The following is a 57513-nucleotide window of genomic DNA, read 5'->3' as shown; positions in this document are numbered from 1 at the left end:
GCTGACGCTCGAGACCGTGTGGCTGCTGCCGATCGCCGTCGGGGCGCTCGTGGTGCTCGGGGTCACGGGCCTCGGCGGCGGGGTGACCTTCACGAGCGAGGGGTGGCCGCACGCGCTCGTCACGGTGCTGACCGGCCCGGCGACCGCGGTGCCCCTGCTGCTCTTCGCGTCCTCCGCACGGCGGGTGTCGCTGTCGACGCTCGGGCTGACGCAGTACCTCGCGCCCGTGATGCAGCTGCTGGTCGGGGTCGTCGTGCAGCACGAGGCCATGCCGCCCGCGCGGTGGATCGGCTTCGGCATCGTGTGGGTCGCGCTCGTGGTCCTGACGGTCGACAGCTTCGTGGCGGCCCGGGCAGCGCGGCGCCGGACGCTCGCACCCGCGGCGGCCGGCCCGGCCTGACGGGCGCGAGCCGCGCCTCCCGTCCGGCTGCCGCGGGGACGGGGCCGACCCGAGTCTCGCGTTGCGCGACACGTCTCGCGCTCCCGACCCCGAGGAACGACGCTGGGCCCGAGTCTCGGCTCCGCGGAGGCGAGACTCGGGCCCAGTCGGCCGTGCTGCGTGTTACTTCGAGACCGAGCCCTGGATGGCGCTCTGGTACACGGGCTTGTTGTCGCCGTCGAACTTGTAGATGCCGATGTAGGCGCTCGACGGGTCGTTCTTGCTGTCGAACGGACCGATGCCGGACGGGCCGGTGTACTGGATGTCCTCACCCTTGTCGAGCAGGTCCTTGCAGGCCTTGAACGTCTCGCACTTGGTGCCGCCGTCTGCGCCGGACACCGCGGCCATGTTGGCCTGGATGGTGCCCGAGTCGGTGCCCTTGCCCTTCACCGCGGCCAGCGCGGCGAGGGTCGTGGCGTCGTACGACTCAGCGGCGTACGAGTAGTCGGCGAGCTCCTTGCCCGAGGACTGCTTGTAGAAGTCGGACAGGCGCTGCTTGAGCTCGTCCTTCGGGCTGGCACCCGGGATGGTGCCCTGCGCACCCTCGAGGGTGCCCGGGTCGAAGTCCTTCGAGTAGTCCGCGGTGTTGCCGTCGGACATGTAGATCTTCGCCATGTCGGCGTTCTGCGACTTGAGCTCCGGGATGATCGACTTCGTCTCGTCGAAGGCGAGCACCACGATGGCGTCCGGCTTCGCCGCGAGGGCGGCCGTCACCTCGGACGAGAACGTCGTCTGTCCGGGCGGGAACTCCTGACCCTTGCCCTTGCCGCCGTAGACGACCTGGCCGCCCGAGTCCTCGATCGCCTTCTGCACGGTGTCGCGGAGACCCGTACCGTAGGTGTCGTTGAAGACCAGGAAGGCGACCTTGGCGTTGCCGTCACCCGTGATGAGCTGGCCGAGGGCCGAGCCCTGCACCGAGTCCGGCGGAGCCGTGCGGTAGTAGTGCGACGAGTAGCCGGACAGGTCGGTCGCCGTGTTCGCCGGCGAGATCTGCACGATGCAGTTGCTCGTCAGCTGGTCGATGACGTTCAGCGTGACGCTGGACGACTCGGCGCCGATGACGACCGGCACCTTCGCGTTGACGAGCTTCGTCGCGGCCGAGCTCGACACGGTCATGTCGTTGCTGTCGCCCGAGTCGGTGGCGGGGTCGATGCTGACGTCCTTGTCGAGCACGCCACCGGCCGAGTTGATGTCCTCGACCGCGAGGCCGACGCCGGACTCGGCGGGCGGGTTGAGGTACGACAGGGTGCCCGTCAGCGGGAGGATCGTGCCGATCTTCAGCGCATCGGTACCCGGGGTGTCGGGGGCCTTGCAGCTCGCCGCCGGGTCCTTCTTCGCGCCGCCGGCAGAGGCGGAGGAGGTGGATTCGGCGCTGCCGCTGGTGGAACACGCGGCGAGGAGGAGCGCTGCCGCTCCCGCCACTGCCAGTGCCGTGGTGGCACGGGTGGTTCTGGTCATCCGTGGAGCCCTTTCTCTGCGCGGAGGCCCAACCGCATCGGGTCGAGCGCGGTCTCCTCCACGTGGGTTGCCGAGAAAACTAGGGCCGAAGTGTTTCGCGTGTGTGTCCGAGATCATCACCTGGACGTTTCGTTACACACCCGTGACGAAACTGAGCAGGCGCACGGGAACCCCTGATGAGGAGTCCGTCCGGACGGTGCCCTGTGCAGGAGGCGCGGTTCCGGGAGGTCGCAGCGGCGGTCGCGCGTACGGTCCGGCCCATGAGCGATGCAGCTTCCACGACCACCTTCCGTCCCGTGCGTGCGATCGTCACCGGTGCCGAGTCCGGCATCGGGAAGGCCACCGCGGTGGCGCTCGCCGCAGCCGGCATGGACGTCGGCATCACGTACCTGTCCGAGCCCGAGCGTGCCGAGGAGACCGCCGCCGAGATCCGGCAGGCCGGGCGACAGGCCTTCGTCGAGCAGATCGACGTGACGCAGCTCGACCGTGCGGGTGCCGTGATCGATCGGCTCGTGGCACAGCTCGGTGGCGTCGACGTCGTCGTGGCGGATGCCGGGACCGGTGACAACGCGCCGTTCCTCGACATCACGCTCGAGCAGTGGCGGCACACGGTCGCGACCGACCTCGACGGGGCGTTCGTCACGATCCAGGCAGCTGCACGGCACATGGTGCGACAGGGCACCGGCGGGCGGATCATCGGCATCACGAGCGTCCACGAGCACCAGCCCCGCTACGGGTCGAGCGCGTACGACGCGGCGAAGCACGGCCTCGGCGGGCTCCTCAAGACCATCGCGATCGAGCTCGCCGAGCACGGCATCACCGCGAACGCCGTCGCACCGGGGGAGATCGCGACCCGGATGACGGGTGCCGAGGACGAGGACCCGCACACCATCGATCGTCCCGGTGTCCCCCTCGGACGGCCGGGGAACGCGTGGGAGATCGCTGCCGCAGTGGCGTTCCTGGCGTCACCGGCGTCGTCGTACATCACCGGGGTGTCCCTGCCCGTCGACGGCGGCATGCTGCAGATGGGCCCGCACGGCGGCAGCCACATCACGTCCGACGACTGGCGCAGCGCCTAGGGCGGCGGGGCTGCCGTTCCCGTCGCGGGTCCGCACGCCGTCGTCGGGCCGAGACACCGGCGTCGGGTCGAGACGCCGTCTTCGGGCCGAGACGCCCGCGCATCCGACGGTGTCTCGGCAGTTCGGCGGCGTCTCGGGCGGACACCGGCGGCTCGAGGAGCTCTGGTGCCCTCCAGACGCCGGCGTCTCGGCGATGTGATGGGCAAGGAGTTCGATCACCGCGACCGCTCGGCCCAGCCGCGCCCGAGTGGGAGACCCGCGGCGAGCAGCACGGGCGCCAGGAGTGCCGGCTCGAGCGCCTCGCGCATGCCCCACCGCGCGAAGCCCCTGACCTCGGGCAGCCGTCGCAGCGCATCCTCGCGGCGCTTCTCGGCCCAGAGCGCCGCTCGGTCGTCGTACTTGACCCGGCCGTCGAACTCGCCGACGATGCCCGCAGCTGGCCACCAGAAGTCGACCCGGAAGCATCCGGCGTCGGTGATGAACTCCTGCTGCAGCACCGGTGGGACGACCCCGAGCTCCCGCATCGTCACGCGGCTGAGCGATTCGCCTGCGGACTCCGCGGCGCCGTCCGCGACCTCGAGCGCCGTCCGGGCCACACGCGAGCCGCGTGCGCCCGCGCGGGCGGCGAGTGCGCGCTCGAGGTCCGGGAACGCCGCGATGTCCTCGTGCAGGACGTGATCGAGCACGAGGACCGCGTGTGCCACGGGTACGACGTGCACGATGTCGACCACCGTCCGCAGGAGGGACGTCACCGCGACCCCGAGAGCGTCGGTGAGTTCGCCGTCCGACAGGTCGCCCGTGTGCCGCACGATGCCTCGGCCGACGTGCGTCTTCGGCAGCGCGGGGTCGATCACGTGCAGTCGCCAGTCCCAGCGCCCGAGTTCGGGGAGTCCCCACAGTGCTCCGGCGGACCGGTGCGAGACCACCGCTGGGCGGTGCAGCGCCGCGACGCGGGCACGCACCACGAGCCGCCGCCGCCCACGTTCGTCGAGAGCGTCCCACGCCGAACGTTCGACCCCCACCCCGTGGAACAAGCGGACCGGATCGAGGAGGCCCGCCGGACGGCCGGCGAGGACGGGAGACGGCGTGACTGACATGCGCGGCAGTCTCGCGTGACCACGTGGCGGAGGAGAGGCGACGGCCGCCAGTTGTGGAGAGCCTCCCGGCCGACGTCGTCCGTGCAGGAGCTCGCGAAACGCCCCCGTCGACGTGAAACGCCCCCGAACCACCGAGACGCCGTCGGATTCGGCGGCGTCTCGACGCAACGGGGGCGTCTCGCGCAGAAGCGCGGGGGAGGAGACCGGGGTCAGCCTCGGTAGTTCGGGGCCTCGACGACCATCTTGATGTCGTGCGGGTGCGACTCCTTGAGCCCGGCCGCGGTGATGCGGACGAACTTGCCGCGGGCCTTGAGCTCCGGCACCGTGCGGCCACCGACGTAGAACATCGACTGCCGCAGGCCGCCGACGAGCTGGTAGACGGCGTTCGCGACCGAGCCGCGGTAGGGGACCTGGCCCTCGATGCCCTCGGGGATGAGCTTCTCGTCCGAGGGGACGTCCGCCTGGAAGTAGCGGTCCTTCGAGTACGAGGTCTTCTCGCCGCGCGTCTGCAGTGCGCCGAGGGAGCCCATCCCGCGGTACGCCTTGTACTGCTTGCCGCCGACGAAGACGAGCTCGCCCGGGCTCTCGTCGGTGCCCGCCAGGAGCGAGCCGAGCATCACGGTGTCCGCGCCGGCGACCAGGGCCTTCGCGATGTCGCCCGAGTACTGCAGCCCGCCGTCGGCGATGACCGGCACGCCGGCCTCACGCGCGGCGAGCGACGCCTCGTACACGGCGGTGACCTGCGGGACGCCGACCCCGGCGACCACGCGGGTGGTGCATATCGAGCCCGGGCCGACGCCGACCTTGACGGCGTCCACACCGGCGTCGATGAGCGCCTGCGCGCCCTGTCGGGTCGCGACGTTCCCGCCGATGACGTCGATGCCGGCGAAGGACGGGTCGGCCTTGAGGCGGCGGACCATGTCGAGGACGCCCTCGCTCTCGCCGTTGGCGGTGTCGACGACGAGCACGTCGACGCCCGCGTCGCGCAGGGCCTCGGCGCGCTGCCAGGCGTCGCCGAAGAAGCCGATCGCAGCGCCGACGCGCAGGCGGCCCTCGGCGTCCTTCGTGGCGTCCGGGTACTTCTCGCTCTTGTCGAAGTCCTTGACGGTGATGAGGCCGCGGAGCCTGCCGTCGGCGTCGACCAGCGGGAGCTTCTCGATCTTGTGCTGCGCGAAGATCGCGACGGCGTCCTCGGGGTCGATGCCCTCGGCCGCGGTGATGAGCGGCGCCTTCGTCATGACGTCGCGGACGAGGGTCGTCGCCATCTCGAACGGGGCGACGAAGCGCATGTCCCGGTTCGTGATGATGCCGACGAGCGTGCCGTCCGACTCGACGACGGGCAGGCCGGAGACGCGGAACTGCCCGCACACGGCGTCGACCTCGGCCACGGTGGCGTCCGGGCTCGTGGTCACGGGGTTCGTGATCATGCCCGACTCGGACCGCTTGACCTTGTCGACGTACGCGGCCTGGTCCTCGATCGACATGTTGCGGTGCAGGATGCCGATGCCGCCCTGGCGCGCCATCGCGATCGCCATGCGGGCCTCGGTCACGGTGTCCATCGCCGCCGACAGCAGCGGGACGTGCACGTCGATGCGCTTGGTGAGCCGGGACGTCGTGGACGCCTCGCTCGGGATGACGTCGGTGTGCCCGGGGAGGAGCATGACGTCGTCGTACGTGAGTCCGATGAATCCGAACGGATCCGGCTGGTCCATGGGTCCCCTTCGTGGGCGAGGTGAAGTGGTGGCACCGGGGCGCGTCGTCGGGTTCCCGATGGGCCATGGTAACGCGCGCGGTACTCGCGCCATTCCGCTGTCCCCCGGTCGCCCGAGCGCGGCAGACACCGCGCGCGGGCCGAGACCGGTCCGCGGACTCGTTCCTGAGAGTCCTGTACCGGCCGGACGGGCGGATTCATGCGGATCCACGGGGTGTCGGTCACGAATGCAGCACGATTTGTGCAGGAGACGTGCTGGAAACACGGGGGACACAAAAAATCCCTATGGTCCTCGACTATCCGAACGAGAGGCTCATCCGTGGGTTCCATCACTCCGCCGGGGTCAGCGCTCATGCGCCGGCTCCGCCGTGGGGCACCAGACCGCCGCAAGCGTCTGGTCCTCGCCGCAGTACTCTTCCTCGCTTTCCTCGCCACCTTCGCGGTCGACTGGGCAGTGTCGCCCGCGGCCGACGCGGCGACGAGCAGTCCCGCCGCCAGCAGCAGCCCGAGCACCGGCAGCAGCGCGTCGACGTCCGACGGCCCCTGCACCGTCAGTCCGACGAACGGCTGCATCCGGGGCACCATCCTCGACTCCGAGCGGAAGCCCGCGACCGGGGTCGACGTCGACGTCGCGGGACCCGGCGGGTTCGCCCAGACCGCGACCACCGACGACTCCGGCCGCTGGTCCGTCTCGGTCACGACGGCGGGGCAGTACACCGTCAGCGTCGACCAGGGCTCGCTGCCGAAGGGGCAGTACCTGACCAACGCCGCCGACGCCGAGCGCAAGGTGAACGCGACGCTGAACGCCAACGTCGGGCAGATCTTCCAGCTGTCCGACCAGCAGGGCGCCACCACCAGCGACGACACGAGCAGCGTCAGCGCCGCGCGTGCCTGGCAGCAGCTCGCATCGGGCATCCGACTCGGGCTCCTCATCGCCCTGGCGTCGGTCGGCCTCTCGCTCATCTACGGCACGACGGGCCTGTCGAGCTTCTCGCACGGTGAGCAGGTGACGCTCGGCGGTCTCCTCGCCTACGTCTTCGCGAACCAGCTCGGGTGGAACATCTGGGTCACCGGCATCGTCGTCACGCTGTTGTGCGCGGCCACCGGGTACCTGCAGGACGCCGCGATCTGGAGGCCGCTGCGCCGCCGCCGGATCAGCCTCACCCAGCTCATGATCGTGACGATCGGTCTGTCGATCGCCGCCCAGTACGCGTTCCAGTACTTCTTCGGCGCCTCGACCGTCCGCATCCAGCAGGGCAACCCCAAGACCGTGACCTTCGCCGGCCTCACGCTGACGGTGCAGTCCTACGTCGCGATGGGCATCGCGCTCGTCGTGCTCGTCGGGACCGGCCTGTTCCTCGCCAAGACCCGCTTCGGCCGGGCCACCCGCGCGGTGTCGGACAACCCGGCGCTCGCCGCGGCGTCCGGCATCGACGTCGACCGGGTCATCCGCTTCGTGTGGACGCTCGCCGCCGGCCTCGCGGGCCTGTCCGGCGTGATGCTCGGCCTGGTCCTCAACGGCGTGAACTGGCAGACCGGCCTCCAGCTGCTGCTGCTCATGTTCGCGTCCGTCACGCTCGGCGGTCTCGGCACCGCGTACGGCGCCCTCGTCGGCTCGATGATCATCGGCATCGTCGTCGAGCTCACGAACCTCGTGCTGCCGGGCGACTTCAAGTACGCCACGGCCCTCGTGATCCTCATCCTCATCCTGCTGTTCCGGCCGCAGGGCATCTTCGGTCGCGCCGAGCGCATCGGCTAAGGGAGCACCGACATGGACTACATCCTGAACCTGCTGTCCTCGTTGACGCAGGAGGCGCTCGCCCCCACCACGGCGGCGTTCGCCCTGGCCGCGATCGGCCTCAACGTGCACTTCGGCCTCACCGGCCTGATCAACATGGGCCAGGCGGCGTTCCTGCTGCTCGGTGCCTACGGCTTCGCGATCTCGATCACGAACGGCCTGCCCTTCGTCATGGCGGTGCTCGTCGCCCTGGCGGTCGCGATCGTCTTCGCGGTCATCCTCGGCATCCCGACGCTGCGGTTGCGCGGGGACTACCTGGCGATCGTGACGATCTCCGGTGCCGAGATCATCCGCATGGTCGGACGCTCCAGCCTGCTGACGAACACCACGGGAGGCTCGAACGGCATCGCCGGGTCGGCCTACCGCGACCCGTTCAACGCGCTCAGCCCGCTGCCCGACGGCACCACGAGCATCCTGTGGTTCACCTACTCGAACAACGGGGTCAACGGCTGGTGGATCCGCATCGCGGCCTGGGGCCTCGTGGCGCTCTTCACCCTCGTGCTCTTCCTGCTCATGCGCAGCCCGTGGGGTCGCGTCGTGAAGGCGATCCGCGAGGACGAGGACGCCGTCCGCTCCCTCGGCAAGAACGTCTACTCGTACAAGATGCAGGCGCTCGTCTTCGGTGGCGCGCTCGGTGCGCTCGCCGGGGTCATCTACGTGCTGCCGAGCTCCGTGCAGCCCGACGCCATGGGTCGCTCGATGACGTTCTTCATCTGGACCGCGCTGATCCTCGGCGGCGCCGCGACGGTGTTCGGCCCGGTGCTCGGGGCGATCCTGTTCTTCGTCGTGCGGCTCTTCGTCCGCACCCTCGCCGGGGACTTCATCCCCGACTCGATCATGAACGCGCAGCAGGCGGAGCAGTTCTCCTACGTGCTCGTCGGCATCGCGCTCATGCTCCTCATCGTGTTCCGGCCACAGGGACTCCTGGGCAACAAGAAGGAGCTGTCGTTCAGTGTCTGAGACCTACACCCACACGAAGTCCGACCCGATCCTGACGGTCGACGGCGTCACCCGGCACTTCGGCGGCATGACCGCGGTCGACGTCGACCACCTCGAGGTGCAGCGCGGCACCATCACCGCGCTCATCGGTCCGAACGGCGCCGGCAAGACGACGTTCTTCAACCTGCTCACCGGCTTCGACAAGCCGAGCCCCGGTGCGACGACCCGCTTCAACGGCGACACGCTGCAGAAGACGAGTGCGACGCACATCGCGAACAAGGGCATGGTCCGCACGTTCCAGCTCACGAAGGCCCTGAGCCGGCTCACCGTCATGCAGAACATGCTGCTCGGTGCCCGCGACCAGCCGGGCGAGAACTTCTTCGTCGGCCTGGTCCCGGCGCTCTGGCGGAAGCGGGAGCGCGAGATCACCGCGAAGGCCGAGGACCTGCTCGCCCGCTTCAAGCTCCTCGAGAAGCAGGACGACTACGCCGGGTCGCTGTCCGGCGGCCAGCGCAAGCTCCTCGAGATGGCCCGTGCGCTCATGTCCGACCCGACGATGATCATGCTCGACGAGCCGATGGCCGGCGTGAACCCGGCGCTCACCCAGTCGCTGCTCGGGCACATCCAGTCCCTCCGGGACGACGGCATGACCGTGCTCTTCGTCGAGCACGACATGCACATGGTCCGGCACATCTCGGACTGGGTCGTCGTGATGGCCGAGGGCAAGGTCGTCGCCGAGGGGCCGGCCGACACCGTGATGGACGACCGCGCCGTCATCGACGCGTACCTCGGTGCGCACCACGACACCGACCTGGGCGACGACTCGCTCCTCACCGAGGAGACCTACGAGGAGCTGGCCGAAGAGGTGGCCGAAGAGGAAGCAGCGGACGACCGCCCGAAGGCGGACGACCGCAAGCAGGACGAGCAGGAGGCGACCCGATGACCGACGCACCGAACGCAGCGGACGCGACCCGCGCCTCCCGTCCGGCGACGGGCGCGACGGGCGCGACGAGCGCAACCGCGACGATCGACCGCGGCGAGCCCGTCCTCACCGCGAAGAACCTGGTCGCCGGCTACCTGCCGGGCGTCAACATCCTCAACGGCTGCGACCTCGACTGCTACCCGGGCGAGCTGATCGGCATCATCGGCCCGAACGGCGCGGGCAAGTCGACGCTCCTCAAGGCGCTGTTCGGCCTGGTCTCCATCCGCGAGGGCTCGGTGTCCCTGCAGGGCGAGGACATCACGAACCTCAAGGCGAACAAGCTCGTGCAGGCCGGCGTCGGCTTCGTGCCGCAGACGAACAACGTGTTCCCCTCGCTCTCGATCGAGGAGAACCTGCAGATGGGCCTGTACCTGCGCCCGAAGAAGTTCGCCGAGCGGCTCGAGGTCATCTACGACCTCTTCCCGGTCCTCGGCCAGCGGCGCACCCAGCGGGCGGGCTCCCTGTCCGGTGGTGAGCGGCAGTCGGTCGCGATGGCCCGGGCGCTGATGATGGACCCGAAGGTGCTGCTGCTCGACGAGCCCTCCGCGGGCCTGTCGCCGGTGCGCCAGGACGAGACCTTCATCCGCACGCGCCGGATCAACAAGGCCGGGGTGTCGATCATCATGGTCGAGCAGAACGCACGACGCTGTCTGCAGATCTGCGATCGTGGGTACGTGCTCGACCAGGGGAGGAACGCGTACTCGGGCACCGGGCGTGAGCTCGCCGACGACCCGAAGGTCATCGAGCTCTACCTGGGGACGCTCGCCAAGGACGTCGACTCCGCTCGCTGAGCGGGGTCGACCCGCGGGTACTGCTGTGGGGGTGGTACCCGCACCCCGACGGGGCCGCGCTGGCTGCTGATGCGCCGCGCGGCCCCGTCCTCGTGCCGACGCCGAGGCCGAGGTCGACGCCGACGTCTCGCGTCTCTCGTCGCAGGCGCACCCGCACCCGGCCGGGAGGCGCGCCCCGCCCCCGCCCCGCCACACCCGACCCGACACCCCGGCTCCCCGCCCGTCGGCTACCGTGACGCAGGTGCGCACCTCCGGCCCCCTCGTGCTCGACGCCCTCGTCTGGGTCGTCTTCGCCGTGCTCTTCGTCGGCGCCGCACTGCTGGTGAAGGTCGCAGCAGCCCTGCTCGCGGTCCTCGTCGTGCTCGCGCTCCTGCTCGGTCTGGTCCTGCGGGCGCTGCGGAAGCGACGGGCACGACCCCGACGCTGACCGAGGCCGCTGCACCGTGCACCGGCTGCACCGTGCACCGGCTGCACCGGCTGCACCGTCCACCCGTCCCACTCCGGGACCCCGCCCGCTAGGCTTGCCCGGTGACTGAAGTCGAGATCGGTGCAGGCAAGCGCGGCCGTCGGGCCTACGCGTTCGACGACATCGCGGTGGTCCCCTCGCGGCGCACCCGCGACCCGCACGACGTGAGCGTGCAGTGGTCGATCGACGCGTTCACCTTCGCGTCGCCGATCCTCTCGGCGCCGATGGACTCGGTGTCCTCGCCGGCGACGGTCATCCAGATGGGCGAGCTCGGGATCCTGGGCGTGCTCGACCTCGAGGGCCTGTGGACCCGGTACGAGGACCCGACGCCGTACTACGAGGAGATCAAGACCCTCACGGACGGCAACGTCACGAAGCGCATGCAGGAGATCTACTCCGAGCCGGTCAAGGCCGAGCTGATCACCGCACGCCTGGCCGAGATCCGTGCCGCCGGGGTGCCGGTCGCCGGGTCGCTCAGCCCGCAGCGCACGCAGGAGTTCTCGCAGACGGTCGTCGACGCCGGTGTCGACCTGTTCGTCATCCGCGGCACGACGGTCTCGGCGGAGCACGTCTCCCAGAACCAGGAGCCGCTCAACCTCAAGAAGTTCATCTACGAGCTCGACGTCCCGGTCATCGTGGGTGGCGCCTCGACGTACACGTCGGCGCTGCACCTCATGCGCACCGGTGCGGCGGGCGTGCTCGTCGGCTTCGGTGGCGGCGCAGCGTCGACGACGCGCGCCGCCCTGGGCATCCACGCGCCGATGGCGACCGCGGTGGCCGACGTCGCCGGCGCCCGACGTGACTACATGGACGAGTCCGGCGGCCGCTACGTGCACGTCATCGCGGACGGCGGCCTCGACACCGCCGGCGACATCGTCAAGGCGATCGCCGTCGGCGCCGACGCGGTCATGCTCGGCACCGCGCTGGCCCGCGCGACCGAGGCCCCGGGCGGTGGCTTCCACTGGGGTGCCGAGGCGCACCACTCCGAGCTGCCCCGCGGTCGTCGTGTCGAGGTCGGTCAGATCGCCCCGCTCGAGAACGTGCTGAACGGCCCGACCCCGTCGTGGGACGGCCGCGCCAACCTGGTCGGTGCGCTCCGTCGGTCGATGGCCACCACCGGATACTCCGACGTCAAGGAGTTCCAGCGAGTAGAAGTGGTCGTGGCGCCGTACCACCAGCAGTGACGGTGGCACCCGTGCTCCCGCACGGGTGACGCCTCGGCGCTCCCGTGCGCGGAGGCCGGCTCCGTGCGCGCAACCCGCACGGAGGCGACGATGGCCAAGCCAGCCAGCAGCACCACGCAGACCAGCACGGACGCGACGACCGCAGGTGCCGAGAGCACCGTCGAGGGCGCCCAGCGTGCCGCCGTACCGAGCGCGAGCGTCGGCTTCGACCCGTCCGCGAAGCTCGGACCGGAGGAACGTGCCGCGACGATCGAGGCGCTGAAGACCAAGGAGCTCGACGTCCTGGTCGTCGGCGGCGGCATCGTCGGCGGCGGCAGTGCGCTCGACGCGGTCACCCGCGGTCTGAGCGTCGGCATCGTCGAGGCCCGCGACTGGGGGTCGGGCACGTCGAGCCGCTCGTCGAAGCTCGTGCACGGTGGCATCCGCTACCTCGAGCAGCTGAACTTCGCGCTCGTCCGCGAGGCCCTGATCGAACGCGGCCTGCTGCTGCAGCGGATCGCCCCGCACCTGGTGAAGCCCGTGCGCTTCCTCTACCCGCTCAACCACCGCGTGTGGGAACGCTTCTACATCGGCATCGGCATGGCGATGTACGACGTCTTCAGCTGGTCCGGCGGTCGTCCGCCCGGGGTCCCGCACCACCGGCACCTCAGCCGCAAGCAGGTCCTGAAGAACATGCCGGGCCTGAAGAAGGACGCCTTCGTCGGCGGCATGACGTACTACGACGCCCAGGTCGACGACGCGCGCTACGTCGCGTCGCTCGTCCGCACCGCCGCGTCGTACGGCGCGCACGCGGCGAGCCGGGTCCGCATCGAGGGGTTCATCAAGGTCGGCGAGCGGGTCGTCGGGGCGCACGCGCACGACATCCAGACGGGCGAGAAGTTCGACATCCGGGCGAAGCAGGTCGTGAACGCGACCGGCGTCTGGACCGACGACACCCAGGCGATGGTCGGTACCCGTGGGCAGTTCAAGGTGCGGGCGTCGAAGGGCGTGCACCTCGTCATCCCGCGCGACCGCTTCCAGTCGAACACCGGCATGATCCTCCGCACCGAGAAGAGCGTGCTCTTCGTCATCCCGTGGGGCCGGCACTGGCTCGTCGGCACGACGGACACCGACTGGAACCTCGACAAGGCGCACCCGGCGGCGACCGCGGCGGACATCGACTACATCCTCGAGCACGTCAACAAGGTGCTCGCCGTGCCGCTCACCCGTGAGGACGTCGAGGGCGTCTACGCCGGCCTCCGACCACTGCTCGCGGGGGAGTCCGACCAGACGTCGCAGCTCAGCCGTGAGCACGTCGTCGCGCACACCGCCCCGGGACTCGTCGTGGTCGCGGGCGGCAAGTGGACGACCTACCGCGTGATGGGCAAGGACGCCATCGACGAGGCCGTCGCCGCGATGGACGGCAAGATCCCGGCGTCGACGACCGAGGACATCCCGCTGGTCGGCGCCGAGGGCTACCCGGCTGCGTGGAACCGTCGGGCCCGCACCGCGCGGCAGTTCGGCGTGCACAAGGTGCGGATCGAGCACCTGCTGAACCGGTACGGCACGCAGGCCACCGAGGTGCTGCAGCTCGTCGAGCAGGACCCGTCGCTCGCCGAGCCGCTGCCGCAGGCCGACGACTACATCGGCGCCGAGGTCGTCTACGCGGCCTCGCACGAGGGTGCCCTGCACCTGGAGGACGTCCTCGCGCGCCGCACCCGCATCTCGATCGAGGCGTGGGACCGCGGTGAGGAGGCGGCTCCGGTCGCCGCGAAGCTCATGGCGGGTGTGCTCGGGTGGGACCAGGAGACGACCGAGCACGAGGTGTCGAACTACCTGAAGCGCGTCGCCGCCGAGCGCGAGTCGCAGCTGCAGCCCGACGACGAGTCGGCCGACCGGGTGCGTCTCGAGGCGCCGGACATCGCGTTCGGCTTCGACGAGGACGACGTCGTCGTCGGTGGTGGCCGCTCGAGCGGTGCCGAGGGCGCGAAGGCGACCGACGAGCAGGTCGAGGGCGAGAAGACGAGCGAACCGCGGTAGGCCACCGGACGGGAGGCGCGTGGCGGCCCCGCCCCGCGCCTCCCGTCCGCCGTCTGCCCCGTCCCGCCCCTTCGCGAAACGCAACCTCGGCGGTTCCTCGCAGCGCTACCCCGCTGCGAGCTGTCGCTGACGTTGCGTGTTGCGGGTCCGGACGGCCGTGACGGCGAGGACGACCGGGATCGCGACGAACGCCGCGAGGCTCGTCAGGTACAGCACGCCCGCCCAGATCGTGTGCGCGCCCCCGCCCGTCGGGAACGTGTCGGCGACGTCCATGCCGAGCCAGAAGCCCGACTGGAAGGTCGCGAGCGCACCCGCCGCGAGGACGCCGAGGTGCATCACCGCGACCACCGTCGCGGGCAGCCGCGCCGCGAGTCCGACGACCGCCGCGGCGATCGCCAGGGCCACCCCGATCGACGCCACGACCACGACGCCACGGACGTCGCCGGCGACGGACATCCCCGCAGCCTCGATGCGCTCGTGGATCTGCGGCAGCGTGGCCCCGGGCACCGCTGCGAGCGGATCGAGCACGAGCGCGTTGACGGCCAGCAGCGCCGCGTAGGCCGCGACGACCACCACCCCGACGACGGTGACGACGATGCGGACGGCCTCCCGTGTGTTCCCCATCGCACGACCGTAGCGTGCGGAATGGCCCGAGCGCCCCGGTGGTTATCATCGGGGTACTCACCAAGGGAGCCATCATGGTCGACGTCCATCGCGTCAAACTCCCCGGAGTCGGCGTGCTGCACAGCTTCTACACCGACGACGGTGGCAAGTGCGGTGTCATCACGCACCGGTCGGGGCACTCCGACCTCATCTCGTTCGCGGACGTCTCGGACGGCGCGGACAAGTCCGAGAAGGTCTCGCTGCGCCTGAGCGAGGACGAGGCGCACACGCTCGCCGAACTGCTCGGCGGCACCCGGATCACCGAGGGCCTCGACAAGCTCGACGAGATCCCCGGCCTGTCGATCGACTGGTTCAGCGTCGACTACGAGGACGCCATCGCCGGCAAGCCCCTCGGCGACCTGCACGACTCGGGCTTCATCGGCCTGACCGTCGTCGCGGTCGTCCGTGGCGACAGCGCGAACCCCGCGCCCTCGCCGGACTTCGTCGTGTTCCCCGGTGACACCATCGTCGTCGCCGGTGCACCCGAGAAGGTGTCGAAGGCGTTCTCCTTCTACCGCAGCGGTCAGCTCGCGGCCGCGGCCGCCGAGGCGCCGCCCGGGAGCTAGCGGATGCACCTGGGTGGTGAGCTGCTGACCATCGGCGGCCTGTTCATCATCGCCTACGTCCTCGGACGCCTGGGCAAGACCATCGGCCTGCCCGCCATCCCGATCTACATGGTGGTCGGGCTCATCGCGAGCCCGCACACCCCGTGGATCGGCCTGAACGTCGAGTCGCACACGATCGAGCTCATCGCGACGTTCGGACTCATCCTGCTGCTCTTCAACCTCGGGTTGGAGTTCGACCAGGAGGAGTTCTACGGCAACGCCGGGAAGCTCCTGGTCTCCGGCGGCACGTACGTGGCGATCAACATGGGGGTCGGCTTCGCCTTCGGGTTCTCGCTCGGCTGGGGCACCCGTGAAGCCCTGATCATCGCGGGCATGACGGCGACGTCGTCGAGTGCGATCGTGACGAAGCTGCTCATCGAGCTGCGACGTCTGGCGAACGACGAGACCCCGATGATCCTCGGTGTCACCGTCATCGAGGACGTCTTCATCGCCATCTACCTGGCGATCGTCTCGGTCGTGCTCTCCGGCGACACGAACCTGTGGGCCGTGGTCGGCAAGCTCGGGCTCGCGTTCGGGTTCCTCGTCGTGATGTTCACGCTCGCCCGGTTCGCCGGCAAGTGGGTGTCGAAGATCTTCGCGACCCGCGACGACGAGCTGTTCACGGTCCTGTTCTTCGGCCTCGCCGTGATGTTCGGCGGCATCGGCGACCTGCTCGGCGTGACCGACGCGATCGGTGCGTTCGTGATCGGCCTGCTCTGCGGTGCGACACGCTACCGGGACCGCATCGAGCAGCTCGCCCTCCCGATGCGTGACGTGTTCGCCGCGTTCTTCTTCGTGAACTTCGGCCTCGGGCTCGACCTGTCGACCTTCGGCGAGGTGCTCTGGCCCGTCCTCGGCGCGATCGGCATGACGGTCGTGCTGAACGCCGTCGCGGGGCAGCTCGTGGCCCGGATGAACGGGTTCAACGTCCAGCAGGGCATCAACACCGCGGTCATCCTGGTGAACCGGGGCGAGTTCGCGCTCATCCTCGCGACGCTGTCGGCTGCCGCCGGCCTGGAGGCGCGGATCACCGCCTTCGCGGGCCTCTACGTCCTCGTGATGGCCGTCCTGGGTCCGCTGCTCGCCGTGAACTCGGACCGGATCGGCCGCCTCGTGGTGCGTCCGGCCCGGGTGGCGCGGCTGCGCCAGCGCCTGCGCGCGCGGCTCGGTCGTCGCCCGGGCCGTCCGGGTGCGGCCGGCGCTGCCGGTGTCGGGATCCCGGCCGGACCGGCCCTCGACGAAGCGATCGACACCGCCGCCGAGGCCGCCGTCGCCGACCAGGACGCCGCGGCCGCCGCTCGACGTGCCGAGCGCGACCGGCAGTTCGCCGAGGAGTTCGCCCTCGTGGAGGCTGCGGGCAGGGAAGAGCGCGAGAATGGGTCACCGGAGCCGACGACGAGCGAACCCGTGACGTCGCCGGTCGACGTCCCTGCCGAGCGCCCGAAGCGCCCGGTCCGCCAGCGCGATCCGGAGTACTGATACAGATGTGGGCCGTAGCCCGACGACCGAGGTGGATCGCACTGCTCCTGCTCGCGCTCGTGCTCGCGGGGGTCTTCGCGGGCCTCGGCAAGTGGCAGCTCGAGCGGAGCATCGCGAACGGCAAGCCCCTGCCGGCCACGACCGAGACCCGCAAGGCACTCGACGACGTCACCGAGCCCGGGCGCGCGGCGTCCGAGAACATCGCCGGGCAGCGGATCACCGTGACCGGGACGTTCGTCGCGGGTGACACGACGATCCTGACCGGGCGGTCCGGCGGCGGCACCTACCAGGCGATCGGGCACCTCGTCGACACCGGTACCGGCGCGAGCCTGCCGGTGGTCATCGGCTGGTCGGACGAGCGGCGACAGGCCGAAGCGGGGGGCGAGCGCCTGACCGACGGCCAGGAGCTCACGGTGCAGGGCCGCTACTACCCGGCGGAGTCCCCGGACCAGGACGCCTACAGCACGGGCGAGTACTCGGCGGTGGCGCCGGCCCGGTTCGTGAACACCTGGAAGGCCTTCGACGACCGGATGTACATCGGGTACGTCGTCGCCGACGGCACCACGGCGAAGGCCGCCGACCTCGGCACCATCGCCGACCGTGCCCCGACGCGCGAGGTCCGCTTCGACTGGCTCAACCTCTTCTACGCGATCGAGTGGGTCGTCTTCGCCGGGTTCGCCGTGTTCCTCTGGTACCGGTTCGTGAAGGACGCCTGGGAGCGCGAGCAGGAGGACGCCCGCGAGGCTGCCGCCGCCACGGACACCGACGCAGCCGGGGGCACGGGGGAGCCCGCCGAGCCCGCTCCGGCGCGACGGTAGGATCGACTGCATGGCCCTGACCGTCCGCACGCGTGACATCCCGAAGATCCCGGGCGCGGTGAAGTGGTACCGCGTCTCCGCGTACATCACCGGCGTGCTGCTGCTCGCGCTGGTGATCGAGGTCATCATCAAGTACACGCCGCTGCAGCTCGAGATGCAGCTCGGCAACGGCCCGTTCTTCGTGCCGAACGGCACCGCGGGCGAAGCACCCGGCACGTTCAACCTGTCGATCGCGATCCTCATCGCGCACGGCTGGCTCTACGTGCTGTACCTGTTCACGGACTTCCGCCTGTGGAGCATCATGCGCTGGAGGCCGTCGCGCTTCCTGCTCATCGCCCTCGGCGGCATCATCCCGTTCATGTCCTTCGTGGTCGAGCACCGCATGCAGCAGAAGGCCATGGACACCTACCACGAGCTGACCGCTGCCCAGCAGCGCGAGAAGGAGGCCGCTCGGTGAGCGAGACCGAACAGCGCCCCGTCCTGGTCGTCGACTTCGGCGCCCAGTACGCCCAGCTGATCGCACGGCGTGTGCGTGAGGCGAACGTCTACAGCGAGATCGTCCCGCACTCGATCACGGCGGACGAGGTCCGCGAGAAGGACCCGGCGGCGATCGTGCTGTCCGGTGGCCCGTCGTCCGTGTACGAGGACGGTGCCCCGTCGCTCGACGGCGAGATCCTCGACCTCGGTGTCCCCGTGCTCGGCATCTGCTACGGCTTCCAGGCCATGGCGAAGTCGCTCGGCGGCGAGGTCGCGCACACCGGTCTCCGCGAGTACGGCGCCACCGACGTGACCGTCTCCGGCACCGACAGCGTGCTGCTCGGCGACCAGCCGGAGTCCCAGGTCACCTGGATGTCGCACGGCGACTCCGTGGCGAAGGCCCCCGAGGGCTTCGAGGTCCTCGCGTCGAGTGCCTCGACCCCGGTCGCCGCGTTCGCCTCCGACGAGCGCAAGCTCTACGGCGTGCAGTGGCACCCCGAGGTGAAGCACTCGGCCTACGGCCAGGCCGTGCTCGAGAACTTCCTGCACCGCGCCGCGGGGCTCCCCGGCGACTGGAACTCCGCGAACGTCATCGAGGAGCAGGTCGAGCGGATCCGCGCACAGGTGGGCTCCGCACGGGTCATCGCCGGACTCTCCGGCGGTGTCGACTCCGCCGTCGCCGCTGCCCTGGTGCACAAGGCCGTCGGCGACCAGCTGACGTGCGTCTTCGTCGACCACGGGCTCCTGCGCGCCGACGAGCGCAAGCAGGTCGAGGAGGACTACGTCGCCTCGACCGGTGTCCGCCTGATCACGGTCGACGCGGAGCAGCAGTTCCTCGACGCCCTCGCCGGTGTCAGCGACCCCGAGCAGAAGCGCAAGATCATCGGGCGCGAGTTCATCCGCACGTTCGAGGCGGCGGCCGAGGCCCTCGTGCTCGAGGCCCGCGCGGACGCAGCGGCCTCGGACTCGGACGCGGGTGAGGTCAAGTTCCTCGTCCAGGGCACGCTCTACCCGGACGTCGTCGAGTCCGGCGGTGGTTCCGGCACGGCGAACATCAAGTCGCACCACAACGTCGGCGGTCTGCCCGAGGACATGACGTTCGAGCTCGTCGAGCCGCTGCGCACCCTGTTCAAGGACGAGGTCCGTGCCGTCGGTCGCGAGCTCGGGCTGCCCGAGGTCATCGTCGGCCGCCAGCCGTTCCCCGGCCCGGGCCTCGGCATCCGCATCGTCGGCGAGGTCACGAAGGACCGCCTCGAGCTGCTCCGTGCGGCGGACAAGATCGCACGCGAGGAACTCACCGCGGCCGGCCTCGACGAGGAGATCTGGCAGTGCCCGGTCGTCCTGCTCGCCGACGTCCGCTCCGTGGGCGTCCAGGGCGACGGCCGCACCTACGGCCACCCGATCGTGCTCCGTCCGGTCTCCTCCGAGGACGCCATGACGGCCGACTGGACGCGCCTGCCGTACGACACCCTGGCGAAGATCTCGAACCGCATCACGAACGAGGTCCCCGACGTGAACCGCGTCGTGCTCGACGTCACGAGCAAGCCGCCGGGGACGATCGAGTGGGAGTAGTCACTCCCTGACGCCCGAGGGCCCGGTACGCACTGCGTGCCGGGCCCTCGTCGCGTCCGTGCCTTCCCCGACCCGGGCGGCGCCGTCGAGCGTGCAGGACATGCCGCGTGCGGTCCGTCGAGCGGGCGGTTCCCGTCGCCGAGTCGCGTCGAGCGTGACAGATCTGGCCCGCTCGTCCGGTCGGGCGGCTGCCGTACTCGAGCGTGCAGGACATGCCGCGTGCGGTCCGTCGAGCGGGCGTGTTCCGTCGCCGAGTCGCGTCGACCGTGACAGATCTGGCCCGCTCAGGGCCGGCGGGCAGGGCCGGCAGGGCCCAGTGGTCCCGGGACGACGAAGGGCCCCGGCGTGTGCCGGGGCCCTTCGGGTCGATCAGGTGGGGACTAGTCGCGGCTGCTCGCCAGGATCGCCAGGATGCGCAGGATCTCGATGTACAGCCACACCAGGGTGACGATGAGACCGAACGCTGCGGTCCAGGCGTAGATGCGCGGAGCACCGCGCTGGACGCCGGTCTTGATCTGGTCGAAGTCGAGGACCAGCGAGTACGCCGCCATGATCACGACGAAGATGCCGATCAGGACACCCCACGGGATGCCGAACAGGAAGCTCGGCTCACTGCGGAGCCCGAACGAGCCCGAGGTCACGCCGGTGAACTGCAGGACGATGTTCACGAGCGAGAAGACCAGGTACCCGACCATCGCGATGAGGAAGAACCGGGTCGCCTTCGGCGTCGCACGGACCTTGCCGCTCGAGAAGAGCAGCAGCGTGACGGCGAAGACACCGAGCGTGCCGAACACCGCCTGCGCGACGATGCCGTCCGAGACGGTGTTGAACGCCGCCGAGATGCCGCCGACGAACAGGCCCTCGAAGAACGCGTACGCCAGCACGAGACCCGGCGACGGCTTCTTCTTGAACGTGTTGACGAGCGCGAGCACGAAGCCGACGATCGCGCCGACGATCCAGACGATCGGCGGCAGGTTCCAGCCGACGACGGCGCCGACGAGGAGCACGCCGAACGCGAGGAGCGTCTTGACGATGGTGTCCTCGTACGACATGCGGTCGGTGTCGACCGGGCTCGCCGTCGGGCGGTCGTACATGTACTGCAGCTGCTCGGGCGTCATGCCGCCCTGCTGCGGGTACTGCCCCTGCTGTGGGGTGCGTCCCCAGCCCGCCTGCTGCTGACCAGCGCCGGCGCCCCAGGCGTTGCGGCCCTGGTCGTTGAAGGCGGGGGACTGGTCGAAACCGGGCTTGAAGGCCATGGTGTCCTCTTCCTTGGAGATTCGAGTCCTCTCAGCCTAGGGGCGCTTCGTCGCGGAAGGCTGAGGATTCGCGGCGAGCGGAAGCGAGCCCGACGGGCCCGACAGCTGAACACTATGGGGGTGGTCTGCGTGCGCGCCCCGAGGTCGTCGTGAACCAGCCGACCGCCGGACGGCCGCCGGCGGGGCGGCGGTGGGTCGTGCCTCCAGGCCGGGTCGATCCCGAGCGGTCGGGTCGGCAGGAGCCGACCGCACCTGCGGGTACAGCCACGCGACGAGCGCGACCGAGATCACCATGAGGAGCAGCCAGGCCACGATCTTGGTGGGGGCGACCGGCTCCCAGCCCGCCGCCTGGTCCGGGTAGGCCCACGCCCCGGCCCACGTCGCGACGTCCTCCGCGAGCCAGATGAACACCGCGACCAGGGCCATCGCCAGCAGGACGGGCATCCGCAGCGTCGCGCGGTGCACCCGGACGTGCATCGTCGTCGGTGCGAAGAGCACCACGACCAGGGCGAGCAGCACGTACCGCGCGTCCCACACGAAGTGGTGGCCGAAGAAGTTCGCGTAGATGCCGGCGGCGACGACGACCAGGAGCCACTGCCGCGGCCACCGGTCGAAGTGCAGGTCGAAGAGCCGGACGACCCGGACCATGTACGACCCCACGGCGCCGTACATGAACCCCGAGAAGAGCGGGACGCCGACGACCACGAGCCAGCCGTCGCTGCCGTACTGCCACGAGCCGACGTGGGTCTTGAAGACCTCCATGACGGTGCCGACCACGTGGAAGACCAGCACCACCCGGAGCTCCCGCACGGTCTCGAGGCCGAACACGAGCATGCCGACCTGGATCGCCGCGGCGGCCACCGTCAGCACGTCGTTCCGGGCGCCGGGCGGCACGGTCAGGTGCACGATCACCATCGTCGCGAGCAGCAGGGCTCCGAACGTGCACGCCCACGCCTGCTTCGCCCCGAACACCAGGAACTCGGTGACGGCGAGACGCACCGGGCGGTGTGGCTGGTGCCCGGCGTCGAGCAGGCGGCGGGCCGCGCGGTCGATGCGTGCCTCGACGGCGGTGGACAGGTGTCGGACGGTCACGGAGCGACCCTCCGTGGGCCGGCTGGGAACGGAGGGCTCGGGCTGAACGGATGTGTCCACAGGCACACCAGCGGGACACCTGCCGGCAGGGCGGAGCGGCTACGGTTCGGCGCATGACCCGTGTGATCGCCCACCGAGGAGCCTCCGGCCACCGTCCCGAGCACTCCCGGAGCGCCTACGAACTCGCCGTGGAGCTCGGTGCCGACGCGATCGAGCCCGACCTCGTCCCGTCGAAGGACGGCGTGCTCGTGCTGCGCCACGAGAACGAGGTGTCCGGCACCACCGACGTCGCCGACCACCCCGAGTTCGCACACCTCCGGACGACGAAGACCGTCGACGGGCAGAGCGTCACGGGCTGGTTCACCGAGGACTTCACGTGGGCCGAGCTCCGGACGCTCCGGGTCCGGGAGCGCCTGCCCCAGGTGCGTCCGGCGTCGGCGGCGCACGACGGCGAGGAGGGGGTGCTGCGGCTCGAGGACCTGCTCGGCGTCCTCGACGCGGCTCCACGCCCGGTCGGGCTCGTCGCCGAGGTCAAGCACGCGCACTACTTCGAGCAGGCCGGGTTCCCGATGGCGCAGCTGCTCGACGACGCGCTCGGGGACGCCGGGTGGCGCGGCGACGACCGGCTGACGATCGAGTCGTTCGAGAAGACGGTGCTCCGTCAGCTCGGCTCGCTCGGCACGGGTGGTCGCCTCGTGTACCTCCAGGAGGCCCGTGGCAGCGCCGCGGACGAGGTCGCCGCCCACGGATCGTCCGCTCCCTCGTGGGCCTCCGAGCGGACGGACGTCGCGCTGGCCGGGTTCGCCGAGGAGTTCCACGGCATCAGCGTCGACCTGAAGACCCTGATGGCCGGGGTCGACAGCGTCGCCGTCGACGACCCGCGGCCGGTCCGGAGCGTCGTCGTGGAGCGCGCGCACGCCGCCGGGCTCGCCGTCTACACGTGGACGCTCCGACCGGAGAACCGGTTCCTGCCGGCGCCGCTTCGGCGCGGGGGCGACGTGGCGGCGCACGGCGACTGGGAGCGGTGGTTCACCTCGGTCGTGCGGACGGGAGTGGACGGGGTGTTCGCGGACCACCCGGACCTGGCGGTGCGGGCGCGGTCACTCGTCGGGGGTTGACGTCGCTCGGCCCCGGACCTCGTCGACCGAGACCACCGTCCGGTCGTCGTCGCCCACCACCCTGTGGTCGGCGGGCGCCCCGGATCGCAGCGCGGCCACCTGGATCGGCGCGGTGAACCGTGCCGTCCCGATCGCGGCGGCGAGCCCTGCCGGCACCGACACGAGCAGCGTCCAGCTCGGGGGCGGTGTCCACGAGCCGCTCCACAGTGCGACCACGACCTGCATGCCGAGCGCTGCCAGTACGCCGGCGAGCACCGCGTGGGCGACGATCGCCGTCGGCCGGTGGGCCCGACCGTGCACGAGCACTCGACCCAGCACGAAGGTGAACGGCACGGCCAGGACCGCTCCGGCGAGTGACACGACCCCGGTGGGGACCGAGACGAGCAGCACCGTGAGCGCGGCCGAACCCACGTTCGGAGGGCTGGACGCAGCCGCGAGCCACGCCGCGCCGAGCAGGGTCGTTGCCGGCGTCGTCACGAACGCCATCCAGAGCCAGCTCCGGAGCGCGAGCCCCACGGCGTCACCTGCGGTCCACGTCCTCATGTCCGACAGCCTGTCCGCCGTCCGACCCGACCCCGGTCCTGGTGGCTCGCAGTGTGTCCGGCGGCCCACGGATCGCAGCCGCTGCGCCTGTCGGAGGGCGCGCCTAGACTGACCCGGTCATGACGATCGTGCTCGACCCCTTCGACCAGTCCCCCGAGCCGGGCGCGGGCAACCGCCCCGGCGGGTACGACGACCCGTTCACCGCGGGCCTCAACCCCCAGCAGAAGGAAGCCGTCGAGTACCGCGGCGAGTCCCTGCTCATCGTGGCCGGTGCCGGATCGGGCAAGACGAGCGTGCTCACCCGGCGCATCGCCCTGCTGCTCGCGAACCGCGAGGCCTGGCCGTCGCAGATCCTCGCGATCACGTTCACGAACAAGGCCGCCGCCGAGATGCGCGAGCGCGTGCAGGCCCTGGTCGGCCAGGCCGCCGAGGGCATGTGGATCTCGACGTTCCACTCGGCGTGCGTGCGGATCCTCCGGCGCGAGGCCGAGCGCTTCGGGTTCCCGCAGTCGTTCACGATCTACGACTCCGCGGACTCGCGCGCGCTCCTCAAGCGGATCATCAAGGAGCTCGAGGCGGACTCCCTCGGGCTCACCGTCGGGGCGGCGTCGTCGAAGATCTCGAAGCTCAAGAACGAGCTGCAGGACGTCGACACCTACGCGCGGAACATCAACGCGAACGACCCGCAGGAGGTCATGTTCACCGAGGTGTTCCGCCGCTACACGAACGAGCTGCGCCGGGCCAACGCCTTCGACTTCGACGACCTGATCGGGCAGACGGTCTTCCTGTTCCGTGCCTTCCCCGAGGTCGCCGCGCTCTACCAGCGCCGCTTCCGGTTCGTCCTGGTCGACGAGTACCAGGACACCAACCACGCGCAGTACGCCCTGATCCGCGAACTCACCCGCCCGGTGCCCGTGGAGCAGGTCGACAAGCTCGAGGACTCCGGGCAGCACGTCGCCCGCATGCGTGAGGCCGACGGGTCGATCGCCCCGGCGTCGCTCACGGTGGTCGGCGACTCCGACCAGTCGATCTACGCCTTCCGTGGCGCGGACATCCGCAACATCGTCGAGTTCGAGCGGGACTTCCCGAACTCGAAGGTGATCCTGCTCGAGCAGAACTACCGCTCGACGCAGACGATCCTCGACGCCGCGAACGCCGTCATCGCGAACAACTTCGACCGCCAGGCGAAGAACCTGTTCACCGACGTCGGCGCCGGTGACAAGATCGTCGGCTTCACCGGGTACACCGGCCACGACGAGGCGCAGTTCGTCGCCGACGAGATCCAGCGGCTGCACGACGAGGGCACCTCGTACCGGGACATGGCCGTGTTCTACCGGACGAACTCGCAGACGCGCGCGCTCGAGGAGATCTTCATCCGCTCGGCGATCCCGTACCGGGTGCTCGGCGGCACGAAGTTCTACGAGCGTGCCGAGATCAAGGACGCCATGGCGTACCTGATCACCGTCGCCAACCCGGCCGACCCGCTGTCCCTCCGTCGCATCCTCAACGTGCCGAAGCGCGGCATCGGTGCCGTCACGGAGACCGCGCTGCAGCGCTACGCCGACGAGCACGAGACCTCGATGCGCGATGCCCTGCGGCACGCCGACGAGCTCGGCTTCGGCCCGAAGGTGCGGAACGCCATCACCTCGTTCGCCGGACTGCTCGACGACGTCGCGTCACGCGCCGCCACCCAACCGGTCGTGGACACCCTGACGCAGCTGCTCGACGGCTCGGGGCTGCTCGAGAACCTGCGGAAGTCGCCCGACGCGCAGGACGCAGCACGCGCCGACAACATCGACGAGCTCGTCGCGGTGACGCGGGAGTTCCAGAAGAACAACCCCGAGGGCACCCTGTCCGACTTCCTGACCGAGGTCTCGCTCGTCGCTGCGGCGGACGAGCTCGACGACTCCTCGGGCACGGTGTCGCTCATGACGCTGCACACGGCGAAGGGCCTGGAGTACGACGCGGTGTTCCTCACCGGTGTCGAAGAAGACCTGCTGCCGCACCGGATGTCCGCGAACGAGCCGGGCGGCCCGGCCGAGGAACGGCGGCTCTTCTACGTCGGCATCACCCGCGCGAAGAAGTCGCTCTTCCTGTCGCTCGCGATGACCCGCGCGCAGTTCGGCGACGTCAACGTGGCGATGCCGTCCCGGTTCCTGCAGGAGATCCCCGAGGGCCTGGTCGAGTGGAAGCAGTCGCCGGGCATGGCGAACAGCCGCGGCGGCACCGAGCCGCGCGCGCTGAACGCCCGTCGCGGTGGCGGTCCGGGTGGCTTCAGCGGCGGTGGCGGCGGTGGGTACCGCGGCGGCGGCGGGTTCTCCGGCGGTTCCTACGACCGTGCGGCCGCGGCGGCGAAGACCCGTCCGAAGACGGAGTGGGCGAACCGGGTGTCCGGGCAGGTCCGCGACAACGGCGACATGGAGCTCGTCGCCGGCGACCGCATCAAGCACGTCGACTTCGGCGAGGGCACGGTGTCGGCGGTGACCGGGCAGGGCGCGAAGCGCATCGCCGAGATCGCGTTCGATGCTGCGGGTCGCAAGAAGCTCCTCATCAAGATCGCCCCGATCGAGAAGCTCTGACGGCAGCGAGCGAACCGGTGCTCAGCGCACCATCCGGACCGCGTCGAGCCCGTGCGGCCCGATCGGTTCGTGCTTGACGGTGCCGTCCCGCTCGAAGCCGTTCCGGCGGTAGAAGGCCTCGGCGCGCGGGTTGCCGTCGGCGACCCAGAGGAACGCAGGCGCCGTACCGATCGCGGCGTCGAGCAACGCTTGTCCTACGCCCGACCCGTGGTGCTCGGCGAGCACGTAGATGCCCTCGAGCTCGCGGTCGCGCGGGCGCTCGCCGCGTCCGGGCCCCGCCGAGGCCCACCCGGCCACCGTGTCGTCGACGGTGGCGACGAGCACGTCGACGTCGGGCTCGGCGATGATCCCGCGCCAGCGTGCTGCGCGGGCGTCGACGTCGAGGGCTGCGAGGAACTCCGCCGGCAGGAGGTGGGCGTAGGCCTCGCGCCACGCCTGCACGTGCACGGCCGCGATCGCGTCGGCGTCCCGCACGTCGGCCGGTCGGACGGTGAGCGCGTGCGTGGTCCCCATCCGCCGACGCTACCGCGAGGCCAGCGCCCGGCGTCGAACCACGTTCCCGACGTCGAACCAGCACGGCCGCCTGGTTCGACGTCGAACCCGTGGTTCGACGTGCCGCGGCACGGCACGGAGCACGGAGTCCGCGCCGCGCCGCGCTACGGCTGCAGCCGCGCCACGTCCCAGCCGTCGCCGACGCGGACGTACTGCAGCCGCCGGTGCATCCGGTCGCGACTGCCCTGCCAGAACTCCACCACGTCGGGCTCGAGCCGCCACGCCACCCACCCCTCCGGCCGCGGGACGTCGTCGTCGCTCTCGTCGAGCAGCACGTTCGCGTCGTCGATCAGGTCCTGCAGCGTGCGCGGTTCGAGCACGTCCGACTGGTCGGCGATCGCGGTGGCGGCGCGGGACTTCGGCGAGCGGTCGGCGAACAGCGCGTCGGACTCCTCGTCGGACAGCTGCACGGCCCGACCCTCGAAGCGCAGCTGCTGCATGCTCTCGCGCCAGTACACCTGCAGCGCCGCGTGGGGGTTCTCGGCGAGCTGTCGGCCCTTCGGGCTGAGCGTCGAGGTGCCGAACACGAGCCCGTGGTCGTCGAGCCGCTTCACGTCGACGGTGCGGGCCGACACCCGGCCGTCGGCGCCGGCGGTCGCGAGGGTCATCGACATCGGCTCGGAGACCTCGCGGTCCGATGCGCCGTCGAGCCAGGCGCGGGCGACGTCGAACGGCGACGCGGGCGGCGCGTCGAACTCGGGCAGGTGCAGGGAGTCGTCACCGGAGAGCGAACTGGACATGCCTCCACCCAACCGCGCTCAGTCGGTCCACGTCCAGGTCGCCGGGGGACGCCCGCCCCGCCCGGTCGCCGTCGGCGCGGCGTCGGTGCGGGCGAGCGCAGGGTTCGTCCGGAGCGCACGGTTCAGGTTGCCGGCGTCCGGGGCGGACCCGTGGAGCGCAGCGTGCAGGGCTGCTGCCGCGCTGGTCGGGAACACGTCACCGAGCAGCGCGCGCGTCATCGGGACGTCCCGCCACAGGCGGGTGCGCACCTGGTCGAGGGCGGCGCCCACGATCGCGTCGTGGTCGAACGGGAGGCCCAGGTCGCCCCCGCCGAGCGGGTGCCACACCGCGGACCCTCCGCCCGGGGCCGCCGCCGCTCCCGCAGCCGGACTCGCCGTGTCCGGGGCCACGACGGCCGTGAACGCGATGCTGATCGCGGTCTCCCGTGGATCGCGGGACGGCGCGTCGAACGCCCCGACCTGCGTCAGGTGCCGCACCGCCCCGGTACCGATCCCGGCCTTCGTGCGCAGGGCGCGCCGTGCACCGTCGGCGAGGCGTTCCGCAGCGTCCAGGAGGACGCCGGGCAGTGCCTCCCGGCCGGCGTACGGGTCGTACGCCCGACGCGCGGTGGCGACCCGCAGGCCCTCCGCCACCGTGAACGACACCGGGACGACGTCGATCGCGATGAGCGGCTGGTCGCGGGCCGCCGAGGGGACGTCGGTCACGCCGACGCCCGACGGGCGGCGCGGGCCGCACGCTCGGCGCGGAGCGTCTCGCGCACGTCGGCGAAGGACTGGTGCACCCGGAAGCGGCCGTCGACCCAGACGGGCTGGAGGAGGCTGGTCGCCTCGTCGTCGGGCGTCGCCTGGTCGGTCTGCCGGATCTCGCCTGTCTCGTCGCGGTGCAGGGCGATGCGGCCCTTCGCGCTCTTCTTGCCGCTGCCGGTCTTCGGGTCCTTCTGGATGTCGACCGGTTCGCCGTCCACCAGGGCCCACGTCGCCTTCACGGCGCTGCCGAGGTTGTCGCGGGTCATGTACTGGTACGTGTACGAGCCGATGCCGAGCACGACGTTGTCGCTCGCGTAGCCCTTCGCGGCGAGGCGCTCGTAGATGCGCCGGGCCCGGTCGAGGGTGATGCTGTCGCCGTAGATGACGCCGATGTGCTGGTCGAGGACCTTGAAACCGCGCTCGTTGACCGTGTGGCCGAACAGCTCGTCGAGGAGCTCGACGACGCCCTTCTCCTCGTGGCTGCGCGACGGGTCGGTCAGCGCCGCCTGGTCGACGCCGTGCACGGTGCCGGTCACGATGTCCACCGGGTCGCCGGAGTCCGGGCGGATGACGAGCTTGCCGTCGCGGGCCGTGATGCGGTCCTTGAGCTGCGGGAGCGTCTCGGCGATGACCTTGAACAGGTCGAAGCCGTCGCTCACCGCCGAGACGATGCCCGACGGGTACACGTCGAGGATCTGCGCGAACGTCTCGAGCTCGCCGTCTGCGCCGCGGACGCACATCACGCTGTGCTCGGTCGCCGGGACGCTCGCCGCCACCCAGCCGTTGTCGCCCGGGTAGTAGCGGTCGATGAAGTCGAGCGACGGCATCGAGTCGGTGCCGAGGAACGACAGCAGGTGGCCCGCGCCGCCGGCGGCCGCGGACTCGATGCTCGTCTGCCCGCGGAACGAGAAGTCGTGCGCGGCGAAGTCGATGCTCGCCGGGTCGGCGCCGGTGCGCTCGGCCCACTCCTCCATGAGGTCGCGGTACTCGAGCGCCTTCGTGGCGACGGTCGACGGGTGCCAGATCGACGCCGACAGGGCGGTCTCGATGTAGTTCGGCAGCCAGAAGAAGTCGTCGAGGGTGTTCTCGACCGTCAGCGTCGCGACGCCGATCGGGGCGAGGGTGCCCTCGGGGAGCGCCCGGATCTCCAGCGGCAGGTAGCCGAGGCGGTGCAGCGCGCGGACGTGGTCGACGCCGATGTGGTTCGGGCCGAAGTAGCCCTGCAGCGCCTGCTCGAACAGCCGTGCGACCTCGTCCTCGTCGGCGGCGAAGAACGGCGCCCACGCCTCGACCAGGTACCGCTGCACGAACGCCTGCAGCCCGAAGACCACCGCGTGCGTCGACTCGGGCATGTGCGCGTTCGAGCGGTTCGTCCAGTTGATCAGGATCCGGGTCGTGCCCTCCGGGTAGACCTGCCGGTGCGAGTGCTTGTAGCCGTCGACCGCGAGCAGCGGGGCGATCGGGCTCGCGGTGGTGGTGCGGGGCTCCAGGCCCGTCGTGGTGGTCATCGGATCTCCTTCGTGAGGTACGGGCTGAGCGGGACGGTGCGCAGGCCCGGGACGTCCTGCTGCGCGGGGTAGCTGTCGGTGGTGACGATCTCGCCGAAGTGGTCGGCGAGCTGCGGGGCCCGGCCGGAGAAGACGCCGTGCGAGACCCAGAGGCCCAGGCGCTCCTTCGCGAGTCCGGTCGACCCCGCGAGCCCCATGAAGGTGCCGCCGCCGTCGCAGATGTCGTCGACCACGAGCAGGCGACCGGTGTCGGGCAGGGGCTCGCAGCTGAAGCCGTCGAGCTTGCCGGTGTCGGGGTTGCGGTGCTTCTCGGCGCGGAACAGGGGGAGTCCGGCGGCCTCGGCGACGAGCGACGCCCGGGTGACCGCGCCCTTGTCGGGGGCGATGATGCCGCTGTAGTCGGACCCGGCGAGGACCGCGTCGTGCACGACCTGCTCGCTCGGCACCACCGTGAGGCGTTCGACCAGCCCGACGATCACGGGCGAGTGTGGGTCGAAGGCGATCACCTGGTCGATGGCGAAGCCGTTCAGGACGTCCGCGTAGACCTTCGCGCCGAAGGGGAGGCCGCGGTCCTGCCGCGCTCCGGGCAGGTAGGGGACGAGGGCGACCGAGCGTGCGCCGCGCTGTCGGACGGCGTCCGCCCACATGCCGAGCAGGATCAGGTCGTCGCCGCTCGTGCCGCGCAGGGTCGCGATCTCGGTGGTCGCCCCCGCGTCGGCGTCGTCCCGGACCTTGACGTGTGCCTCGCCCGCGGGGAACCGCATCGTGGTGAAGGTCGGTGTCGTCGGTGTGCCCTGGGCGTCCCAGGTGCTGAGTTCGACTGCCATGACCCGACCGTACCACTGTTCTTGTCGGAGTGACAAGAACTTGTCGGGACTAGTGTGCGTGCCGCGCCGCGATCCGGTGCATCGCCCGCAGCAGCAGCGGTCCCGGGAGTCGGAGCGCCCACCCCGGCACGAGGCTGCGCGCACGCCGGACGAGCACGACGGCGCGCCGGGAGCGCCGCTGCTCGCGCGGCCCCCAGGGGAAGCCGTACGCGGTCCGCAGCGCGTCCGGCAGCATGCCGACGGTGACGATCCGCACGAGCGGCATCGCGGCGCGCACCCACAGCGGTGCGAAGCGGGGGTGCAGGAGGTCGCGCACGATGCCCCGGGCGTCGTCGGTCACGCGCAGGGACGGCAGGGTCCGCTCCCAGTACGCGTCGAACGCGGCCACCGAGTCGAACCAGCCGTCGGCCGGCACGCGCAGGGACGTCGCGATCGGGGCGTAGGCCGCCAGGACACGCTCGGCGTCGTCGGGCGACAGGGGGTCGCCGAACAGCTCGTGCGCCCGCCGTGCGGAGTCGAACAGCGTCGCGGCCACCCACCGCTGCCGGTCGACCTCGTCGGCGCCGGCGACGGGTCGGTGCGCCCGGTCCACGAACGCGGTCGCCACGGCAGCGTCGGCCTCGGTCCCGATCACGACGGCGTAGACGAACATCAGGGTGTGGGCCAGCCGCTGCTGCGGTCGGCGCGCGAAGTCGGAGTGCCGTCGGACGCCCGCCGCGACGACCGGGTCCGCGATCTGCAGCAGGATGGCGCGGCCGCCGGCCGCGACGGGCGTGCTGTCCGCCAGCCACCGACGCAGGTCGCGGTCGGCGACGTGACCGTGTGCCGGACGGGAGGCCCGTGGCCCGCCCGTCGCACCGCATCCGTCCGCCGTCCGGTCGCCGTGGCCGGCGGGGCGGGGGTGGGTCGGGCCTCCCGGCCGTCGCGTCACGGACGTGACCCGGATCGCCGTGCCCGCCGCGGCGCTGCGGTGTCCGTGGACAGGGCGGCGGCCAGCGCCGCAGCGCCGCCGATCAGCGCGCCGGCGAGCCACGCCGTGCTGACGAGCGCGCCGCTCGCGGCTGCGAGCAGCGTCACGACCAGCCAGATCGCCGGCAGGGGCCAGCGGTGCGTCGTCGCGCCGGTGACCAGGGCGAGCGCGACACCGGCGACGAGCAGCGGAAGCCAGGCGATCCCGCCGGTCCGGGCGCCCGAGCGTGCCGCCGCGGCGACGAGCAGCAGGGACGCCAGCGAGAGGAGCCGGGCCAGCGCGGGCGTCGCACGGACACGGTCGCGGACGCCACGGAGCACGGCCCGATCGTACCGGGCCGTGCTCCGTGGGGGTCGTGCGGGGGAGGCGCTCAGAGGGGCTTCGTGCCGAGGTCGCCGCCGAGGTCCGGACGCTCGGTGTCGTCGTCGTGCTCCCACAGGTCGGGCGAGCCCTCGCGGGGGGCACCACCGGTGGGGCCGTCGTCCGAGCCGTCGCCCGGCTGGGGCTCGACGGTCTCACCGGCGACGGCGTCGTTCGTGACGGTCTCGAGGGACTCCTCGGTCTCGTCGACCTCGTACGGGCCCACGTGCTCGCGGTCCACGTCGTCGTTGCGGCGCTCCTGGGCGTCGAAGTCGTCGACGGGGCTGATGCCGGGGTCGCTCATGGTGCAGTCCTTCCATGGAGGGTCGGGCTCCGGAGCGGGTCACCGGGGCCGTCGGGCCTTCCTGTGTACGCCGTCCGCCTGACCGGGCGTCCGGTCGGTGTCGTCCGGTCTGCGGTCGTCCGGTCTGCGCACGCCGCGCCCGGTTTCGCGTCCCGTTCACCTGCAGGTCACCTGCGGGCCACGATCGCGGGTCACACTCGCCGTGCTCGGGGGAGTGGAGCGCGGTCGCCGACGGGTGGTCGAGCGACCGCGCCTTCCCCGCCCCGAGTCGCGACGCCGTCGCGTCAGACGCGCTCGAGCAGGTTCCGCTCCTCGACGTCGGCGAGTCCGAGGGTCTTGTACCCGGCGGACTCGAAGAACACCGTCAACCGGTCGTCCTCCGTGCTCATCACCGTTCCCCGACCCCACTGCGCGTGCTCGACGGGCGACTCCGGCGGCCAGGCGTCGTCGTTCGCGCCGTCGGCACCGTGCGCATCGTCGTCGTACGCCGTCCCCACCGTGCACGTGTCGCAGTTGCCGCAGGGCTCGGCGAGCTCGTCGCCGAAGTAGCCGAGCAGGAACTGCCGGCGGCAGCCCGAGGTCTCGGCGAACCGGCGCATCATCGCGATCCGGGACTCCTCGATCTCCTCGCGCTCCTTCGCCTGCGCCTTGGCGAGGTCGGCGGCGGCCTGCGCGTCGGTCGGTCCGCCGGCGCGACGCCGGAGGCCGTCCTCGCCGTCGTCCAGCGCACCGGCGTCGACCAGGGCGTTGGCGGCGCGGCCCGCCGTGCGTGCGGCGAGCCCGGAGCGCTCGGCGAGCTCGGAACGGGCCACCGAGCCCTCGGCCGGGACGGCGTCGAACACGGCGCGCAGGGTCGCCGGTCGCGGCGAACCGGACGCGAAGAAGCGACGGAGCCCGAGGTCCTCCGCGCGGTAGTGCATGGTGGCGAGCCCGACGTCGCCGTCCCGTCCGGCGCGTCCGACCTCCTGGTAGTAGGCGTCGACCGACTCGGGGACGTCGGCGTGCACGACGAAGCGGACGTCCGGCTTGTCGATGCCCATGCCGAACGCGCTGGTGGCGACGACGACGTCGAGCTCGCCGTCGAGGAACTCGTGGTGGACCCGTTCGCGGTCCCGGACGCGGAGCCCCGCGTGGTACGCCTTCGCCCGACGGCCGCTCTCGACGAGCTCGTCCGCGTACACCAGGGTCTCGGCACGGGTGGCGACGTAGACGATGCCGACCCCCTCGAGCCCGACGACCTGCTCCACGACGGCCTCGCGCTTCGACTCGTCGTCGGCGTGCCGGACGACCTCGAAGCGCAGGTTCGGCCGGTCGAACCCGGTGGCGACGACGAACGGGTCCCGCATGCCGAGCCGCTCGACGATCTCCGTGCGGACCGGCGTCGACCCGGTCGCGGTCATCGCGAGCACCGGCGGCCGCCCGAGGCGCTCGATGACCTCGCCGAGGACCAGGTAGTCCGGCCGGAAGTCGTGGCCCCAGCTCGACACGCAGTGTGCCTCGTCGACGGTGACCAGTGCGACGCCGACCTCACGGAGGCGGTCGACGACCTCGTCCTTCGCCAGCTGCTCCGGCGCCAGGAACACGTAGCGTGCCTCGCCCGAGGCGACGGCGTCCCAGGCCTCCTCGAGCTGGCGGGCGCCACGGGTGGCGTTGATCGTGACGGCCCGGGGCGCGTCCGGGTGGTCCTCGATGCCGACGACCTGGTCCTCCTGCAGGGCGACGAGCGGGGAGACGACCACCACCGGGCCCTCCAGGGCGAGCGCGGCGACCTGGTAGATCGCGGACTTCCCACTGCCAGTGGGCATGAGCGCCAGGGCGTCGCGACCGCCGAGGACGGCGTCGACGACCTGTTCCTGCTCGGGGTGGAGGTCCCAGCCGAAGACGTCGGCGGCGCGGGTACGGAGTTCCTTCTGCACCCGTCGACCGTGCCCCGAGCCACCTGGCCGACCATCCGGCGACTGCGTCCCCCGGCCACCGGGAGTGCGAGGGACGTGACGGGGGCGGGGTGTGCCTCCCGGCTGACGTGTCGACGTCCTCGTGACCGACGCCCGGACGGACGTGCTCGCCGTCCATGTGGCGGCGCTAGGGTGGTCGCGGCCGTTGTCTCGACATCGAGCGACCCTCGACGTTGAGTGCGCGACCCGATGACCGATGCCGATCGCACGAACCGTGCGGGAAGAAGAACAGCGTGGATCTTTTCGAGTACCAGGCCAGGGACCTCTTCGAGTCCTACGGCGTCCCTGTGCTGCAGGGCATCACCGCCGACACCCCGGAAGAGGCGAGGGCAGCCGCCGAGCGGATCGGCGGCGTGGTCGTCGTCAAGGCGCAGGTGAAGGTCGGCGGCCGCGGCAAGGCCGGCGGCGTCAAGGTCGCGAAGACCCCGGACGAGGCGTACGAGCACGCGCAGGCGATCCTCGGTCTCGACATCAAGGGCCACACCGTCCAGCGCGTCATGGTCGCGCAGGGTGCCGACATCGCCGAGGAGTTCTACTTCTCCGTGCTGCTCGACCGCGCGAACCGCTCCTACCTGTCGCTCGTCAGCGTCGAGGGCGGCATGGAGATCGAGCAGCTCGCGGTCGAGAAGCCCGAGGCGCTCGCCCGCGTCGAGGTGAACCCCCTGACCGGGATCAACAAGGAGGCCGCGCTCGACATCGCCCGTCAGGCGAACTTCCCCGCCGAGCTCCAGGACCAGGTCGCCGACGTGTTCGTGAAGCTCTACGACGTGTTCGCCGGCGAGGACGCCACCCTGGTCGAGGTGAACCCGCTCGTCCGCACCGGCGACGGCCAGATCCTGGCCCTCGACGGCAAGGTCTCGCTCGACGAGAACGCCGACTTCCGCCACGACGCGCACAAGCAGCTCGAGGACACCGCCAGCGAGGACCCGCTCGAGGCCAAGGCGAAGGCCCACGGCCTCAACTACGTCAAGCTCGACGGCCAGGTCGGCGTCATCGGCAACGGCGCCGGGCTCGTCATGTCGACGCTCGACGTCGTCGCCTACGCCGGTGAGCGCCACGGCGGCGTGAAGCCCGCCAACTTCCTCGACATCGGCGGTGGCGCTTCGGCCGAGGTCATGGCCAACGGCCTCGACGTCATCCTCGGCGACCCGCAGGTGAAGAGCGTCTTCGTGAACGTCTTCGGCGGCATCACCGCCTGCGACGCCGTCGCGAACGGCATCGTCGCCGCGCTCGGCATCCTCGGCGACGCGGCCACCAAGCCGCTCGTCGTCCGCCTGGACGGCAACAACGTGGACGAGGGTCGCCGGATCCTGGCGGAGGCGGCGCACCCGCTCGTCACCGTCGCCGAGACCATGGACGATGCGGCCGAGCAGGCCGCCGAGCTCGCCGCGGCCGCGGCGTAAGGAGCACCAGAGCAATGTCGATCTTCCTCAACAAGGACTCGAAGGTCATCGTCCAGGGCATCACCGGCGGCGAGGGCACCAAGCACACCGCGCTCATGCTCAAGGCCGGCACGCAGGTCGTCGGCGGCGTGAACGCCCGTAAGGCCGGCACCACCGTCACGCACGGCGACGTCGAGCTGCCCGTGTTCGGCTCGGTGCGCGAGGCCATCGACACCACCGGTGCCGACGTCTCGATCGTCTTCGTCCCGCCGGCGTTCGCGAAGGACGCGGTCATGGAGGCCATCGACGCCGAGGTCCCGCTCGTCGTCGTCATCACCGAGGGCATCCCCGTGCAGGACTCCGCAGAGTTCTGGGCGCACGCGAAGGCCCTCGGCGGGAAGACCCGCATCATCGGCCCGAACTGCCCCGGCATCATCACCCCCGGGGAGTCGCTCGTCGGCATCACCCCGGCGACGATCACCGGCAAGGGCCCGATCGGTCTCGTGTCGAAGTCCGGCACCCTGACCTACCAGATGATGTACGAGCTGCGTGACCTGGGCTTCTCGACCGCCATCGGCATCGGCGGCGACCCGGTCATCGGCACGACGCACATCGACGCGCTCGCCGCGTTCGAGGCCGACCCCGAGACGACCGCGATCGTCATGATCGGCGAGATCGGCGGCGACGCCGAGGAGCGTGCGGCCGACTACATCAAGGCGCACGTCACGAAGCCGGTCGTCGGCTACGTCGCGGGCTTCACCGCGCCGGAGGGCAAGACCATGGGCCACGCCGGCGCGATCGTGTCCGGTTCGGCCGGCACGGCCGAGGCCAAGAAGCAGGCGCTCGAGGCCGCGGGCGTGAAGGTCGGCAAGACGCCGTCCGAGACGGCCGCGCTGCTGCGCGAGGTGGTCGGCGCCGCGACGGCGTAGCGGTCCGCACCACGCGACGGACGGGAGGCACGGTGCCGGTCGGCACCGTGCCTCCCGTCCTGCTGTGGACGGTCGGTCAGTCTCCACAGGTGCCGCGCGGCTCGCTCGGCGACCGTGGGACGGCACGTACCCTGACCACGATGAACCGCCTGGGAACCGCACTGCTGGCCGCCGTCGAGGCGATCGTGACGGTCGGCGTGGGCGTCGGGATCGCCCTCGTGCCGCTGACCCTGCTCTGGGGCTTCGAGTACGGGCTGCAGATCGACTGGGACGTCTTCTGGAAGGCCGCGGGCAGCGTGTGGCTCGTCGGCCACGGCGTCGACGTGACCTTCCGGCTCGGCAGCGACGTCGCCGGGGCCTCCGGGGTCGACGGGGCGGCGGACCCCATCCACGTGACGCTCGCAGCCCTCGGCTTCGCGGTCGTGACCGCCTGGCTCGGCGGGCGCGCCGGCCGCCGGTTCGCGGAGACCGAGCACCGGACGACCGGGCTGCTGGTCGGCACCGCCGCCGTCGCGTTGCTCGGCCTCGCGGTCGCGCTCTCGTCGACCTCGGCGGCCTCGGACCCCGTGGTGTGGCAGGCCGTCGTGCTGCCCGCGCTCTGGTTCGCGGTCCCCGCCCTGGTGACGAGCGAGGTGTGCCGGGTCCGTCGTGGACTGCCGGCCGACCCGCTCACACGACGGGTGCTCGACCAAGTCGACCGGATCCCCGCGCTGTGGCGCGCCGTCGCCGGCTTCGCGCTCCGTGCCGGCACCGCGGTGACCGCCGTGGTGGTCGCCGCTGCGGGCATCGTCGTCGCGTTCCTGCTCGTCACCTCGTTCGCCGAGGTCATCGCGCTGTACGAGCGCTCCCACGCCGGCGTGGTCGGGGGCATCGCGCTCACCGTGGGGCAGCTCGCGTTCCTGCCCGACTTCGTGGGCTGGGCGGTCGCGTGGCTGGTCGGTCCGGGCTTCGCCATCGGCACCGGGTCGAGCGTCTCGCCGATCGGTACGTCGCTCGGGCCGATCCCCGGTGTCCCGGTGTTCGGCGCGCTGCCGGCGTCCGGGCACACCTTCGGACTGCTCGGGGTGCTCGTGCCCGTCGTCGCCGGGTTCGTGGTCGGCGGCCTCATGCGCCCCGCGCTCGTCCGTGCCCTGGGCCACGAGGACACCCCGCTCCGCCGCGCGCTCGCGGGCGTCGCCACCGGTGTCGTGGCGGGGGTGCTGACCGGGGTCGCCACGGGACTGACCTCGGGCTCGCTCGGTCCCGGTCGGCTCGCCGAGGCCGGGCCGAACGGACTGCTCGTCGGACTCTTCGCGGCGCTCGAGGTCGGGCTGCCCGCCGCGGTCGCGCTGGCCGTCGGGAGCGACCTGGTGCGCATGCCCGAGCGGTCGTGGGGGCGTGAGCGCTGGGTCGAGGCCGAGGACGCTGCTGCCGACGACGCTGCCGCCCGCGCCGCTGCCGAGGCGACCGCCGACGACGCCCGTGCGGGCTCGCTCGTCGCGGCGCTGGACGAGGCCGGAGCGGGCCACGTGCCTGCGACGCACCGGTTCACCGTCCACGAGGTGCACGACTCCGCGACCCACGCGACCCCGGCGTCCGCGACCGGGGCGCACCGCGGGGACGACCAGCCCACCGAGACGATCGAGGACGACGAGCCCGCGTCGACGCCGACGGCGGCCGCACGGACCGACCGTGCCCGTGGCACCGACGAGCCCGCCGGCGGGTCAACCGACCGGCGCGCTCCGGCGTCGGTCTCCGCGCCCGAGCCCGGCGGTGCTCCCGTGGCCGGCCGTGCTCCTGCGGCCGAGCCGGACGACGTTCCCCTGCCCGACTGGGCCCGGACGGACGCCGTCGCCGCGGAACGGGTCGCCCCCGCACCGACGCCGGGCACGCAGCCGGCACGGAGCGGCACCAGCAGCCTGCGCGACCGACTGCGCAGCGCCGCCGGTGACGTCCGCGCCCGTGCCGGCGAGCTGCGCGACCGGGTCGGCGGCCCGGCCCACCGCCCGTCCCACGACCCCTCGGGGCAGTCCCAGCATTCCCAGCATTCCCGGCAGTCCGGGCGATCGGAGCGCGACGAGACGCTGCCGCACGCCCCCGGCACCGAACAGCAGCCGGCGTTCCCGTGGAGCACCGAGGAGTTCGTCGCCGGGCGCGACGACGCCGACGGTGTCCGGGACGCAGCGGGCACCGAGGCTTCCCGCGGGGAGCGCGCCGCACCCGGATCCGCCGCACCGGCCCCCACGGGCTCCGGGTCGCGGTGGGACCAGACCGACCAGATCGCCGAGGACGAGCTGCCCTGGTGGCGCCGGCCGAAGCACGACGCGTAGCGCTCGCCCCACCGCCGCTAGGCTGGTCCCCGTGCTCGAACTGGTCGTCCTGATCTCCGGTACCGGCTCGAACCTCCGAGCCCTGCTCGAGGCGACGACCGACGCCGAGTACCCCGCCCGCGTGGTCGCGATCGGGGCCGACCGCGACGCCGAGGGCCTCGGCCTGGGCGAGGAGTTCGGGGTCCCGACCTTCACGGTGCCGTTCTCCCGGTTCGCCTCGCGCGACGAGTGGGGCGCCGAGCTCGCCGCCCAGATCCGGCCGTGGTCGCCCGACCTGCTCGTGCTCTCCGGCCTCATGCGCCTGCTCCCGCACGCCGTCGTGTCCGAGTTCGCCCCCGCGATCATCAACACGCACCCGGCGTACTTGCCCGAGTTCCCCGGCGCGCACGGTGTCCGTGATGCCCTCGCGGCCGGGGTCGAGCAGACGGGCGCCAGCGTGATCCAGGTCGACGACGGTGTGGACACCGGCCCGATCCTGGCCCAGGAGCGCGTCCCCGTGCTGCCGGGCGACACCGAGTCGACGCTGCACGACCGCATCAAGCCGGTCGAGCGCCGCCTGCTCATCCAGACCATCCTCGACATCGCCAACGGCACCACCGACCTGAAGGGCACCCCGAGCGCATGAGCGTGCACGCCGCCGACCCCAGCCTCTACCGCCACCGCGACGTCGTCCCCGTGCGGCGCGCGCTCATCTCGGTGAGCGACAAGTCCGGTCTGCTCGAACTGGCCGGTGCCCTGGCCGACGCGGGCGTGGAGTTCGTGTCGACGGGCAGCACGGCACAGACGATCCGCGACGCCGGGTACACCGTCACCGACGTGTCGAGCGTGACCGGGTTCCCGGAGTCGCTCGACGGTCGCGTGAAGACCCTGCACCCCGCCGTGCACGCGGGGCTCCTGGCCGACCTGCGGCTGGAGTCGCACGAGCAGCAGCTCGCCGACCTCGGCATCGCGCCGTTCGAGCTCGTCGTGGTGAACCTCTACCCGTTCGTCGAGACGGTCGCCTCGGGTGCCGACAGTGCCACCGTGGTCGAGAACGTCGACATCGGCGGTCCGGCGATGGTCCGTGCCTCGGCGAAGAACCACCCGAACGTCGCGATCGTCGTCTCGCCGTCGTCGTACGCCGAGGTCGTCGAGGCCGTCCGCGCCGGCGGCACCACGCTCGAGCTCCGCAAGCGCCTCGCCGCCCAGGCCTTCGCGCACACCGCCTCCTACGACGCAGCGGTCGCGTCGTACTTCGCGACCGACGTCGTCGCGCGGGACGCCGCTGCCGTCGCGGACCACGCTGCTGCCCCCACGGTCGACGGCGACCTCGAGACGCCGGGCACGTTCGACGAGACCCTCCGGATCGAGGCCGGCCTGACCGCGACGCTCCGCTACGGCGAGAACGCACACCAGGCCGCCGCGCTCTACACGACCGCCGGTGGGGCGGGCATCGCCCAGGCGACGCAGCTCCACGGCAAGGAGATGTCGTACAACAACTACGTCGACGCCGACGCCGCCGTCCGGGCCGCGTACGACTTCGACATCCCCGCCGTCGCGATCATCAAGCACGCGAACCCCTGCGGCATCGCAATAGCCCCGGACGACGCCGTCGACCCGATCGCCTCGGCGCACGCGGCCGCGCACGCCTGCGACCCGCTGTCGGCCTTCGGCGGGGTCATCGCCGCGAACCGCCCGGTCACGAAGCAGATGGCCGAGACCGTCCGCGACATCTTCACCGAGGTCGTCGTCGCCCCGGCGTTCGACCCCGAGGCGCTCGAGGTCCTGTCGCAGAAGAAGAACATCCGGCTCCTCACGCTGCCGGCGGACTTCGCGCTCGCCACGCGTGAGCTGAAGCAGGTCTCCGGCGGCTTCCTCGTGCAGGACGCCGACCGCTTCACCGCCTTCGACCAGTCGACCTGGACCCTCGTGTCCGGGGAGCCGGCCGACGATGCGACCCTGGCGGACCTCGCGTTCGCGTGGAAGGCCAGCCGCGCCGTCAAGTCGAACGCCATCCTGCTCGCCGACCAGGGCGCGAGCGTCGGCGTCGGCATGGGCCAGGTCAACCGGGTGGACTCGTGCCACCTCGCGGTGACCCGCGCCGGTGACCGTGCCCGTGGCAGCGTCGCGGCGTCGGACGCGTTCTTCCCGTTCGCCGACGGCCTGCAGGTCCTGCTCGACGCCGGTGTCCGTGCCGTCGCCCAGCCGGGCGGCAGCGTCCGTGACGACGAGGTCATCGCGGCAGCGCAGGCGGCCGGCGTGACGATGTACTTCACGGGCGAACGTCACTTCTTCCACTGAGGCCCCGGACGACTGATTCACCGAACGACGGCCGCGCTCCGATCGACGGCGTCCAACAACGGCGGCACCATTGCGCGACACCAGCGACTGTGAATAGTCTGTAAGGCTCCGCACCGCACCGGACGATCGCAACCAGATCGGCCGTGCCGCGGACACAACGGTGACGAAGACGACGACTGGAGTGACGATGGACGCGACGACCGGAACAGTGGCGACGGCTGCCCGGACGGGTCTCGTGTCCCTCGTGGGGACCACTCCCGCTCCGCGACCCCGGACCCGAGCGGCCGTGCCGCTCCGGTACCCGGGCGCGGCCGCCGTCTAGCCAGGCCCCTCCCACGGCCTCGCGCCCGACGACACCGTCGGCGAGCGCGGACCACCTGCTGAGAACCCGGGGACCCGTGTCCCCGGTGCCCTCCGGCCCGGTCGACGTCACGTGAGTGACGGCGACGGCGCGCGACCACGCGCCCGGCCGACGACCACCGCACTGCCACGCCGCGCCTCCCGGCCGGACCGCCACCCACCGACGTGACCCGTCGGCGGGACGGACGACCCGACCGAGCGGACGCGGCACGACGCACGAGGACGCAACCGCATGTCCACACCGCCCGACCAGGCGACCCCCTCCACCGACCGCCCCTCGACCCTGCGCGCCATCGGGCGCATCTGGCCCTACGTCAAGCCGTACCGCTGGCGACTGTTCGGCGGCATGGCCGCGGCGATGGGCGCCTCGCTCGTCGCGCTGGCGATCCCGTACGTGCTCCAGTGGCTCGTCGACGGGCCGCTCTCCTCGCGCGACGCCGCGCTCATCTGGCCCGCCGGACTCGGCGTGCTCGCACTCGGCGTCCTCGAGGCCTTCTTCATCGCGTCCCGCCGTCGGCTCGTGATGCGCCCGTCGACGCGCATCGAGACGAGCATGCGCAACGCGCTCTACGCCAAGCTGCAGGACCTGCCGGTGGCGTTCCACGACCGATGGGAGTCCGGGCAGCTGCTCTCCCGTTCGGTCTCCGACCTGTCGCTGATCCGCCGCTGGCTGGCCTTCGGCGTGGTGCTGCTCGTCGTGAACATCGTCACGATCGCCGTCGGCTTCGTCGTGCTGTTCACCTTCGGGTGGCTGCTCGGCCTGATCTTCCTGGTGGCGTCGATCCCGCTGTGGATCAACGGCCTGCTGTTCGAGCGGAAGTACTCCGTCGTCGCGCGCCGCAGCCAGGACCAGGTCGGTGACCTCGCGACGAGCGTCGAGCAGTCGGTGCACGGCATCCGCGTGCTCAAGGCGTTCGGCCGCGGCCGCTTCAAGCTCGACGAGTTCAGCGAGCAGGCCGAGGCGCTGCGCGGCACGGAGATCGAGAAGGCGAAGGCCATCGCGAGCATCTGGCTGTGGCTGCTGCTCGTGCCGGACGTCGCGTTCGCGCTGTGCCTGCTCGCCGGCATCTGGCTGGCGTCGCAGGGCGAGCTGACGGTCGGGCAGCTGTTCGCGTTCTTCGCGACGGCGACCGTGCTGCGGTTCCCGATCGAGTCGATCGGGTTCTTCCTGTCGATGACGTTCGACACCCGCACCGCGGTCGACCGGTTCTTCGAGGTCATGGACTCCGAGAACACGATCCAGGACCCGGCGTCGCCGAAGCGCATCGACGAGCCGCACGGCGCACTGTCGTTCAACGCCGTGCACTTCCGGTACCAGGACGCGACGGACGAGTACCCGGACCTGGTGGACGGTGTCGAGCTGCAGCTGCACCCGGGCGAGACCATGGCGCTCGTCGGTCTGACCGGCAGCGGCAAGACGACGCTGCTGTCGCTGGTGCCCCGGCTGTACGACGTCACCGGCGGTTCGATCACGATCGACGGTGTCGACGTCCGTGACCTCACCCGCGCCGAGCTCCGCCGGCACGTCGGGGTCGCCTTCGAGGACGCCACCCTGTTCTCGACGAGCGTCCGCGACAACGTGCTGCTCGGTCGCCCCGACCTGTCCGGCGACGAGGCCGAGCGCATCATGCGCGAGGCACTCGACATCGCGCAGGCGTCCTTCGTCGACGACCTGCCCGAGGGCGTCGACACCCGCGTCGGCGAGGAGGGCCTGTCGCTCTCCGGTGGCCAGCGGCAGCGCCTGGCGCTCGCGCGGGCGATCGCCGCCCGACCGTCGGTCCTGGTGCTCGACGACCCGCTGTCGGCGCTCGACGTCGACACCGAGGCGCGGGTGGAGGCGGGCCTCCGCCGCGTCCTGGCTGACACGACGTCGCTCATCGTCGCCCACCGCCCCTCGACCGTGACGCTCGCCGACCGCGTGGCGCTCATGGAGGGCGGCCGCATCACCGCCGTCGGCACCCACTCGGAGCTGATGGCCACCAACGAGCACTACCGCTACGTCATCTCCTCGCTCGACGAGGACGACGCACCCGCCCGAGAGGAGGCGATGGCATGACCCAGCAGGACCAGGTACCGCCCGTCGACACGGCAGCCGGGCCGGGAGGCCCCGATCCCGTCCTCGACGAGACCTCCGCCACCAGGGCGGCCGGCCCCGTCACCGCCGCGGTCACCACGCTCGGCGTGCGCGGCGAGGAGCGCGAGGACTTCAGCAAGGCGGAGAGCAAGCGCCTGCGGCGCCGCTCCCTCGCCCTGCTCGGGTCGCTCGCGGCCCCGCTCAAGGCACGTCTGGTGCTGCTCGGCGTCGTCGTGGTGGTCTCCACCGCGGGCACCGTCGCGGGACCGGCGCTCATCGCATGGGGCATCGACAACGCCCTGCCCCGGGTGATGGACGAGAACGACTGGGTGCCGGCGTTCGGCGTCGTGGCGACGTACATCGTCGTCGCGGTGCTCGGCGCGGTGCTCACCGCCTGGTACACCGTGCTCGCGGCGCGGATCAGCCAGGCGATCCTGTTCGACCTGCGGAAGCGGGTGTTCCTGCACACGCAGCGGCTGTCGCTCGAGTTCCACGAGACGTACACGTCGGGTCGGATCATCTCCCGCCAGACGAGCGACCTCGACTCGATCCGCGAGCTGCTCGACTCCGGGCTGAACCAGCTCATCCAGGGCGTGCTCTACATGGTGTTCACGGGCATCGCGCTCGTGGTGCTCGACCCGACGTCCGGGCTCGTGCTCGCGGTGTCGCTCGTGCCGCTGTGGTTCCTGATCCGCTGGTTCCAGACGAACTCGCAGACGCTGTTCCGCGCGACCCGCGTCACGTCGGCCCGGGTGATCGTGCACTTCGTCGAGACGATGACCGGCATCCGGGCGGTGCAGGCGTTCCGGAAGGAGTCCCGCAACCGCGATGAGTACGGCCGCTACGTCGAGGACTACCGGGTGGCGAACACGAAGGTGTTCAACCTGTTCGGGACCTTCGACCCGGTGCTCGTGCTCATCGGCAACGCCACGCTCGCGGCGGTCGTCATCGTCGGCGGCTTCCGGATCGTCGGCGGCTCGCTCGAGGTCGGCGCGCTGCTCGCGGTCGCGCTCTACGCCAAGCGGTTCTTCGACCCGGCGCAGGAGCTCGCGATGTTCTACAACGGGTACCAGTCGGCCTCGGCGGCGATGGAGAAGATCTCCGGCGTCCTCGAGGAACGCCCGTCGGTGCCGGACCCCGCGAAGCCCGTGCGGCTGCCGGACGCCACCGGCGCGATGGACTTCGACGACGTCGAGTTCGCGTACAACGCCGACAAGGTCGTGCTGCCCGAGTTCGAGCTGCACATCCCGTCGGGGCAGACCATCGCGCTCGTCGGGTCGACCGGTGCCGGCAAGTCGACGCTCGCGAAGCTCATGGCGCGGTTCTACGACCCGTCGAAGGGGTCCGTGCGGCTGGACGGCGTGGACCTGCGGGACATCGACCCGAAGGACATGCGCCGCGCGATCGTCATGGTCACGCAGGAGGCGTACCTGTTCTCGGGCTCGGTCGCGGACAACATCGCGCTCGGCAAGCCCGGGGCGACGCGCGACGAGATCGTGCGCGCGGCGAAGGCGGTCGGCGCGCACGCGTTCATCGAGGCCCTGCCCGACGGGTACGACACCGACGTGAACAAGCGCGGTGGTCGGGTGTCCGCCGGGCAGCGGCAGCTGCTGTCGTTCGCCCGGGCGTTCATCGCCGACCCGAAGGTGCTCATCCTCGACGAGGCCACGGCGTCGCTCGACATCCCGTCCGAGCGGCTCGTGCAGGAGGGCCTCGAGACCCTGCTCGCGGACCGCACGGCCGTGATCATCGCGCACCGCCTGTCGACCGTCGCGATCGCCCACCGGGTGCTCGTGATGGAGTACGGCCGGATCGTCGAGGACGGCACGCCGGACGACCTGATCGCCGGCACCGGCCGGTTCGCCCAGCTGCACGCGGCCTGGCGGGACTCGCTCGTCTGACGGACCGGGCTGCACGTGGTTTGCTGACTCCATGAGCAACGACAGCGTGCAGCCCGGCGGCGTCGCCCTGCGCGACCCGTTCTACGGGGCACCCTTCACCGAGGCGGTCCGGCGGTTCTGGCGGAAGTACACCGTGTTCACCGGACGGGCCTCGCGCTCGGAGTTCTGGTGGTGGTGGCTGACGTCCTTCGTGATCGGGCTCGTGCTGCAGCTCGTCCCGCAGGTGTTCACCCCCGGGACCCCGGTGCTGGAGAACCCGGTCGGCTCGTACCTGTTCGTGCTGTGGGGGCTCGTCACGCTGATCGGGTCGCTCGCCCTCGGCGCCCGGCGACTGCACGACGCGAACCTGTCCGGCTTCTGGCAGTTCCTGCACGTGGTGTTCGGCATCGGGTCGCTCGTGCTGCTGGTGATGTTCCTGCTGCCGTCGAGCCCGAAGGGCGCGCGCTTCGACTGAGCGCTCAGAACGGGTCGTCGGCGTCCGTGGTGGGTGACCAGCGCGCGCGACGCATGTCGATCCTCCAGGCCGACGACCGCTCCACCAATGGCGTGCCCTCGGCGCGGTAGTGCTCGAGCGCCCGGGCCTCGTGCCGGACCGGCGGCAGCCCGCCGGCGCGGACCACGCGCCACCACGGCAGGTCGGCACCCTCGTGGGCCATCACCTTGCCGACGGCGCGCGACGCCCGCGACCCGAGCGCGGAGGCGACGTCGCCGTACGTCATGACGTGCCCGGCCGGGACCAGCCGGACCACCTCGGCGACGGCGGCCCCGAAGTCCGGCTCGACCCCGCGGTCCGGCTCGGCCCCGGGATCCGGCTCGGCCCCGGGGACGGCTCCGTCCACGCCGTGGCTAGAGGGCGAGGACGGCGTAGTGGTCGCCGTACTGCGTCTCGCGCACGACCTCGAACCCGAGGGCACGGAAGAACGCCTCGGGCCCGCTGTCGCCGCCGGGCTCGTAGACCACGGTCAGCCGCTCGAAGCCGCGGCTCCGCGCCTCGTCCGCCAGGCCGTGCACCGCGAAGCGTCCGACGCCACGGCCCTGTGCGTCGGCGGCGACGTTCACGCGCCAGATCGCGCTGCGGAGCTCTTCCTCGCTGTTGTCCTCGTCGAAGGTGCCGATGATCATCCCGACGACGCGGTCCCCGTCGAGCACCACGCGGGTCCACGCCGAGCTCGGCTTGACGTCGGACTCGGCGACGCCGTACGTGGTCGGCTGCACGAACTGCTCCTGCCCGGGCTTGAGCGTCAGCGAGTTGGCCGCGGCGGCGGTCGACGCGGAGAGGGCTTCGAGGCGGAGGTCCGTCATGCCGCTCAGGGTAGCGGTGCACCCCGTCCGGGTGCCAGGAGGACGCCCGGACCGTTGCAGCACCGTTGCGTGCGCGCCGTCCGGGTGCGCGGGCGGCGGTAGGGTCACGGCATGGCGGAGCATCGGCGTGGGGCGAACCTGCCGTCGATCGGCGGCTTCAACCGCACCGTCGTGCTCGACGCCGTCCGCCGCTCGCCCGACGGCCTGAGCCGCGTGGAGCTCGCCGCGAGCACGGGCCTCAGCGCGCAGACCGTGTCGAACGTCACACGGTTCCTCATCGAGGCCGGCATGATCGTCGAGTCCGGCACGGTGGTCGCCGGACGGGGGAAGCCCCGGACGATCCTGCGCCTCGAGGCCGCCAGCCGGTACGCGGTCGGGGTGCACGTCGACCCGGCGGTCGTGACGTACGTGCTCCTCGACCTCGCCGGCAGTGTCGTCGCCGAGACCACCACGTCGACCCCGTCCGCCGACGATCCGGCCGAGGTCGTCCGGACCATCGCGACCGCGGTCGACGGTCTGGTGGCGGACGCCGGTGTCGCGGTGGACAGCGTGCTGGGGGTCGGCATCGCGAGCCCCGGACCGATCGACGTCGACGCCGGTGTCGTGCTCGACCCGCCGTTCCTGCCCCGCTGGCGGGACGTGCCGCTGCGCGACGCGCTCGCCGAGGCGACCGGCTTCCCGGTGCTGCTCGAGAAGGACGTCACCGCGGCGGTCGTCGGCGAGATGTTCCTGGCGGGGGAGTCCTCGGCGCGGAACTTCGCCTTCGTCTACTTCGGCACGGGCTTCGGCGTCGGACTGGTCGTCGACCACGAACCCGTGCGCGGCGTCGGTTCGAACGCGGGCGACGCCGGGCACATCATGGTCGACCAGGGAGCGCTCGCCGGGACCCCGGACGGATCCGGGTCCCGTGGTGAGGTCGGCGCAGCGGTCGCCCCGGCACGGCTGGTCGAGGTCGCACGCGACCGCGGGCTGCACCTGACCGGTGGTGCTCCGGCGGACGACGTCACCGCGGTGCAGCGGGCCTGGGACGCCCTGGGCGACGCGATCGCGTCCGGCGACGAGGTCGCCACGGGACTCGCCGCCGACGCCGGCACCGCGATGGGCCGGGCCGTGGTGGTCATCGTCAACCTGCTCGACATCGACCGCGTGGTGTTCGGGGGGCCGTTCTGGTCACGGATCGCGCCGGTCGCCCTGCCGGCCGCTCGCGAAGCGATCACGGGATCGCCCCTGCTCGTGCCGAAGCACCCGATCGCGGTCGTGGACAGCGGGCGGGGTGCCGACGTGGCCGCGGTCGGGGCCGCGTGCCTGGTGCTCGACGCGGCGCTGTCACCGCGTGCGAGCGCGCTGCTGATCCGGCGCTGACGGGAGGCGCGGTGCCAGCCCGCCCCGCGCCTCCCGTCCGCCCCGCCGACTGATCGGCAGCACCGTCCGTCAGGCGGCGCCGAGCACCGTCCGCCAGACCGCCGTCAGGGTGTCGTGCTCGTCGTCCGACAGGAGGTCGCGCACGCCGGTCGCGAGGACCGCCGAGCGGACGGCTTCCTCGGCCCCGGCGCGGTCGCGGAGGTGTGCGTCGGAGTGCTTCACCGCGCGCCCGGCCTCCTGCGCGGCCTCGATCTCATCGACGCGGCCGGCGGTGCCGGCGGCGTCGAGCGCGTGCTGCCACGCGGCCAGCAGGTCGGCGTTGGTCACCATCCGGCCGTCCGCGCCGCCCTGGACCGCGAGCGACGCGCTCGACACCGGCACCACGATCTGCTCGTCGGCCTTCCAGGCGATGTCGAGGGCCTCGGCCTCCTCCGCCGTGAGCCGCCCGGCTCGCTCGATCATCGACTGCAGTGCGGTGTTCCTGGTGTCGTCCGTCACGGTTCCCTCTCCGACCGAACGCGCTCGCGTGGTCGCTCCCATCCTCCTGACGCCTGCTGGGAGGACGCGGCACCGGTCGTTCACCTGGTCGCCACCGGCCGGACGCCGGGATGCTGAACAGTCGTGCAGGTCCCCCCTGACCTCCCCGAGAAGGACCCTGCATGCGCACCCCTGCCCTGCGGCTCGGTGCCGGCCTCGCGACGGGCATCGCCCTCGCCGCCGGCGTGCTGACCGCCACCCCCGCCGTCGCCGCGGTCGGTGACGACGACCCGACCGTCGGTACCCGAGTCACCAGCGGCCCGGCAGCGGGTCTCGCGATCGACGAGGTGGAGTCGAACGCCGACGACACCGACTGGGTCGAGCTGGTGAACACCTCGTCCGCCACGATCGACCTGAGCGGCTGGCGCTTCCTCGACTCCGACTCGTCGCACACCGCGTGGACACTGCCGCAGGGCTCGACGATCGCCGCCGGCGGGTACCTCGTCGTCGACCAGGAGACCACCACGCGGTCGGGCTTCGACTTCGGGCTCGGCGGTGCCGACTCGGTGCGGCTGTACGACCCCTCCGGCACGCTGACGCTCCGGTACGCGTGGACGGCGCACGCCGCCGTGACGTACGGCAGCTGCCCGGACGGCTCCGGCACGCTCGTCGACACCACCGCGTCGACGAAGGGCGCCCCGAACGACTGCTCCTCGCCCGTGCGGATCAACGAGGTCGAGTCGCAGGACGGCACCCCGGGGGACTGGGTCGAACTGACGAACGTCGGGACGACCACGGTCGACCTCGGTGGGTACGTGCTGCAGGACGGCGAGGACGACCACGCCTGGACGATCCCGGCCGGCACCACGGTCGCGGCGGGCGGCTTCACGGTGCTCGACGAGTCGCAGGCCGGAGCGTCCGGGTTCGACTTCGGGCTCGGGAAGGCCGACAGCGTGCGGCTCTCGGACCCCCGCGGGCTCCTCGTCGACCAGTACTCGTGGACGGCACACGCCGCGACCACGTACGGGCGGAACCCGGACGGCACCGGCGACTTCGCCGCGACCGCCGAGCCGACGAAGGGTGCGGCGAACCGCTTCGCCGGCGTCGTGACCGCCGAGGCCTGGCCGGGCGGGGAGGACGAGACGGTGCTCGACGCCGGGGACACCTTCACCGGTGACCTGAGCGGGCTCGACTGGACGACCTCGTCGACCTCGCGCGACGGACAGCTCTGGGCGGTGCAGAACGGTGACGGACTGCTGTACCACCTGGCCTCGGACGGTCGAGGCGGGTGGGCCCCGACGAACGCCGCGGGCGTCGACCTGCGGTACGCCGACGACACCGGGACGCCCGACGCCGAGGGCGTCACGGTCACGGCCGACGACCCCGGCGCGGTGTACGTGTCGACCGAGCGCGACAACGACGTGTCGAAGGTGAGCCGCCCCGCCGTGCTGCGCTTCGCGACCACCGACGGCTCCGAGTCGGTCCTGCGCGCCACGGACGAGTGGAACCTGGCCGCGGACTTCCCGGGCCTCGGCGCGAACGCCGGGCTCGAGGGCGTGACCTGGGTGCCGGACGCCTGGCTGACCGAGCGCGGCTTCGTCGACCAGCACACCGGCGCGGCCTACATGCCTGCGTCCTACCCCGGACACGGTGACGGACTCTTCGTCGTCGGCGTCGAGGGCACCGCGAGCGCCTCCGCCTACGCGCTGATGGACGACGGGTCGTTCCAACGCGTCGCGACGATCAGCACCCCGTTCTCGCTGGTGGCCGAGGTGCAGTTCGACCCGACGCTCGACGCCCTCTGGGTGGTCTGCGACGAGGCCTGCTCCGGGCGCACGGCGCTCTTCGACGTGCAGGACGGCGCCTTCACGCTCGCGTCGCTGTACGAGGCGCCCGCGAACGCCGACCGGACGCTCGCCAACGAGGGCTTCGCGATCTCGGGCCGCTGCGTTGACGGGGCTCGGGCCACCTTCACCGCCGACGACAACGACACGAACGGGTCCTCGCTGCGCACCGGGACGTACCCGTGCGACGCGACGACGGAGCCGGGCGACGGTGGCGGGGAGACGCCTGCTCCGGGTGGCGGTGGGTCGCCTGCGCCGGGTGACGGAGGCAGCACCCCGACCCCCTCTCCTTCCGCTCCGGTCGCTCCGGCGGTTCCGGTCGCGCCGGACGCCTCCGCCTTGACCGAAGGGAACCGCGGCTCGGTGTCGGCACCGTCGGAGGTCCGTGCGGGTTCCTCGGTGACGATCTCCGTCGGGACGCAGGTCGCCGGGGAGCGTGTCGCGGTCTGGTTGTTCTCCGAGCCACGGCTCCTCGGGACGCCGGTCGTCGCCGCAGACGGCACGGTGACGGTGGTCGTCCCCGCTGACGTCCCGGCCGGGCAGCACCGCATCGTGGTCGCCACCCTCGACGGCACGCTGATCGGCTGGACGGACGTCCGGGTCGACCCCGTGACGGGTGCGCTCGCCGTCACCGGTGCCGAGCTGGGCGGTGGGATCGCGGCGGCGCTCCTGCTCCTCGCGGCCGGTACCGGTGTCCTCGTGGCACGTCGTCGTCGGACGGTCGTCGAGCAGGCCTGACCCGCGGGGGCTCCTCGCCGATGCCCCCGTCGTCCGCCCGGACGGCGGGGGCATCGGCGTCGCGCCGGGCGTCGGTGTCCGTGGTGGCGTCGGTGTCGTGGGGGGCGTCGGCGTCCCGCGGTAGCGTCGGGGGATGCGCACCGAGGTCCTCCGCTACACCGCCTTCGCCGCCGAGCCCGGGGGCGGCAACCCCGCGGGGATCGTGCTCGACGCCGAGGGGATGACCGACGACGAGATGCTCGCTGTCGCCCAGCAGGTGGCGTACCCGGAGACCGCGTTCGTGGTCGGGCGGACCCCGGACGGCGCCCGGGTGCGCTACTTCTCGCCGGCCGCCGAGGTCCCCTTCTGCGGCCACGCCACCGTCGCCACCGCCGTCCTGCTCGCCGAGCGCGAAGGAACCGGTTCCCGGGTCTTCTCGACCGCGGCCGGGGACATCGCGGTCGACGCCACGACCGCCTCCGACGGCAGTGTGCAGGTCGCGATGACGAGCGTCGAACCCGACACGCGGCCGATCGACCCCGTGCGCTGGGAGCGACTCGCCGCCGTGCTCGGGCTGGTCGACGGCGACGTCGCCGAGGGGTTCCCCGTGCTCGAGTCCTTCGCCGGCAACCGGCACCCCGTCGTCGTGCTCGCCGACCCCGAGCTCTTCCACCAGTTCCGGTTCGACCCCGCCACGCTCGCCGCACTGAAGCGGGAGTACGGGTGGGAGGGCACCGTCACGGTCCTGCACCGCACGGGCCCGCTCGAGTTCGAGGCGCGGAACCTCTTCCCCGCCGGCCGCATCACCGAGGACCCGGCGACGGGATCCGCCGCTGCCTCGACCGGCGCCTACCTGCGCGCGGTCGGAGCGGTGTCGCCCGGGAGCCGCGTGGTGATCCGGCAGGGTCGACACGTCGGGCGTCCGAGCGTGCTGCTCGTCGACGTGCCCGAGTCCGGCGGCATCACGGTGATCGGCGGCGCCACCCCCATCGCCTGACCCGGGCTCGCTGCCCGTTCCTTCCCACAACGCCTGCGATGCTGGCGCTCGTTCCTTCCCAGAACACCTGCGATACCTGGCGCTTCCGGGCGTACCTCGTGGTCCCGGCGGACCAGGTACGCCCGTTCCGACCCGGTACGCCCGGAATCACCGGGCGCCCGGGCCCACGCCTCCGCCGCGCGCCCGCGACCGTTGCCGACCCGTGACGAAAGTGCTTGACACGAATAAGTCCATCCGTTGTACTAATCCTGCGCGCGGGTGACGGAGCCCGCGGACATCCCGTGCAAAGGAGCACCGATGAAACGCCGCACCCGAATCATCGCCGGCCTCGCAGCCGTGGCAGTCGCCGCGGTCGGGCTGGCGGGTTGTTCCAGCTCGTCGTCGGCCTCGAGCGACACCATCAAGATCGCGTACCAGAAGTTCGGCGCCTTCCAGCAGCTCGACGCCCAGATGAAGGAAGTCAAGACCGAGTACGAGAAGGCGAACCCGGGCAAGAAGGTCACCCTCGTCCCGATCCAGGCGCAGGGCAACGACTACTACACGAAGCTCGCGCTCATGAACAAGGCGCCCGCGACCGCCCCCGACGTCATGTACGAGGACACCTTCCTCATCAAGTCCGACGCCGAGGCCGGGTACCTGCTGCCGCTCGACCAGTACGTCGACAAGTGGGACGAGTGGGACCAGTTCTACGACAACGCGAAGCAGGCCGGCCAGGGCGACGACGGCAAGATCTACGGCGTCTCGATGGGCACCGACACGCGTGCGCTCTGGTACAACAAGGACCTCTTCGCCAAGGCCGGGCTGCCGGTCCCGTGGCAGCCGAAGACCTGGGACGACGTGCTCGCCGCGGCCAAGACGCTGAAGGAGAAGGACCCGAACGTCATCCCGTTCAACATCTACTCCGGCAAGGCGCAGGGCGAGGCCTCGACCATGCAGGGCTTCGAGATGCTCCTGTACGGCGCGGACGGCGACGGCAACACGCTCTACAAGGACAAGAAGTGGGTCGTCGGCTCGAAGCAGTTCGAGGACTCGCTCAAGTTCGTCAAGGAGGTCTACCAGGGCGGTCTCGGCCCGACCCCGCAGCAGGCGCTCGACACCAACGTCGGCACGACGATCGCGCAGACGTGGCTCCCCGAGGGCAAGCTCGCCATCGACCTCGACGGCTCGTGGCAGTCCGGCACGTGGCTCGAGTCCGGCACCGCTCCGTGGAAGGAGTGGAACGACGTGATGGGTCAGGCGGCCTTCCCGACGCAGAACGGTCAGGCACCGGGTTACAACTCGATGTCCGGCGGGTGGACGCTCGCGGTGGGTTCGAAGACGAAGAACCCGCAGGCGGCGTTCGACTTCATCACGACGTTCCTGAGCAAGGACGGCTCGCTCAAGTACGACACCGAGAACAGCCAGATCGCGGTCCGCAAGGACGTCGCCGAGGACCCGGCGTACACCGGAGCAAACCCGACGTTCAAGTTCTTCTCGGACCTGGTGGAGCACACCAACTTCCGTCCGGCGACGAGTGACTACTCGCAGGTCTCCAACGCGATCCAGGTCGCGATGGAGTCGGTGATGACCGGGCAGCAGACACCTGCCGAGGCCGCGAAGGTCTACGACCAGTCGGTCGAACAGGTCGTCGGCAAGGACAACACCGTCGACGCCGGCTAGCGGCGCGACCACCTGACGGTCTGGAGGCGCGGCTCACGTCGTGCGCCGCGCCTCCAGACCGTCCCTCCCCACCTTCGGAACCCCTCCGCACCCGGAAGGCATCCCCGTGTCCAGCACCCCCCTCGCGCCGACGCTGTCGGCGCCCGGTGCGCCGAAGCGCACCGATCCTCCCGTGCCGCGCAAGCGGCGACCGCTGCGGAACGCGACGCGGGTCGTCCCGCTCCTGCCCGCGGTGGTCCTCCTCGTCGTCTTCCTGCTCGGCCCCGTCATCTCGTCGTTCTACGGGTCGTTCACCAACTCGGCCCTGACCGGCGCGAGCGCCGCGAACCAGCAGTTCGTCGGCTTCGCGAACTACGTCGAGCTGTTCCGTGACCCGGACTTCCCGAAGTCCGTGGTGCTCACGATCGTGTTCCTGCTGGCGTCCGCCGTCGTCGGGCAGAACGTGCTCGGACTCGGGCTGGCGTTCCTCATGCGCAGCGCGAACAAGGTCGTCCGCGCGATCGTCGGCACGTTCGTCGTGGCCGCCTGGGTCCTGCCCGAGATCGTTGCCTCGTTCGCCGCCTACGCGTTCTTCAACGACACCGGCACGCTCAACACGTTCCTGGCGTCCATCGGGATCACCGGGGCGAACTGGCTCTACACGTACCCGATGCTCGCCGTGATCCTGGCGAACATCTGGCGCGGGACCGCGTTCTCGATGCTCGTGTACTCCGCCGCCGTGTCGGAGGTCCCCGAGGAGATCACCGAGTCCGCCGAGGTCGACGGGGCGACCGGGTGGCAGCGCCTGATCTACATCACGCTGCCGGTCATCCGCCGGTCGATCTCGACGAACCTCATGCTCACGACGCTGCAGACGCTGTCGGTCTTCACCCTCATCTTCGTGATGACGGGCGGCGGCCCCGGCACGAACTCGTCGACCCTGCCGATCCTGGCCTACCAGGAGGCGTTCAAGTTCTCGCAGCTCGGCTTCGGGACCGCGATCGCGACCATCCTGCTGGTCGTCGGTGCGGTGTTCTCGATCATCTACATCCGGGCGCTCAAGCCGGAGGTGGACTGACCATGGCCCTCACCGCTGACCGTCCCGTGTCCAACGTCACCCGGTCCGTGACCGCGCCGGGCGCCCTGCACATGACCTCGCCGCGCGGCCGGACCATGCGCTGGGTGTCGAACGTCGTGCTGCTCGTCATCGCCGTGTGCTTCGCCGTACCGCTGCTCTGGCTCGTGCTCGCCTCGGTGGACACGCAGGCGTCGCTGTCCGTGAAGATCCCGACGCAGTTCACGCTCGACAACTTCACGCAGGTGCTCACCCCGGAGCTGTCGTTCATCCCGCTCGCGAACAGCCTGCTGCTCTCCGGCGGCACGGCGGTCGTCACCGTGGTGTTCGCGCTGCTCGCCGCGTACCCGCTGTCCCGCTACAAGATGCGGGTGAACAAGCCGTTCCTGTACAGCATCCTGTTCGGCACCGGCCTGCCCGTCACCGCGATGATGGTACCCGTCTACGCGCTGTTCGTGTCGCTGAACCTCATCGACAACGTGTGGGGGTGCATCTTCTTCCTCGCGGCGACCTCGCTGCCGATGGCGATCTGGATGGCGAAGAACTTCATGGACTCGGTGCCGATCTCGCTCGAGGAAGCCGCCTGGACCGACGGCGCCTCGATGTTCACCACGCTGACGCGCATCGTCGTGCCGCTCATGCGTCCCGGGATCGCCGTGGTGTTCATCTTCGTGTTCATCCAGGCGTGGGGGAACTTCTTCGTCCCCTTCGTCCTGCTGCTCTCGCCCGACAAGGTGCCCGCCGCGGTGAGCATCTTCAACTTCTTCGGGCAGAACGGGGCCGTCGCGTACGGGCAGCTCGCCGCGTTCTCGATCGTGTACTCCGTGCCGGTCATCGCCCTCTACGTGCTCGTGTCCCGCGGCCTCGGTGGGGGCAACGCCCTCGCCGGAGGCATCAAGGGCTGACCCCGACCCACGCTCTCCGGGCCTCCCGGGCCCGACCGTCCCTGCCGACGGCCGTCCTGCTGACGGACCGTCCCTGCTGGAAAGGAACCACCTCCATGCACCACGACGAACCCCTCGTCGAGGCTCGGATCGCTCGCCTCGTCCGCGACCGCATCGACCCCGCCGTGCACCGTCGCTCGGCCCCGGTCACCGTCGACGCCTGGCAGGTGCCGGACGAACCGGTGCCGTTCGCCGAGGCCGTCGCAGCCGAGTACACGCCGTTCACCGTCGGCGAGGCCTGGGGTGGTCGGCCCTGGGGGACCACCTGGTTCCGTGTCCGCGGCACCGTGCCGGAGGACTTCGGGGTCGACCCGGGCACCACCGTCGAGCTCCGTGTCGACCTCGGCTTCTCGAAGCGCCAGCCCGGGTTCCAGGCCGAGGGGCTCGCCTGGCGCACCGACGGCTCGACCATCAAGGGCATCGAGCCGCGGAACGACACCGTTCCCGTCGAGGTCGGCCCCGGCGGCTCGTTCGAGCTGTACGTCGAGGCCGCGTCCAACCCGGACATCGGGGGCGACGACTTCCAGGGCGCGACCCCGCTCGGGTCGCGTTCGACGGCGGGCACCGAACCGATCTACCGCCTCCGCGCACTGGAGCTCGTCGAGCGGGACGACACCGTGTGGGAACTCCAGCAGGACGTCTGGGTGCTCCGCGGACTCATGGCCGAGCTGCCGACCGACGGCACCCGGGGCGCGGACATCCTGCGCGGCCTCGAGCGTGCGGCGGACGCTCTCGACCCCGACGACGTCGCCGGCAGCGCTGCCGCGACCCGCGAGGTGCTCGCGCCGCTGCTCGCCGTGGGGGCGGCCGGATCTGCCGGGCGCGCCGTCGCCGTCGGGCACGCCCACATCGACTCCGCCTGGCTCTGGCCGGTGCGCGAGACGATCCGCAAGTGCGCGCGCACGTTCTCGAACGTGCTCGACCTGATGGACCAGGACCCCGACTTCACCTTCGCCTGCTCGTCGGCGCAGCAGTACGCGTGGATCCGTGACGGCTACCCGTCGATCTGGGCGCGCATCAAGCAGCGCGTCGCCGAGGGGAGGTGGATCCCGGTCGGCGGCATGTGGGTCGAGTCGGACACGAACCTGCCCGGGGGCGAGGCGCTGGCGCGGCAGTTCGTCGCCGGCAAGCGGCTCTTCCTCGAGGAGTTCGGCATCGACACCCCCGAGGCCTGGCTGCCCGACTCGTTCGGCTACACCGGCGCCCTGCCGCAGATCGTCCGCGCGGCCGGCTCGAAGTGGTTCGTCACGCAGAAGCCCTCGTGGAACGAGACGAACGTCATCCCGCACACGTCCTTCCACTGGGAGGGCATCGACGGCTCCCGCGTCCTGACGCACCTGCCCCCGGCCGACACGTACAACTCGGACGTCTCCGCCGCCGACCTGCACCGCGGCGAACGGGGCAACAAGGAGCGCGGCGTCGCGAACACCTCGATGCTCCTGTACGGCTTCGGCGACGGCGGTGGCGGCCCCACCCGCGAGATGGTCGCGGCAGCCCGGCGCCAGCACGACCTCGACGGCTCGCCCCGGGTCGACCTCGGCACACCCGCCCAGGTCTTCGACGAGCTCGAGCGCGTGCTGCCCGAACCCGCCGTGTGGTCGGGGGAGATGTACCTCGAGTTCCACCGCGGCACGTACACGTCGCAGATCCGCACGAAGCAGGGCAACCGTCGCTCCGAGCACCTGCTCCGCGAGGCCGAGCTCTGGGCGGCGACCGCAGCAGTGCGACTCGGCGCCGAGTACCCGTACGACGAGCTCGAGTCCGTCTGGCACACCGTGCTCCTGCAGCAGTTCC

At 71.5% G+C, this 57513-nt stretch carries 50 protein-coding genes (2 of these 50 running past the window's edge); 31 read left to right on the top strand and 19 right to left on the bottom strand.

The genetic code is table 11. The annotated features are described in order from the left end of the window. On the top strand, window positions 1–400 hold the end of the coding sequence (gene rarD / locus ABIC52_RS02665; RefSeq protein WP_354026576.1) for an EamA family transporter RarD. 563 nt of this gene lie to the left of the window's left edge; the window shows 400 of its 963 coding nt (coding positions 564–963); its start codon lies beyond the left edge, outside the window; its stop codon occupies window positions 398–400. A gap of 162 nt (window positions 401–562) precedes the next feature. On the opposite strand, the gene ABIC52_RS02660 is transcribed toward rarD, so the two are convergent. Beyond that, complete coding sequence (locus tag ABIC52_RS02660; RefSeq protein WP_126890758.1) at window positions 563–1897, bottom strand: ABC transporter substrate-binding protein; 1335 nt, start codon at window positions 1895–1897, stop codon at window positions 563–565. Window positions 1898–2157: 260 nt separating this feature from the next. Here ABIC52_RS02660 and ABIC52_RS02655 point away from each other — a divergent pair, with 260 nt between their 5' ends. Further along, window positions 2158–2976, top strand: coding sequence for an SDR family oxidoreductase (locus ABIC52_RS02655; RefSeq protein ID WP_126890759.1), 819 nt, complete (start codon window positions 2158–2160; stop codon window positions 2974–2976). 215 nt (window positions 2977–3191) lie between these two features. Here ABIC52_RS02655 and ABIC52_RS02650 read toward each other — a convergent pair whose 3' ends face one another. After that, window positions 3192–4073 (bottom strand): hypothetical protein, encoded by an 882-nt coding sequence (locus ABIC52_RS02650; RefSeq protein ID WP_354026575.1) that lies wholly within the window; start codon window positions 4071–4073, stop codon window positions 3192–3194. Window positions 4074–4282: 209 nt separating this feature from the next. Continuing rightward, window positions 4283–5785 carry an IMP dehydrogenase gene (guaB, locus tag ABIC52_RS02645; protein ID WP_354026574.1) on the bottom strand — a complete coding sequence of 501 codons (1503 nt, stop codon included), beginning with the start codon at window positions 5783–5785 and terminating at the stop codon, window positions 4283–4285. A gap of 318 nt (window positions 5786–6103) precedes the next feature. Between guaB and ABIC52_RS02640 the strand changes: the two genes are divergently transcribed. The 7 genes from ABIC52_RS02640 to ABIC52_RS02610 all read left to right on the top strand — a co-directional run bounded on the left by ABIC52_RS02640 (window position 6104) and on the right by ABIC52_RS02610 (window position 13963). Then, entirely contained in the window at window positions 6104–7543 is a 1440-nt protein-coding gene (locus ABIC52_RS02640) for a branched-chain amino acid ABC transporter permease (RefSeq protein ID WP_354026573.1), read from the top strand. Between the two features lie 12 nt (window positions 7544–7555). Continuing rightward, on the top strand, window positions 7556–8542 hold the full coding sequence (locus ABIC52_RS02635) for a branched-chain amino acid ABC transporter permease (protein WP_354026572.1): 987 nt from the start codon (window positions 7556–7558) through the stop codon (window positions 8540–8542). Then, window positions 8535–9464: an ABC transporter ATP-binding protein gene (locus ABIC52_RS02630; protein WP_250366230.1), complete on the top strand. Its 930-nt coding sequence runs from the start codon at window positions 8535–8537 to the stop codon at window positions 9462–9464. Before ABIC52_RS02635 ends, ABIC52_RS02630 begins: the two co-directional genes overlap by 8 nt. Then, entirely contained in the window at window positions 9461–10294 is an 834-nt protein-coding gene (locus ABIC52_RS02625) for an ABC transporter ATP-binding protein (protein ID WP_354026571.1), read from the top strand. Before ABIC52_RS02630 ends, ABIC52_RS02625 begins: the two co-directional genes overlap by 4 nt. Before the next feature lie 241 nt (window positions 10295–10535). Next, window positions 10536–10721, top strand: coding sequence for a hypothetical protein (locus ABIC52_RS02620; RefSeq protein WP_126890765.1), 186 nt, complete (start codon window positions 10536–10538; stop codon window positions 10719–10721). A gap of 101 nt (window positions 10722–10822) precedes the next feature. After that, a complete protein-coding gene (locus ABIC52_RS02615) occupies window positions 10823–11944 on the top strand; it encodes a GuaB3 family IMP dehydrogenase-related protein (protein WP_126890766.1) in 1122 nt (373 codons plus the stop codon). A gap of 90 nt (window positions 11945–12034) precedes the next feature. Continuing rightward, on the top strand, window positions 12035–13963 hold the full coding sequence (locus ABIC52_RS02610; RefSeq protein ID WP_354026570.1) for a glycerol-3-phosphate dehydrogenase/oxidase: 1929 nt from the start codon (window positions 12035–12037) through the stop codon (window positions 13961–13963). A gap of 105 nt (window positions 13964–14068) precedes the next feature. Here the strand turns inward: ABIC52_RS02610 and ABIC52_RS02605 are convergent, their stop codons facing one another. Continuing rightward, on the bottom strand, window positions 14069–14587 hold the full coding sequence (locus ABIC52_RS02605) for a hypothetical protein (protein WP_354026569.1): 519 nt from the start codon (window positions 14585–14587) through the stop codon (window positions 14069–14071). Between the two features lie 74 nt (window positions 14588–14661). Here ABIC52_RS02605 and ABIC52_RS02600 point away from each other — a divergent pair, with 74 nt between their 5' ends. Genes ABIC52_RS02600 through guaA form a run of 5 tightly spaced genes read left to right on the top strand, consistent with a single transcriptional unit; the run spans window position 14662 to window position 19577 of the window. Then, entirely contained in the window at window positions 14662–15192 is a 531-nt protein-coding gene (locus ABIC52_RS02600) for a cation:proton antiporter regulatory subunit (protein ID WP_126890769.1), read from the top strand. A 3-nt stretch (window positions 15193–15195) separates the two neighbouring features. Then, window positions 15196–16710: a cation:proton antiporter gene (locus ABIC52_RS02595; RefSeq protein WP_354026568.1), complete on the top strand. Its 1515-nt coding sequence runs from the start codon at window positions 15196–15198 to the stop codon at window positions 16708–16710. 5 nt (window positions 16711–16715) lie between these two features. Continuing rightward, a complete protein-coding gene (locus ABIC52_RS02590; protein ID WP_126890771.1) occupies window positions 16716–17528 on the top strand; it encodes an SURF1 family cytochrome oxidase biogenesis protein in 813 nt (270 codons plus the stop codon). Between the two features lie 10 nt (window positions 17529–17538). After that, window positions 17539–17985 carry a DUF3817 domain-containing protein gene (locus ABIC52_RS02585; RefSeq protein ID WP_071292490.1) on the top strand — a complete coding sequence of 149 codons (447 nt, stop codon included), beginning with the start codon at window positions 17539–17541 and terminating at the stop codon, window positions 17983–17985. Beyond that, window positions 17982–19577: a glutamine-hydrolyzing GMP synthase gene (guaA, locus tag ABIC52_RS02580; protein WP_126890772.1), complete on the top strand. Its 1596-nt coding sequence runs from the start codon at window positions 17982–17984 to the stop codon at window positions 19575–19577. Before ABIC52_RS02585 ends, guaA begins: the two co-directional genes overlap by 4 nt. 380 nt (window positions 19578–19957) lie before the next feature. Here guaA and ABIC52_RS02575 read toward each other — a convergent pair whose 3' ends face one another. Together ABIC52_RS02575 and ABIC52_RS02570 are read right to left on the bottom strand one after the other, a co-directional pair. Further along, window positions 19958–20833, bottom strand: a complete 876-nt coding sequence (locus ABIC52_RS02575; protein WP_354026567.1) for a Bax inhibitor-1/YccA family protein — start codon at window positions 20831–20833, stop codon at window positions 19958–19960. Window positions 20834–20869: 36 nt separating this feature from the next. Further along, complete coding sequence (locus ABIC52_RS02570; protein ID WP_209675534.1) at window positions 20870–21925, bottom strand: DUF817 domain-containing protein; 1056 nt, start codon at window positions 21923–21925, stop codon at window positions 20870–20872. A gap of 113 nt (window positions 21926–22038) precedes the next feature. On the opposite strand from ABIC52_RS02570, the gene ABIC52_RS02565 reads away from it, so the two are divergent. Then, on the top strand, window positions 22039–23043 hold the full coding sequence (locus tag ABIC52_RS02565; protein WP_354026566.1) for a glycerophosphodiester phosphodiesterase family protein: 1005 nt from the start codon (window positions 22039–22041) through the stop codon (window positions 23041–23043). On the opposite strand, the gene ABIC52_RS02560 is transcribed toward ABIC52_RS02565, so the two are convergent. Beyond that, on the bottom strand, window positions 23026–23586 hold the full coding sequence (locus tag ABIC52_RS02560) for a hypothetical protein (protein WP_354026565.1): 561 nt from the start codon (window positions 23584–23586) through the stop codon (window positions 23026–23028). The genes ABIC52_RS02565 and ABIC52_RS02560 overlap by 18 nt on opposite strands. A 119-nt stretch (window positions 23587–23705) precedes the next feature. On the opposite strand from ABIC52_RS02560, the gene ABIC52_RS02555 reads away from it, so the two are divergent. Then, window positions 23706–26165 carry an ATP-dependent helicase gene (locus ABIC52_RS02555; protein ID WP_126890777.1) on the top strand — a complete coding sequence of 820 codons (2460 nt, stop codon included), beginning with the start codon at window positions 23706–23708 and terminating at the stop codon, window positions 26163–26165. 21 nt (window positions 26166–26186) lie between these two features. Here the strand turns inward: ABIC52_RS02555 and ABIC52_RS02550 are convergent, their stop codons facing one another. The 9 genes from ABIC52_RS02550 to ABIC52_RS02510 all read right to left on the bottom strand — a co-directional run bounded on the left by ABIC52_RS02550 (window position 26187) and on the right by ABIC52_RS02510 (window position 34089). Beyond that, the gene (locus ABIC52_RS02550; protein ID WP_126890778.1) at window positions 26187–26678 is read right to left on the bottom strand and encodes a GNAT family N-acetyltransferase; all 492 of its coding nucleotides are present in this window, start codon (window positions 26676–26678) and stop codon (window positions 26187–26189) included. 143 nt (window positions 26679–26821) lie between these two features. Beyond that, window positions 26822–27457 (bottom strand): pyridoxal 5'-phosphate synthase, encoded by a 636-nt coding sequence (locus ABIC52_RS02545; protein WP_126890779.1) that lies wholly within the window; start codon window positions 27455–27457, stop codon window positions 26822–26824. Window positions 27458–27475: 18 nt separating this feature from the next. Then, window positions 27476–28162: an NUDIX hydrolase gene (locus ABIC52_RS02540; protein WP_354026564.1), complete on the bottom strand. Its 687-nt coding sequence runs from the start codon at window positions 28160–28162 to the stop codon at window positions 27476–27478. Then, entirely contained in the window at window positions 28159–29712 is a 1554-nt protein-coding gene (locus ABIC52_RS02535) for a nicotinate phosphoribosyltransferase (RefSeq protein WP_126890781.1), read from the bottom strand. Before ABIC52_RS02535 ends, ABIC52_RS02540 begins: the two co-directional genes overlap by 4 nt. Next, window positions 29709–30539 (bottom strand): ribose-phosphate pyrophosphokinase, encoded by an 831-nt coding sequence (locus ABIC52_RS02530; RefSeq protein WP_354026563.1) that lies wholly within the window; start codon window positions 30537–30539, stop codon window positions 29709–29711. The genes ABIC52_RS02535 and ABIC52_RS02530 overlap by 4 nt, the downstream gene beginning before the upstream one ends. Before the next feature lie 49 nt (window positions 30540–30588). Then, on the bottom strand, window positions 30589–31470 hold the full coding sequence (locus ABIC52_RS02525; protein WP_354026562.1) for an oxygenase MpaB family protein: 882 nt from the start codon (window positions 31468–31470) through the stop codon (window positions 30589–30591). Then, complete coding sequence (locus ABIC52_RS02520) at window positions 31467–31829, bottom strand: hypothetical protein (RefSeq protein WP_354026561.1); 363 nt, start codon at window positions 31827–31829, stop codon at window positions 31467–31469. Before ABIC52_RS02520 ends, ABIC52_RS02525 begins: the two co-directional genes overlap by 4 nt. Window positions 31830–31879: 50 nt before the next feature. Next, the gene (locus ABIC52_RS02515; protein WP_354026560.1) at window positions 31880–32173 is read right to left on the bottom strand and encodes a hypothetical protein; all 294 of its coding nucleotides are present in this window, start codon (window positions 32171–32173) and stop codon (window positions 31880–31882) included. A 284-nt stretch (window positions 32174–32457) separates the two neighbouring features. Then, entirely contained in the window at window positions 32458–34089 is a 1632-nt protein-coding gene (locus tag ABIC52_RS02510) for a RecQ family ATP-dependent DNA helicase (protein WP_209823810.1), read from the bottom strand. A 272-nt stretch (window positions 34090–34361) separates the two neighbouring features. On the opposite strand from ABIC52_RS02510, the gene sucC reads away from it, so the two are divergent. From sucC to ABIC52_RS02470, 8 genes are all read left to right on the top strand, one after another. Continuing rightward, window positions 34362–35531: an ADP-forming succinate--CoA ligase subunit beta gene (gene sucC, locus ABIC52_RS02505; RefSeq protein ID WP_354026559.1), complete on the top strand. Its 1170-nt coding sequence runs from the start codon at window positions 34362–34364 to the stop codon at window positions 35529–35531. Between the two features lie 14 nt (window positions 35532–35545). Continuing rightward, window positions 35546–36439, top strand: coding sequence for a succinate--CoA ligase subunit alpha (gene sucD / locus ABIC52_RS02500; protein WP_354026558.1), 894 nt, complete (start codon window positions 35546–35548; stop codon window positions 36437–36439). A 140-nt stretch (window positions 36440–36579) separates the two neighbouring features. Continuing rightward, window positions 36580–38748, top strand: a complete 2169-nt coding sequence (locus tag ABIC52_RS02495) for a cell division protein PerM (protein WP_354026557.1) — start codon at window positions 36580–36582, stop codon at window positions 38746–38748. A 31-nt stretch (window positions 38749–38779) separates the two neighbouring features. Beyond that, window positions 38780–39373, top strand: a complete 594-nt coding sequence (gene purN, locus ABIC52_RS02490; protein WP_126892360.1) for a phosphoribosylglycinamide formyltransferase — start codon at window positions 38780–38782, stop codon at window positions 39371–39373. Then, complete coding sequence (gene purH, locus ABIC52_RS02485) at window positions 39370–41028, top strand: bifunctional phosphoribosylaminoimidazolecarboxamide formyltransferase/IMP cyclohydrolase (RefSeq protein ID WP_354026556.1); 1659 nt, start codon at window positions 39370–39372, stop codon at window positions 41026–41028. The genes purN and purH overlap by 4 nt, the downstream gene beginning before the upstream one ends. A gap of 592 nt (window positions 41029–41620) precedes the next feature. Next, on the top strand, window positions 41621–43444 hold the full coding sequence (locus ABIC52_RS02480; RefSeq protein WP_126892358.1) for an ABC transporter ATP-binding protein: 1824 nt from the start codon (window positions 41621–41623) through the stop codon (window positions 43442–43444). Then, on the top strand, window positions 43441–45363 hold the full coding sequence (locus ABIC52_RS02475; protein ID WP_354026555.1) for an ABC transporter ATP-binding protein: 1923 nt from the start codon (window positions 43441–43443) through the stop codon (window positions 45361–45363). Before ABIC52_RS02480 ends, ABIC52_RS02475 begins: the two co-directional genes overlap by 4 nt. 31 nt (window positions 45364–45394) lie before the next feature. Continuing rightward, window positions 45395–45817 carry a DUF805 domain-containing protein gene (locus tag ABIC52_RS02470; protein ID WP_126892357.1) on the top strand — a complete coding sequence of 141 codons (423 nt, stop codon included), beginning with the start codon at window positions 45395–45397 and terminating at the stop codon, window positions 45815–45817. 4 nt (window positions 45818–45821) lie between these two features. Here the strand turns inward: ABIC52_RS02470 and ABIC52_RS02465 are convergent, their stop codons facing one another. Both ABIC52_RS02465 and ABIC52_RS02460 read right to left on the bottom strand, forming a co-directional pair. Continuing rightward, on the bottom strand, window positions 45822–46202 hold the full coding sequence (locus ABIC52_RS02465) for an MGMT family protein (protein ID WP_209823816.1): 381 nt from the start codon (window positions 46200–46202) through the stop codon (window positions 45822–45824). Between the two features lie 7 nt (window positions 46203–46209). Next, window positions 46210–46665, bottom strand: a complete 456-nt coding sequence (locus tag ABIC52_RS02460) for a GNAT family N-acetyltransferase (protein ID WP_126892355.1) — start codon at window positions 46663–46665, stop codon at window positions 46210–46212. Between the two features lie 111 nt (window positions 46666–46776). Between ABIC52_RS02460 and ABIC52_RS02455 the strand changes: the two genes are divergently transcribed. Beyond that, a complete protein-coding gene (locus ABIC52_RS02455; protein ID WP_354026554.1) occupies window positions 46777–48027 on the top strand; it encodes an ROK family transcriptional regulator in 1251 nt (416 codons plus the stop codon). Between the two features lie 69 nt (window positions 48028–48096). Here ABIC52_RS02455 and ABIC52_RS02450 read toward each other — a convergent pair whose 3' ends face one another. Continuing rightward, complete coding sequence (locus ABIC52_RS02450; RefSeq protein ID WP_354026553.1) at window positions 48097–48525, bottom strand: hypothetical protein; 429 nt, start codon at window positions 48523–48525, stop codon at window positions 48097–48099. A gap of 161 nt (window positions 48526–48686) precedes the next feature. On the opposite strand from ABIC52_RS02450, the gene ABIC52_RS02445 reads away from it, so the two are divergent. The 6 genes from ABIC52_RS02445 to ABIC52_RS02420 form a co-directional block, all read left to right on the top strand. Beyond that, window positions 48687–51086 (top strand): lamin tail domain-containing protein, encoded by a 2400-nt coding sequence (locus ABIC52_RS02445; RefSeq protein ID WP_354026552.1) that lies wholly within the window; start codon window positions 48687–48689, stop codon window positions 51084–51086. Window positions 51087–51219: 133 nt separating this feature from the next. Beyond that, window positions 51220–52062 carry a PhzF family phenazine biosynthesis protein gene (locus tag ABIC52_RS02440; RefSeq protein WP_126891979.1) on the top strand — a complete coding sequence of 281 codons (843 nt, stop codon included), beginning with the start codon at window positions 51220–51222 and terminating at the stop codon, window positions 52060–52062. A 297-nt stretch (window positions 52063–52359) separates the two neighbouring features. Then, window positions 52360–53721, top strand: coding sequence for an extracellular solute-binding protein (locus ABIC52_RS02435; RefSeq protein WP_126891980.1), 1362 nt, complete (start codon window positions 52360–52362; stop codon window positions 53719–53721). A 106-nt stretch (window positions 53722–53827) separates the two neighbouring features. Continuing rightward, window positions 53828–54778 carry a carbohydrate ABC transporter permease gene (locus ABIC52_RS02430; protein WP_435526057.1) on the top strand — a complete coding sequence of 317 codons (951 nt, stop codon included), beginning with the start codon at window positions 53828–53830 and terminating at the stop codon, window positions 54776–54778. Between the two features lie 2 nt (window positions 54779–54780). Then, the gene (locus ABIC52_RS02425) at window positions 54781–55680 is read left to right on the top strand and encodes a carbohydrate ABC transporter permease (RefSeq protein WP_435526056.1); all 900 of its coding nucleotides are present in this window, start codon (window positions 54781–54783) and stop codon (window positions 55678–55680) included. A 95-nt stretch (window positions 55681–55775) separates the two neighbouring features. After that, window positions 55776–57513, top strand: the 5' portion of a protein-coding gene (locus ABIC52_RS02420; RefSeq protein WP_354026551.1) for an alpha-mannosidase. It continues 1427 nt past the right edge of the window; 1738 of the gene's 3165 nt are visible here — the first part of the coding sequence; the start codon lies at window positions 55776–55778; its stop codon lies off the right edge, out of view.

The organism is Curtobacterium oceanosedimentum (assembly GCF_040545555.1).
Taxonomy (GTDB): Bacteria; Actinomycetota; Actinomycetes; order Actinomycetales; family Microbacteriaceae; genus Curtobacterium.
The sequence above is the reverse complement of the archived record's forward strand: the minus strand, read 5'-3'. Positions and strand labels throughout refer to the sequence as shown.

Coding starts and splice junctions, on each gene's coding strand:
- ABIC52_RS02660 (WP_126890758.1), bottom strand. CDS start 1,897: ATGACCAGAACCACCCGTGCCACCACGGCACTGGCAGTGGCGGGAGCG.
- ABIC52_RS02655 (WP_126890759.1), top strand. CDS start 2,158: ATGAGCGATGCAGCTTCCACGACCACCTTCCGTCCCGTGCGTGCGATC.
- ABIC52_RS02650 (WP_354026575.1), bottom strand. CDS start 4,073: ATGTCAGTCACGCCGTCTCCCGTCCTCGCCGGCCGTCCGGCGGGCCTC.
- guaB (WP_354026574.1), bottom strand. CDS start 5,785: ATGGACCAGCCGGATCCGTTCGGATTCATCGGACTCACGTACGACGAC.
- ABIC52_RS02635 (WP_354026572.1), top strand. CDS start 7,556: ATGGACTACATCCTGAACCTGCTGTCCTCGTTGACGCAGGAGGCGCTC.
- ABIC52_RS02625 (WP_354026571.1), top strand. CDS start 9,461: ATGACCGACGCACCGAACGCAGCGGACGCGACCCGCGCCTCCCGTCCG.
- ABIC52_RS02610 (WP_354026570.1), top strand. CDS start 12,035: ATGGCCAAGCCAGCCAGCAGCACCACGCAGACCAGCACGGACGCGACG.
- ABIC52_RS02605 (WP_354026569.1), bottom strand. CDS start 14,587: ATGGGGAACACACGGGAGGCCGTCCGCATCGTCGTCACCGTCGTCGGG.
- ABIC52_RS02600 (WP_126890769.1), top strand. CDS start 14,662: ATGGTCGACGTCCATCGCGTCAAACTCCCCGGAGTCGGCGTGCTGCAC.
- ABIC52_RS02595 (WP_354026568.1), top strand. CDS start 15,196: ATGCACCTGGGTGGTGAGCTGCTGACCATCGGCGGCCTGTTCATCATC.
- ABIC52_RS02590 (WP_126890771.1), top strand. CDS start 16,716: ATGTGGGCCGTAGCCCGACGACCGAGGTGGATCGCACTGCTCCTGCTC.
- ABIC52_RS02585 (WP_071292490.1), top strand. CDS start 17,539: ATGGCCCTGACCGTCCGCACGCGTGACATCCCGAAGATCCCGGGCGCG.
- ABIC52_RS02575 (WP_354026567.1), bottom strand. CDS start 20,833: ATGGCCTTCAAGCCCGGTTTCGACCAGTCCCCCGCCTTCAACGACCAG.
- ABIC52_RS02565 (WP_354026566.1), top strand. CDS start 22,039: ATGACCCGTGTGATCGCCCACCGAGGAGCCTCCGGCCACCGTCCCGAG.
- ABIC52_RS02560 (WP_354026565.1), bottom strand. CDS start 23,586: ATGAGGACGTGGACCGCAGGTGACGCCGTGGGGCTCGCGCTCCGGAGC.
- ABIC52_RS02555 (WP_126890777.1), top strand. CDS start 23,706: ATGACGATCGTGCTCGACCCCTTCGACCAGTCCCCCGAGCCGGGCGCG.
- ABIC52_RS02550 (WP_126890778.1), bottom strand. CDS start 26,678: ATGGGGACCACGCACGCGCTCACCGTCCGACCGGCCGACGTGCGGGAC.
- ABIC52_RS02545 (WP_126890779.1), bottom strand. CDS start 27,457: ATGTCCAGTTCGCTCTCCGGTGACGACTCCCTGCACCTGCCCGAGTTC.
- ABIC52_RS02535 (WP_126890781.1), bottom strand. CDS start 29,712: ATGACCACCACGACGGGCCTGGAGCCCCGCACCACCACCGCGAGCCCG.
- ABIC52_RS02530 (WP_354026563.1), bottom strand. CDS start 30,539: ATGGCAGTCGAACTCAGCACCTGGGACGCCCAGGGCACACCGACGACA.
- ABIC52_RS02515 (WP_354026560.1), bottom strand. CDS start 32,173: ATGAGCGACCCCGGCATCAGCCCCGTCGACGACTTCGACGCCCAGGAG.
- sucD (WP_354026558.1), top strand. CDS start 35,546: ATGTCGATCTTCCTCAACAAGGACTCGAAGGTCATCGTCCAGGGCATC.
- ABIC52_RS02495 (WP_354026557.1), top strand. CDS start 36,580: ATGAACCGCCTGGGAACCGCACTGCTGGCCGCCGTCGAGGCGATCGTG.
- purH (WP_354026556.1), top strand. CDS start 39,370: ATGAGCGTGCACGCCGCCGACCCCAGCCTCTACCGCCACCGCGACGTC.
- ABIC52_RS02480 (WP_126892358.1), top strand. CDS start 41,621: ATGTCCACACCGCCCGACCAGGCGACCCCCTCCACCGACCGCCCCTCG.
- ABIC52_RS02475 (WP_354026555.1), top strand. CDS start 43,441: ATGACCCAGCAGGACCAGGTACCGCCCGTCGACACGGCAGCCGGGCCG.
- ABIC52_RS02470 (WP_126892357.1), top strand. CDS start 45,395: ATGAGCAACGACAGCGTGCAGCCCGGCGGCGTCGCCCTGCGCGACCCG.
- ABIC52_RS02460 (WP_126892355.1), bottom strand. CDS start 46,665: ATGACGGACCTCCGCCTCGAAGCCCTCTCCGCGTCGACCGCCGCCGCG.
- ABIC52_RS02455 (WP_354026554.1), top strand. CDS start 46,777: ATGGCGGAGCATCGGCGTGGGGCGAACCTGCCGTCGATCGGCGGCTTC.
- ABIC52_RS02445 (WP_354026552.1), top strand. CDS start 48,687: ATGCGCACCCCTGCCCTGCGGCTCGGTGCCGGCCTCGCGACGGGCATC.
- ABIC52_RS02440 (WP_126891979.1), top strand. CDS start 51,220: ATGCGCACCGAGGTCCTCCGCTACACCGCCTTCGCCGCCGAGCCCGGG.
- ABIC52_RS02435 (WP_126891980.1), top strand. CDS start 52,360: ATGAAACGCCGCACCCGAATCATCGCCGGCCTCGCAGCCGTGGCAGTC.
- ABIC52_RS02425 (WP_435526056.1), top strand. CDS start 54,781: ATGGCCCTCACCGCTGACCGTCCCGTGTCCAACGTCACCCGGTCCGTG.